This is a genomic window from Pseudomonas flavocrustae, from assembly GCF_029872515.1.
Taxonomy (GTDB): domain Bacteria; phylum Pseudomonadota; class Gammaproteobacteria; order Pseudomonadales; family Pseudomonadaceae; genus Chryseomonas; species Chryseomonas aestiva.
In genome coordinates this window covers 1-56178 of record NZ_JAPDIQ010000006.1, presented here as the reverse complement: position 1 = coordinate 56178, position 56178 = coordinate 1, and the positions used below count along the sequence as shown (strand labels likewise).

At 66.4% G+C, this 56178-nt stretch carries 48 protein-coding genes and 5 pseudogenes (1 of these 53 only partly in view); 34 read left to right on the top strand and 19 right to left on the bottom strand.

Translation table 11 applies throughout. From position 1 onward, the window contains the following. The 4 genes in view from OMP44_RS14370 to OMP44_RS14355 are tightly spaced (at most 35 nt apart) and all read left to right on the top strand, a layout consistent with a single transcriptional unit that may run on beyond the window. Positions 1-21, top strand: the 3' end of a protein-coding gene (locus OMP44_RS14370; RefSeq protein ID WP_280309120.1) for an ABC transporter substrate-binding protein. The gene continues 1032 nt to the left of window position 1, outside the view; the window shows 21 of its 1053 coding nt (coding positions 1033-1053); its start codon lies off the left edge, out of view; the stop codon is at positions 19-21. Then, a complete protein-coding gene (locus tag OMP44_RS14365; protein ID WP_280309119.1) occupies positions 21-842 on the top strand; it encodes an ABC transporter ATP-binding protein in 822 nt (273 codons plus the stop codon). The genes OMP44_RS14370 and OMP44_RS14365 overlap by 1 nt, the downstream gene beginning before the upstream one ends. Then, complete coding sequence (locus OMP44_RS14360) at positions 839-1618, top strand: ABC transporter permease (protein WP_280309117.1); 780 nt, start codon at positions 839-841, stop codon at positions 1616-1618. Before OMP44_RS14365 ends, OMP44_RS14360 begins: the two co-directional genes overlap by 4 nt. 35 nt (positions 1619-1653) lie before the next feature. Beyond that, a complete protein-coding gene (locus OMP44_RS14355) occupies positions 1654-2670 on the top strand; it encodes an aldo/keto reductase (RefSeq protein ID WP_280309115.1) in 1017 nt (338 codons plus the stop codon). Between the two features lie 45 nt (positions 2671-2715). On the opposite strand, the gene OMP44_RS14350 is transcribed toward OMP44_RS14355, so the two are convergent. The 8 genes from OMP44_RS14350 to OMP44_RS14315 all read right to left on the bottom strand — a co-directional run bounded on the left by OMP44_RS14350 (position 2716) and on the right by OMP44_RS14315 (position 12691). Next, entirely contained in the window at positions 2716-3891 is a 1176-nt protein-coding gene (locus OMP44_RS14350) for an acyl-CoA dehydrogenase family protein (RefSeq protein ID WP_280309113.1), read from the bottom strand. Next, complete coding sequence (locus OMP44_RS14345; protein ID WP_280309110.1) at positions 3888-5249, bottom strand: LLM class flavin-dependent oxidoreductase; 1362 nt, start codon at positions 5247-5249, stop codon at positions 3888-3890. The genes OMP44_RS14350 and OMP44_RS14345 overlap by 4 nt, the downstream gene beginning before the upstream one ends. A 12-nt stretch (positions 5250-5261) precedes the next feature. Continuing rightward, positions 5262-6962, bottom strand: a complete 1701-nt coding sequence (locus tag OMP44_RS14340; protein WP_280309108.1) for a dipeptide ABC transporter ATP-binding protein — start codon at positions 6960-6962, stop codon at positions 5262-5264. After that, entirely contained in the window at positions 6959-7840 is an 882-nt protein-coding gene (locus tag OMP44_RS14335; protein WP_280309106.1) for an ABC transporter permease, read from the bottom strand. Before OMP44_RS14335 ends, OMP44_RS14340 begins: the two co-directional genes overlap by 4 nt. 14 nt (positions 7841-7854) lie before the next feature. After that, positions 7855-8841, bottom strand: a complete 987-nt coding sequence (locus OMP44_RS14330; RefSeq protein WP_280309103.1) for an ABC transporter permease — start codon at positions 8839-8841, stop codon at positions 7855-7857. Next, complete coding sequence (locus tag OMP44_RS14325) at positions 8834-10447, bottom strand: ABC transporter substrate-binding protein (RefSeq protein ID WP_280309101.1); 1614 nt, start codon at positions 10445-10447, stop codon at positions 8834-8836. Before OMP44_RS14325 ends, OMP44_RS14330 begins: the two co-directional genes overlap by 8 nt. A gap of 30 nt (positions 10448-10477) precedes the next feature. Continuing rightward, on the bottom strand, positions 10478-11617 hold the full coding sequence (locus OMP44_RS14320) for an LLM class flavin-dependent oxidoreductase (RefSeq protein WP_280309099.1): 1140 nt from the start codon (positions 11615-11617) through the stop codon (positions 10478-10480). Positions 11618-11830: 213 nt separating this feature from the next. Further along, positions 11831-12691 (bottom strand): LysR substrate-binding domain-containing protein, encoded by an 861-nt coding sequence (locus OMP44_RS14315; RefSeq protein WP_280309097.1) that lies wholly within the window; start codon positions 12689-12691, stop codon positions 11831-11833. Positions 12692-12995: 304 nt separating this feature from the next. Here OMP44_RS14315 and OMP44_RS14310 point away from each other — a divergent pair, with 304 nt between their 5' ends. The 10 genes and pseudogenes from OMP44_RS14310 (at position 12996) to metC (ending at position 23641) form a co-directional block, all read left to right on the top strand. Further along, positions 12996-13778: a transporter substrate-binding domain-containing protein gene (locus OMP44_RS14310; protein ID WP_280309095.1), complete on the top strand. Its 783-nt coding sequence runs from the start codon at positions 12996-12998 to the stop codon at positions 13776-13778. A 15-nt stretch (positions 13779-13793) separates the two neighbouring features. Beyond that, positions 13794-14633 (top strand): transporter substrate-binding domain-containing protein, encoded by an 840-nt coding sequence (locus tag OMP44_RS14305; RefSeq protein WP_431312643.1) that lies wholly within the window; start codon positions 13794-13796, stop codon positions 14631-14633. After that, the gene (locus OMP44_RS14300) at positions 14630-16048 is read left to right on the top strand and encodes an FAD-binding oxidoreductase (RefSeq protein WP_280309093.1); all 1419 of its coding nucleotides are present in this window, start codon (positions 14630-14632) and stop codon (positions 16046-16048) included. The genes OMP44_RS14305 and OMP44_RS14300 overlap by 4 nt, the downstream gene beginning before the upstream one ends. Next, on the top strand, positions 16045-17262 hold the full coding sequence (locus OMP44_RS14295; RefSeq protein ID WP_280309091.1) for an aminotransferase class I/II-fold pyridoxal phosphate-dependent enzyme: 1218 nt from the start codon (positions 16045-16047) through the stop codon (positions 17260-17262). Before OMP44_RS14300 ends, OMP44_RS14295 begins: the two co-directional genes overlap by 4 nt. Next, a complete protein-coding gene (locus tag OMP44_RS14290) occupies positions 17259-17996 on the top strand; it encodes an amino acid ABC transporter permease (RefSeq protein WP_280309089.1) in 738 nt (245 codons plus the stop codon). The genes OMP44_RS14295 and OMP44_RS14290 overlap by 4 nt, the downstream gene beginning before the upstream one ends. Next, positions 17986-18798, top strand: coding sequence for an amino acid ABC transporter permease (locus tag OMP44_RS14285; RefSeq protein ID WP_280309087.1), 813 nt, complete (start codon positions 17986-17988; stop codon positions 18796-18798). The genes OMP44_RS14290 and OMP44_RS14285 overlap by 11 nt, the downstream gene beginning before the upstream one ends. Next, on the top strand, positions 18785-19609 hold the full coding sequence (locus OMP44_RS14280) for an amino acid ABC transporter ATP-binding protein (RefSeq protein ID WP_280309085.1): 825 nt from the start codon (positions 18785-18787) through the stop codon (positions 19607-19609). Before OMP44_RS14285 ends, OMP44_RS14280 begins: the two co-directional genes overlap by 14 nt. Before the next feature lie 19 nt (positions 19610-19628). Further along, positions 19629-20231: a cysteine dioxygenase family protein gene (locus tag OMP44_RS14275; RefSeq protein ID WP_280309082.1), complete on the top strand. Its 603-nt coding sequence runs from the start codon at positions 19629-19631 to the stop codon at positions 20229-20231. Further along, the gene (locus OMP44_RS14270; RefSeq protein ID WP_280309080.1) at positions 20228-20875 is read left to right on the top strand and encodes a glutathione S-transferase family protein; all 648 of its coding nucleotides are present in this window, start codon (positions 20228-20230) and stop codon (positions 20873-20875) included. Before OMP44_RS14275 ends, OMP44_RS14270 begins: the two co-directional genes overlap by 4 nt. Before the next feature lie 28 nt (positions 20876-20903). Beyond that, positions 20904-23641 (top strand): annotated as a pseudogene (gene metC / locus OMP44_RS14265) (cystathionine beta-lyase). Between the two features lie 6 nt (positions 23642-23647). Here the strand turns inward: metC and OMP44_RS14260 are convergent. Next, positions 23648-24460, bottom strand: coding sequence for a cyclase family protein (locus OMP44_RS14260; protein ID WP_280309078.1), 813 nt, complete (start codon positions 24458-24460; stop codon positions 23648-23650). A 57-nt stretch (positions 24461-24517) separates the two neighbouring features. Between OMP44_RS14260 and OMP44_RS14255 the strand changes: the two genes are divergently transcribed. After that, complete coding sequence (locus OMP44_RS14255; RefSeq protein ID WP_280309077.1) at positions 24518-24913, top strand: carboxymuconolactone decarboxylase family protein; 396 nt, start codon at positions 24518-24520, stop codon at positions 24911-24913. Here OMP44_RS14255 and OMP44_RS14250 read toward each other — a convergent pair. Beyond that, the gene (locus tag OMP44_RS14250; protein ID WP_280309075.1) at positions 24910-25515 is read right to left on the bottom strand and encodes a LysE family translocator; all 606 of its coding nucleotides are present in this window, start codon (positions 25513-25515) and stop codon (positions 24910-24912) included. The genes OMP44_RS14255 and OMP44_RS14250 overlap by 4 nt on opposite strands. Positions 25516-26087: 572 nt before the next feature. Here OMP44_RS14250 and OMP44_RS14245 point away from each other — a divergent pair. The 5 genes from OMP44_RS14245 to OMP44_RS14225 all read left to right on the top strand — a co-directional run bounded on the left by OMP44_RS14245 (position 26088) and on the right by OMP44_RS14225 (position 30137). Continuing rightward, positions 26088-26909, top strand: coding sequence for an NADPH-dependent oxidoreductase (locus OMP44_RS14245; protein WP_280309073.1), 822 nt, complete (start codon positions 26088-26090; stop codon positions 26907-26909). A 208-nt stretch (positions 26910-27117) separates the two neighbouring features. Next, positions 27118-27990, top strand: coding sequence for an ectoine/hydroxyectoine ABC transporter substrate-binding protein EhuB (gene ehuB / locus OMP44_RS14240; RefSeq protein WP_145002766.1), 873 nt, complete (start codon positions 27118-27120; stop codon positions 27988-27990). 46 nt (positions 27991-28036) lie between these two features. After that, a complete protein-coding gene (gene ehuC / locus OMP44_RS14235) occupies positions 28037-28705 on the top strand; it encodes an ectoine/hydroxyectoine ABC transporter permease subunit EhuC (protein ID WP_280309066.1) in 669 nt (222 codons plus the stop codon). A gap of 3 nt (positions 28706-28708) precedes the next feature. After that, the gene (ehuD, locus tag OMP44_RS14230) at positions 28709-29359 is read left to right on the top strand and encodes an ectoine/hydroxyectoine ABC transporter permease subunit EhuD (RefSeq protein ID WP_280309064.1); all 651 of its coding nucleotides are present in this window, start codon (positions 28709-28711) and stop codon (positions 29357-29359) included. Further along, positions 29352-30137, top strand: a complete 786-nt coding sequence (locus tag OMP44_RS14225) for an amino acid ABC transporter ATP-binding protein (protein WP_280309062.1) — start codon at positions 29352-29354, stop codon at positions 30135-30137. The genes ehuD and OMP44_RS14225 overlap by 8 nt, the downstream gene beginning before the upstream one ends. 43 nt (positions 30138-30180) lie before the next feature. Here the strand turns inward: OMP44_RS14225 and OMP44_RS14220 are convergent, their stop codons facing one another. Next, positions 30181-31491, bottom strand: a complete 1311-nt coding sequence (locus OMP44_RS14220) for an LLM class flavin-dependent oxidoreductase (RefSeq protein ID WP_280309607.1) — start codon at positions 31489-31491, stop codon at positions 30181-30183. 514 nt (positions 31492-32005) lie between these two features. On the opposite strand from OMP44_RS14220, the gene OMP44_RS14215 reads away from it, so the two are divergent. The 9 genes and pseudogenes from OMP44_RS14215 to OMP44_RS14175 all read left to right on the top strand — a co-directional run bounded on the left by OMP44_RS14215 (position 32006) and on the right by OMP44_RS14175 (position 43113). Then, complete coding sequence (locus OMP44_RS14215; RefSeq protein ID WP_280309060.1) at positions 32006-34084, top strand: TonB-dependent receptor family protein; 2079 nt, start codon at positions 32006-32008, stop codon at positions 34082-34084. Between the two features lie 96 nt (positions 34085-34180). Then, positions 34181-35578 (top strand): annotated as a pseudogene (locus OMP44_RS14210) (LLM class flavin-dependent oxidoreductase); the annotation flags it as partial. Between the two features lie 157 nt (positions 35579-35735). Continuing rightward, entirely contained in the window at positions 35736-37391 is a 1656-nt protein-coding gene (locus OMP44_RS14205) for an ABC transporter substrate-binding protein (protein ID WP_431312642.1), read from the top strand. Further along, complete coding sequence (locus OMP44_RS14200; protein ID WP_280309058.1) at positions 37388-38380, top strand: ABC transporter permease; 993 nt, start codon at positions 37388-37390, stop codon at positions 38378-38380. The genes OMP44_RS14205 and OMP44_RS14200 overlap by 4 nt, the downstream gene beginning before the upstream one ends. Beyond that, positions 38377-39231 (top strand): ABC transporter permease, encoded by an 855-nt coding sequence (locus tag OMP44_RS14195; RefSeq protein ID WP_280309056.1) that lies wholly within the window; start codon positions 38377-38379, stop codon positions 39229-39231. Before OMP44_RS14200 ends, OMP44_RS14195 begins: the two co-directional genes overlap by 4 nt. Then, on the top strand, positions 39224-40927 hold the full coding sequence (locus OMP44_RS14190) for a dipeptide ABC transporter ATP-binding protein (protein ID WP_280309054.1): 1704 nt from the start codon (positions 39224-39226) through the stop codon (positions 40925-40927). The genes OMP44_RS14195 and OMP44_RS14190 overlap by 8 nt, the downstream gene beginning before the upstream one ends. A 14-nt stretch (positions 40928-40941) precedes the next feature. Further along, entirely contained in the window at positions 40942-42141 is a 1200-nt protein-coding gene (locus tag OMP44_RS14185) for an acyl-CoA dehydrogenase family protein (protein ID WP_280309053.1), read from the top strand. Between the two features lie 181 nt (positions 42142-42322). Next, positions 42323-42481, top strand: coding sequence for a hypothetical protein (locus OMP44_RS14180; RefSeq protein ID WP_280309051.1), 159 nt, complete (start codon positions 42323-42325; stop codon positions 42479-42481). Between the two features lie 20 nt (positions 42482-42501). Continuing rightward, entirely contained in the window at positions 42502-43113 is a 612-nt protein-coding gene (locus OMP44_RS14175) for a helix-turn-helix domain-containing protein (protein WP_280309603.1), read from the top strand. Positions 43114-43180: 67 nt separating this feature from the next. On the opposite strand, the gene OMP44_RS14170 is transcribed toward OMP44_RS14175, so the two are convergent. From OMP44_RS14170 to OMP44_RS14150, 5 genes are all read right to left on the bottom strand, one after another. Continuing rightward, complete coding sequence (locus OMP44_RS14170; protein ID WP_280309049.1) at positions 43181-43669, bottom strand: hypothetical protein; 489 nt, start codon at positions 43667-43669, stop codon at positions 43181-43183. Between the two features lie 354 nt (positions 43670-44023). Then, positions 44024-44902, bottom strand: a complete 879-nt coding sequence (locus tag OMP44_RS14165) for a transporter substrate-binding domain-containing protein (protein ID WP_280309047.1) — start codon at positions 44900-44902, stop codon at positions 44024-44026. Then, the gene (locus OMP44_RS14160) at positions 44899-45660 is read right to left on the bottom strand and encodes an amino acid ABC transporter ATP-binding protein (RefSeq protein ID WP_280309045.1); all 762 of its coding nucleotides are present in this window, start codon (positions 45658-45660) and stop codon (positions 44899-44901) included. The genes OMP44_RS14165 and OMP44_RS14160 overlap by 4 nt, the downstream gene beginning before the upstream one ends. Then, positions 45657-46316, bottom strand: a complete 660-nt coding sequence (locus tag OMP44_RS14155; RefSeq protein ID WP_280309043.1) for an amino acid ABC transporter permease — start codon at positions 46314-46316, stop codon at positions 45657-45659. The genes OMP44_RS14160 and OMP44_RS14155 overlap by 4 nt, the downstream gene beginning before the upstream one ends. Continuing rightward, entirely contained in the window at positions 46297-46962 is a 666-nt protein-coding gene (locus tag OMP44_RS14150) for an amino acid ABC transporter permease (protein WP_280309041.1), read from the bottom strand. Before OMP44_RS14150 ends, OMP44_RS14155 begins: the two co-directional genes overlap by 20 nt. Positions 46963-47440: 478 nt before the next feature. Here OMP44_RS14150 and OMP44_RS14145 point away from each other — a divergent pair, with 478 nt between their 5' ends. Further along, positions 47441-47902: a DUF3574 domain-containing protein gene (locus OMP44_RS14145; RefSeq protein WP_280309039.1), complete on the top strand. Its 462-nt coding sequence runs from the start codon at positions 47441-47443 to the stop codon at positions 47900-47902. A gap of 9 nt (positions 47903-47911) precedes the next feature. Here OMP44_RS14145 and OMP44_RS14140 read toward each other — a convergent pair. Both OMP44_RS14140 and OMP44_RS14135 read right to left on the bottom strand, forming a co-directional pair. Next, positions 47912-50290, bottom strand: a pseudogene (locus OMP44_RS14140) (TonB-dependent receptor plug domain-containing protein). A gap of 270 nt (positions 50291-50560) precedes the next feature. Further along, the gene (locus OMP44_RS14135; protein ID WP_280309037.1) at positions 50561-50761 is read right to left on the bottom strand and encodes a hypothetical protein; all 201 of its coding nucleotides are present in this window, start codon (positions 50759-50761) and stop codon (positions 50561-50563) included. On the opposite strand from OMP44_RS14135, the gene OMP44_RS14130 reads away from it, so the two are divergent. The 3 genes and pseudogenes from OMP44_RS14130 (at position 50760) to OMP44_RS14115 (ending at position 54362) form a co-directional block, all read left to right on the top strand. Then, the gene (locus OMP44_RS14130) at positions 50760-52265 is read left to right on the top strand and encodes a sugar ABC transporter ATP-binding protein (RefSeq protein WP_280309035.1); all 1506 of its coding nucleotides are present in this window, start codon (positions 50760-50762) and stop codon (positions 52263-52265) included. The genes OMP44_RS14135 and OMP44_RS14130 overlap by 2 nt on opposite strands. Beyond that, positions 52262-53293, top strand: a pseudogene (locus OMP44_RS14120) (ABC transporter permease). Before OMP44_RS14130 ends, OMP44_RS14120 begins: the two are co-directional and overlap by 4 nt. 28 nt (positions 53294-53321) lie before the next feature. Further along, on the top strand, positions 53322-54362 hold the full coding sequence (locus OMP44_RS14115) for a substrate-binding domain-containing protein (protein WP_280309029.1): 1041 nt from the start codon (positions 53322-53324) through the stop codon (positions 54360-54362). A 6-nt stretch (positions 54363-54368) separates the two neighbouring features. On the opposite strand, the gene OMP44_RS14110 is transcribed toward OMP44_RS14115, so the two are convergent. Then, a complete protein-coding gene (locus tag OMP44_RS14110; RefSeq protein ID WP_280309601.1) occupies positions 54369-55271 on the bottom strand; it encodes an aliphatic sulfonate ABC transporter substrate-binding protein in 903 nt (300 codons plus the stop codon). A 466-nt stretch (positions 55272-55737) separates the two neighbouring features. Between OMP44_RS14110 and OMP44_RS14105 the strand changes: the two are divergent. Beyond that, positions 55738-56178 (top strand): annotated as a pseudogene (locus tag OMP44_RS14105) (energy transducer TonB); the annotation flags it as partial.

The window sequence follows — 56178 nt, the reverse complement described above, 5'->3', positions numbered from 1 at the left end:
GCCTCCCGGGGGACGGCCTGATGGGTGCGAAGATCGTCGCCCGGGGCCTTGGCCTGGCCTATGACGGCCGTAGCGAGAGCGGCGCCCAGGAGCGGGTGCCGGTGCTGCAGGACTTCGACCTTGAGGTGCGCCAGGGCGAATTCCTGGCGGTGCTGGGGCCTTCCGGCTGCGGCAAGTCCACCTTTCTCAACATCCTCGCCGGCCTGGCGCAGAAAAATGCGGGCGAGCTGAGTATCGACGGCAAGCCGCTGCAGGGCATCAATCCGCACCAGGGCGTGGTGTTCCAGGGCTATGCGCTGCTGCCCTGGCGCTCGGTGCTGGACAACATCGCCTTGGGGCTGGAGATTCGCGGGGTCGGGCGCCGTGAACGACTCGCGACGGCCCGGGAGTATCTCGCTCTGGTAGGGCTGGAGGGGCAGGGCGCACGCTACCCGCACGAGCTCTCCGGCGGCATGCGCCAACGGGTCGCCATCGCCCGCTCTCTGGCATATGCACCGGACGTGCTGCTAATGGACGAGCCCTTCGCCGCCCTGGATGCCCAGACCCGCGAGCACCTGCAGGACGAACTGCTGCGCATCTGGGACGCGCACCGCAAGACCATCGTCTTCATCACCCACAGCCTCGACGAGGCGATCTTCCTCGCCGACCGGGTCGCGGTGATGACGCCGCGCCCGGGGCGGGTCCACCGGCTGATCGACATCCTCCTGCCGCGCCCGCGGGCGGCCGAGGTGCGCAACACCCCGGCCTTCGCGGCCCTGCGTCAACAGGCGTGGGAGGCCCTGCGCGGGGTGCCCGAGTCCGCTGTGCAAACACCCTCTTGGCGTAAGGAGGTACGGGCATGAGTCTGCAGCGCCGTTCCCGCCGGCTGCTCGACGGCAGCCTCGGCATCCTGCTGTTCCTGGCGCTCTGGGAGGCCTTGCCGCGGCTGGGCCTGGTCAATCCCGGCTACCTGAGTCCGCCTACGGTGGTGCTGCAGAGCATCCTCGACCTGGCCCGCGACGGCAGCCTGGCGCGGCACCTTGGCGCCAGCCTGCTGCGCTCGCTCGCCGGCTTGTTGCTGGCCATAGGTGCGGGCGTGCTCCTGGGGCTGCTGATGGGCTGGTTCATTCGCCTGGAACGACTACTCGATCCGCTGCTGCAGTTGTTCCGCCAGACCAGCGCCCTGGCGCTGTTCCCGGTGTTCATCCTGTTCCTGGGTATCGGCGAGGCCTCGAAGATCGCCATCATCTTCTGGGCGTCGTTCTGGCCGATTCTGCTGAGCACCATCAGTGGCGTGAAACAGGTGGATGCGCTGCTGGTGAATTCGGCGCTTTCGATGGGCGCCAACCGGCGTTTCCTCTTCCTCAAGGTGGTACTGCCGGCGGCAGCGCCGTCGATCTTCACCGGCATCCGCCTGGCCGGCGCCTATTCCATAACCGCGCTGGTGGCCGCCGAGATGATCGGCGCCCATTCCGGGCTGGGCTTTCTCACCCTCAACTCCCAGGAGGTATTCCAGATTCCCAGCATGTATGCCGGCATCCTGCTGTTGGCGGTGGTCGGCCTGGCGCTCAACGCGGTGCTGGCCTTGCTGGAAGCGCGCCTGTTGCGCTGGCGGCGTGGCTTGTCGGCGCGTTCTTGACCCTATTCCGATTCCCCTATCGATAAGGAGTATCCATGAGCTATCGCAGTCTTGGCCGGAGCGGCCTGACGGTCTCCCGCCTGAATCTGGGCAGCATGATGTTCGGCGGGCCGACCGACGAAGCCGTGTCCCGGCGCATCATCGACGCTGCCTTCGCCCAGGGCATCAATTTCATCGACACCGCCAACGTCTACAACGACGGCGAGTCCGAGCGGGTGGTTGGGCGTGCCATTGCCCATCATCGCCACGACTGGGTGCTGGCCACCAAGGCCGGCAGTCCGACCCGCCGCGACTCCAGGCTGCCGCACAACGGCGGCAGCAGTCGCAAGCATCTGCTGCACAGCGTGGAACAGAGCCTGCAGCGGCTGGATACCGACTACATCGACCTGTTCTACCTGCACCGTGAAGACCACCAGACACCGCTGGAAGAGACGGTCTCGGCGCTGGGTGATCTGCTGCGCCAGGGCAAGATCCGCTACTGGGGTATCTCCAATCACCGCGGCTGGAAGATCGCCGAGGTGGTCAATGTCGCGCGCCGGCTCAACGTCGAGGCGCCGGTCGCCATCCAGCCGCTGTACAACATCGTCAACCGCCAGGCCGAGACCGAGCAATTCACCGCCGCCGCGCACCATGGCCTGGGCATTGTTCCCTACAGCCCCCTGGCGCGCGGCGTGCTCACCGGCAAGTACACCCCGGGAGCCGCGCCGGCCGCTGACACCCGCGCCGGGCGCAACGATCGCCGCATCCAGGAGACGGAATGGCGTCCGGAGTCCCTGGATCTGGCGCAGCGCATCGCTGAGCACGCCCAGGCCCGTGGCGTCAGCCCGGCAGCCTTCGCCCTGGCCTGGGTGCTCGCCAATCCCCTGGTGAGTTCGGCCATCGTCGGACCCCGTACCGAGGCGCACTGGGCCAGCTATCGCGAGGCGTTGGACGTGGTGCTGACCGCCGAGGACGAGGCCTTCATCGACAGGCTGGTCACTCCGGGTCACGCCTCTACGCCGGGCTTCAACGACCCGGCGCATTTCGTCAGCGGACGACCCGTCCGCGTCTGAGCCCGTGCCGGGCCGCCGCTCCCTTGGCGGTGGCCCGGTCGGTCGCTATTGATAGATGCCCGGCTCGGGATAGTCGCCGTTGAGGTACCAGTTGCCTACGTTGCGCGTCTTGTACTCGGCCGGATTGTGCAGGGTGTGGGTACGCACGTTGCGCCAGAAGCGATCGAATCCCTGGGTCTTGGTGGCGGAGCGCGCGCCCATCACCTCGAAGATGCGGGTAGTGACGTCCAGCGCGGTGTCGCCGGCGAAGACGTTGGCGGCTGCCGTGGCCACCGCCACCTCGCCCCGCGCTTGGCTGGTCAGCGCCGAGCCTTGTGCCCAGGCCTGGTCGAACAGGGCGAGGGAACGGTCGGCCAGGCCTTCAGCGGCTAGGGTGCTGGTATAGAGCTCGCCATAGACCCGGCGCACCCAGGGATCGTCGCCATGGCGCTCCACTCCTGAGGTGATCCAGGGCCGGCTGTGCTCGCGGGTATAGTCGCGCGCTGTGCGCAGGGCACCCCAGGCGGTGCCGACGAAGACCGCGATGAGCACCTGCTGGGCGATTACCGCGCCGAGCGAGGGAAAGAGATTCGCGCCGCTGTCCGCCGCGCCATAGATGTCCGCCGCGGGGATGCGAACGTTCTCAAACAGCACCCGGCCACTGCCGGTCTGGCGTTGGCCGAAGCCGTCCCAGTCGTGGGCCAGGGTGATGCCCGGCTGATCCACGGCCAGGCTGCCGAAGAAGCGGACGTCGCTGTCCTGGTCTTCCCAGGCCACCAGCAGGCGGTCGGCGATGTGCGAGCCGGAACTGAAGGGTCGATAGCCATTGAGTACGTAGTCTTCGCCACTGCGCTGGCCGAACAGCGAATAGGAGAAGGTGTTGACCGAGTTGCCCCAGAACCAGTGCTCTCGCGCCGAGGCGCCCAGCAGGCGTTGCCGCTGGGCTTCGCTGCCGCGTAGCAGGACGCCGGAGAGGGCGAGGAAGTGGTAGCCGTAGAGATGCCCCACGGCGCTGTCGCCGCTGGCCAGTTCGCGGGCCACCTGCAGTACCGTCGACCAGGGCAGGCCGGGGCCGCCATAGGCTTCCGGGATCAGCGCGGTGAGCAGGCCGCTCTCGCGCAACGCAGCCAGCTGGCTGAGCGGCCGCCCACCGGCGAGGTCGTTGGCGGCGGCGTCCACGGCGAAGCGGGCACTAAGTTCGCGAGCGAGGAGCAGGGCGTGCTGCGCTGTCAGTTGGCTCATGCCACCGCCTCCTGTCCACGACGGGCGGCGGGATGCTGCGGGTAGGGCAGGCCGAGGTGTTCACGCAGGGTGCGGCCCTCGTAGTCGCCCTGGCGTACCAGGCCGCGGCGCCGTAACTCCGGCAGTACGAAGGTGATGAAGTCGTCCAGGCCCTCGGGATAGGTGGGTGGTAGGATATTGAAGCCGTCTGCGCCATAACCCTGGAACCAAGCTTCGAGTTGATCCACCACCTGTTCGGCGGAGCCCACCAGGGTCCAGTGCCCGCGCGCGCCAGCCAGTCGCAGATAGAGCTGACGCAGGCTCAGGCCTTCGTCGGCGAGTTTCTGGATGAGCTCCTGGCGGCTGCGCGAAGCGTTGGATAGCGGCAGATCGCGTGGCAGCGGCGCATCCAGCGACAGGTGGGAGAGATCCACCCCGCCCAGTAGCCCGCTGAGCAATTCGCGGCCCACCTCTGGTTGTACCAGTTCTTGCAGCTCGCGGTGCTTGGCCTGGGCCGCGGCTTCGCTGGCCCCGGTGAAGATAGTCACCCCGGGCAGGATCTTAAGGTGCTCGGGGTTGCGGCCCAGGGCCTGGGCGCGACCCTTGAGGTCACGGTAGAACGCCTGGGCGTCGTGCAGGCTCTGGTGAGCGGCGAAGACCACCTCGGCGGTGGCGGCGGCCAGTTCGCGGCCATCCTCCGAGGCGCCGGCCTGGACCAGCACCGGCTTGCCCTGGGGCGAGCGCAGCACATTGAGCGGACCGCGCACCTGGAAATGCTCGCCACGGTGCTCGGTGAAATGACGCTTGGCGCGGTCCAGGAACAGCCCGGCGTCGCGATCCAGGAGCAGCGCATCGTCTTCCCAGCTGTCCCAGAGTTTGTCGACCACCTGCTGGAATTCGCGGGCCCGGGCGTAGCGGTCGGCATGGGCGGCCTGGCCGCTGCCGCCGAAATTATGGGCCGAGGCCGCGTCGCTGCTGGTGACCAGGTTCCAGCCGATGCGGCCGCCGCTGATCTGGTCCAGGGACGCGAATTGCCGAGCCAGGTTATAGGGCTCCGAATAGCTGGTGCTGGCGGTTGCGATCAGGCCGATGCGCCGGGTCACGGTGGCCAGTGCAGCCAGCAGGGTCAGGGGTTCGAAGGTCAGGTGCGGGGCGATCAGGCGGTCGAACACCGGCGAGTCGATGCCCCGTACGCCGACGCTGTCGGCGAGAAACAGGGTATCGAAGCCGGCGGCCTCGGCCTGGCGCGCCAGGGCCTGGTAGTGCTCGATGCGGATACCGGCGTCGGCCTGGGCGCCGGGATGCCGCCAGGCGGCCACGTGGTGACCGGTGGCGCGCAGGAAGAGACCGAGTTTGAGGGTGTCGCGACGCTTGCTCATGAGGACTCCTGATTACCAGCCGACGGCGAAGCGCAGGCCGGCAGGGGCGGTGGGTGCTGTCGCCACGCCGGGAACGGCGGCCAGCAGCGTACGGGTGTAGGGATGGCGCGGTTGCTGCCAGAGTTGGGCGGGCGTGGCCTCTTCGACGATGCGGCCCTGCTGCATCACCAGCACTCGGTCGGCCAGGTAGCGCACCACCGAGAGGTCGTGGGAGATGAACAGGTAGGAAAGGTCGAAGGCCTCGCGCAACTCGACCAGCAGGTTGAGGATCTGCGCCTGGACCGAGACGTCCAGCGCCGAGACCGGCTCGTCGCAGATCAGCAGCCGTGGCTTGAGGATCAGCGCGCGGGCGATGCCCAGGCGCTGGCGCTGGCCGCCGGAGAACTGGTGCGGCAGGCGTCCCAGGCTGGTCCGGGGTAGCCCCACGGCATCGAGGATGGCGAGCCGGGCACGCTGGCGCTCGGCGGCATCCTCCTGGCCATGCAGGCGCTGGACCCGGTCGAGCAGGGTGGTGACGTCATGGCGTGGATTGAGCGCGGCCTGGGCGTCCTGGAAGATCAGTTGCGCGTGGCGGCGCCAGGCGCGCAACGGCCGCTCCGCCAGTGCGTTGATCTCGCTGCCGGCGAAGTCGATCCGCCCGGCGTCCAGGGGCTGGAGCCGCAGCAGGGCGCGGCTGAGGGTGGACTTGCCGCAGCCGGACTCGCCCACCAGCCCAACCGTCTCGCGCACGCCGACGGTGAGGGACAAATCATCCAGTACCGCCTGCGGCTGGCCCGGATAGCTCAGGCGTAGGCCCTCGGCGCGCAACAAGGGGGTACCCTGCGGTGGCCGTGGCTGGCGGCTCGGCGCATAGCGCTCCGAACTCAGTCCATAGCGGGGCGCCTGGGCGGGAGGGCGTTCCACGCGGATCTCCACCAGCCGTTCCTGGCGATAATGGCGTTGGTGATCGCGGCCGAGCGAGGCCGCTACCAGGCCGCGGGTGTAGGGGTGCCGGGGCTGGGCGAAGACCTGGGCGGTGCGCCCGGTCTCGAGGACCGCGCCGTCGTGCATCACGATTACTCGGTCGGCCTGCTGGGCGACCACGCCCAGGTCATGGGTGATCAGCAGCAGGCCCATGTCCAGCTCGCGCCTCAGGCTGTCGAGCAATTCCAGGATCTGTGCCTGGACGGTGACGTCCAGTGCGGTGGTGGGTTCGTCGGCGATCAGCAGGCGCGGTTGGCAGGCGATGGCCATGGCGATCAGCACCCGCTGGCGCTGGCCGCCGGAGAGTTGCTGCGGATACTCGCGCAGATGCGCGGCGGGGCGCGGCAGCCGGACCTGCGCCAGCAGTTCTTCGGCGCGGGTTAGCGCCTGGCGGCGACTCAGGTCGGTGTGCTGGCGCAGGGTCTCGACCAGCTGCTCGCCCAGGGTGAGCACCGGATTGAGGCTGGACAGCGGCTCCTGGAACACCATGGCCAGTCGGTCGCCCTGCAGGCGGCGGAGTTGGCGAGGGCGCAAGGCCAGCAGGTCGGTACCCTCGAACAGTATTGAGCCCGCTACCCTGGCGGCGTCGGGCAGCAGGCCCATCAGCGCCAGGGCGGTGGTGGACTTGCCGCAGCCGGATTCACCCACCAGCGCCAGGGTCTCGCCGGCAGCGAGGGTGAAATCCAGCGGCTGGACGGCGGCTTCCCCCTGGTAGTGGACGGTCAGTCCGCGGACCTCGAGCAGGCTCATGGGCGGTACCTGCGCAGGCGCGGATTGAGGGCGTCGTTGAGGCCGTCGCCCAGCAGGTTGAAGGCCAGACCCACGGTGACGATGGCCACCCCCGGCAGGGCAGTGAGGTACCAGGCGCTGGCGATCTGCTCGCGACCGCTGCCGATCATGCCGCCCCAGCTGGCGCTGTTGGGATCGCTCATGCCGAGGAAGGCCAGGCCGGCTTCCACCAGGATGGCCTGGGCGACGAGAATGGAGGTGGTGACCACCACTGCGGCCAGCACATTGGGCAGTATCTCGCGCAGGATAATGGCGCCGTTGGTGAAACCCTGGCTGCGCGCGGCGAGCACGAAGTCTGCACCTTTCAGGCTGCGGAATTCGGCGCGCACGATGCGCGCCACCGTCGGCCAGGAGGCGAGGCCGATGGCCAGGGCGATGATGCCGACGGTGGGCGTTCCGATGGCGACGATGACCACCACCAGCAAAAAGGAAGGCACCGTCTGGAAGACCTCGGTGAGGCGCTGCAGGGCATCGCCCAGCCAGCCACCGTGATAGCCGGCCAGGGCGCCCACCAGCACGCCCAGCACCACGCTCAGGGCGGTGGCGAGCAGAGCGATGAGCAGCGAGGTGCGGGCACCGTGGGCGAGTCCGGCCGCCACGTCGCGGCCAAGGGAATCGGTGCCCAGCGGGAAGGCGGGATCGTCGCCGGGCCACAGCAGGGGCATCCCGACCATGTCCAGCGGATCATGGGGAAACAGGGTACCGGCGCTGGCGGCCAGCAGCAGTACCAGCAACAGCAACAGGCCACCGGTCAGGGCCGTGGGGCTGCGCAGCAGCGCCCGGCCCAGGCGTTCGCTCTGGCCGGCCAGGCGCGGTGGTGAAGGGGGCAGGAGAGGCATGGGAGGGCTCCGGGTCAGTCGGGTTGGATGCGGGGGTCGAGCCAGGCCTGCAGTAGGTCGACGGCGACGTTGACCGCCACCACCAGCAAAGAGGAGAGCAGCAGGATGCCCAGCAGCAGGTTGTAGTCGCGGGCCAGGACGGCATCGAGGGTGAGGCGGCCGAGGCCCGGCCAGCCGAACAGGGTTTCGGTCACCGCCGCGCCGCCGAGCAAGGCGGCGAGGTGCAGGCCGGCCAGGGTGGTGACCGGTAGCAGGGCGTTGCGCAGAACGTGCCGGCGCACCACCCGCAGCGGCGCGAGGCCCTTGGCCCGGGCGGTCCGCACGAAGTCCTGGCGTTGCACCTCGAGCATGGCGGCGCGGGTGAGCCGGGCATAGAGCGCGATGTAGAAGGACGCCAGCGCCAGGGTCGGCAACAGCAGGTGCGCCAGTCGATCACCCAGCCAGGCCAGGCCGTGCAGCTCCAGGCCCAGGGTGGCGATGCCATCGCTGGGCAGCCAGCCGAGACGCACCGAGAACAGCACCACCGCCATCAAGCCGATCCAGAAGCCAGGGGTCGAATAGAGCACCAGTACCAAGAGCGACAGCAGCCGGTCCGGCCAGCGACCGACCAAGGTAGCCATCACTGCGCCAGCGATGATGCCCAGCACCAACGCCAGGCCCAGCGCGCAGCCCATCAGCAACAGGGTATTGGGCAGGCGGTCGAGGATCAGTTGGGTGACCGGCGCATTGAAGCGCGGCGACAACCCGAGGTCGAACCGCGCCAGATGGGCCAGGTAGTGCCACAGCTGTTGCGGCAGGCTCAGATCCAGACCGAAGTGGCTGCGCCATTGGGCCAGCGCCTCCACGCTGGCACCGCCGGATTCGGCGGCGAGCACGTCCACCGCATCGCCCGGGATCAGTCGCAGCAGGACAAAGTTGAGCAGCAGGATGCCCGCCAGGGTCGGCATGGCCTGCCACAGGGTGCGCCGGGTCAGGCGCCAGAGGCGGCGGGGTTCAGCCATGGGCGTGCTCCGGCCCGGCCAGGGTCACGCCGGCGAGACTGCCGTTGACCCCCGAGGCGTTCTCGGCGAAGCCGCCCACCCGCGCGTTGTAGAGGGTGACCTGGCGCTGCAGGACCAGGGTCAGCGAAGGGATCTCGCGCATCACGATGGCCTGGAAGGCACGGAACAATTCGCCACGCCGGGCTTCGTCGGGCTCCACCGCCGCCGCTTCCAGCAGCTGGTCTACCTCGGGATTGGCGTAATGGGTGCCGTTGGAAAACGGCACCCCCTGGCGGTAGTTCTTCGACCAGTACAGCCGTTGCAACCCCACGGTGGGATCGAACAGCACGCTCATGCCGTTCACCGCGAATTGGTAGGCGCGATCGCTGTAGACGCGCTTGATGTAGGAGGGGAAGTCCTGGTTGCGCAACTGCACCTCGATGCCGATGCGCGCCAGGGCCGACTTGATGTAGACCGCGGTGCGTTGATAGCTGTCGCCGTAGGGCAGGGGGTCCAGGGTCAGTGGGAAGCGCCAGTTGCCCTGGCGCGGCAGCCCGGCGGCGTCGAGGATGGCATTGGCCTTTTGCACATCCGGCGGATAGGGATTGGCGCCTTCGTAGTGGTAATGGGGAAAGTTGCTGGGAATCGGCGCGGCGCTGGCCTCGGCGTAGCCGTAGTAGACGATCTTCTTGATCACCTCGCGGTCGATGGCGTGGGCGATGGCCTGGCGGACCTCCAGCCGCCCGAGCAGCGGATCGTCGAGGTTGAATTCGAGCAGGGTCTCGGTGCCGCTGTACTGGTAGCCCTCGGTGGTGAACTTTAGGGTGCCGCCCTGGGTGAGGCGCTCCAGGTCGCTCAGCGGCACCGGGCTTTCGCCGCCGAGCAGCAGCGACCCATTGCCAAAGGCCGCCAGGCGCGCCGCCGAGTCGGGCACCACCCGCAGGATCAGACCCGCCACCGTCGGTTGCCCGGGTTGCCAGTAGTCCGGATTGCGCTCGTACTCGATGTGGCTGCCGCGCACCCAATTCTTGAAGCGGAAGGGACCGGTGCCGATGGGGGCGTTGTTGAGCGGATTGCTCAGCGGATCGCCCTCTGCATAGCGGTGCCGCGGCAGGATCGGCGTCTCGCTACCGGCGAAGGCGCGGATCAGATAGGGCACCGGCTTGCTCAGGTGCAGCACCACTCTGTGCTCGTCCGGCGTCTCGACCCGCTCCAGACTGGCGAAGGTGCTGCCCCCGCGCGGGTGGTAGCGTTTGACCAGGTCCAGGGAAAAGGCCACGTCGGCGGCACTGAAGGGCTGACCGTCGTGCCATTTGACGCCCTGGCGCAGGGTGAAGATGTAGGTCAGGCCGTCCGCCGCGATGTCCCAGTGAGTGGCGAGCACCGGCTGAGGACTGAGGTCGTTGGCATAGGTCAGCAGCCCCTCGAGGACCTTGCTGCTGGCGGTCAGCGAGGTCCCGGCACTGGTGTGGAAGGCCGACAGGCTCGGCGGTTCGGGGTTGACCAGCAGGGTCAGTACACCGGGCGGTGCCTCAACTGCGGCGCTGGCCGGCGAGGTCCAGCCGAAGCCACCGAGCAGGGGGAGAGCGGAGAGACCGGTGACGAAATGACGGCGGGTGACGCTCATGGGGAATCGTCCTTGTCAGAAGAAGGCGGATCAGCGGCGTAGGCCGGCCTGGTACAGGAGCGGCAAGACGCGCTCGCCGAAATAGTCGAGTTCCGGGGCGAAGTCGTAGAAGGCCAGCTGCAGGCCGTCGATGCCGGCTTCCTTGAGCCGGATGATGTCGCGCACCACCGTCTCCGGACTGCCAACCAACTGGATGTTGCCGCCGACGTACTTCTGCTCGGGTAGATGGCCGCGCCAGGCGTGGGCATCGCTGGCCTCGCGCGCGGCACCGGCCAGGGCACCGGGATCGCCTGCAGCCGTGATGGCGGCGTGGTACTCCCAGGCTTCCGCGTCGCTGTCGCGGCAGATCACCAGGGGATTGATCAGGGTGCGCACCTGGCGTCCATGGCTACGCGCCGCGGCCTTGATGCGCTGCAGATGGTCGGGCAGCTTGGCCAGGGCGTCTTCGATCTCGGCGCTGCCCGGGCTGGTGGTGAAGACGATGTCGGAGTGACGTGCGGCGAAGTCGATTCCGGCGCTGGAGCCGGTGGCATTGACCAGCACCGGCCGGCCATAGCGCGGCTTGACGCTGACGTAGGCTTCTTCCAGGCGGTAGTAGTCGCCGTGGAAATCCAGGTTGTCGTGGGCCTGCCAGAGCGTTTCGACGATGCGGATGAATTCATCGGCCTGGCGATAGCGCTGGTCATGCTCAATGGGCGCCTGGCCGAAGCGGCGATGCTCGCGGTGGCGGTGACCGGTGACCAGGTTGAGCCCCCAACGCCCGCCGCTGATGTGATCCAGGGTGGCGCCGAACTTGGCCAGGTGCAGCGGATGCCAGGGGCCATAGAGTACGTGCAGGGTGGAGACCAGCAGGATGCGCGAAGTAGCTTCGGCCAGGGCCGCCTGGGTGATGAAGGCGTCCAGGGATTCGTCGTGGTAGCGGATGTCACCCCCATAGCCGCCCTTGCCGAGCCATTCCGCCAGGGCGAACACCAGCTCGAAGCCCAGTGCCTCGGCTTTCAGCGTCAGGGCGCGGTTGTAGTCGTAGGTCCAGGTGGTGCCGCGTGGCAGTGCCGAGGCACTCCAGCCGCCCGCTTGCACCGGCAGGAACAACCCGAGGAACAGGGGTTGGGCGAAGGCGCGCGACAGGGGACTGTCGGCGAAGTCGAGGGGCGAGGCGTGGGCGGTCATGGCTACCTTCCGTCAATCGGGAACGGGAGATACCGGAGCAACCGCTGTGCCAATCGTATAACTAATTGATTCGGCAGACTTTAGCTGGCGATAGACACGCGCGGCTGTTCCTGGACAGGCAGCGTTAGTTGCCTCGGCAACAGCGAGGCAACGGCGTTACGCACCGGGCTACATTCAAAGGCCGCATGGCGATGTGTGGTTGGCGCGCGGCGGTCAGAACCGGCAATTATGGCGGATCAGGTCGTAGGCACGGCGGGTGAGTGGGTTGAGGCTGCCCGGCCGGATCCAGAGGTAGTAGGTGACTTCCGGCAGTGCCGGCAGCCCCTCATTGGCGCCCAGCACCCGCATATCCGGCCCGAGCAGCTCCATGCTCCGCGCGGTGACCCCGAGGCCTGCGCGGATGGCGGCCTTGATGCCAATCAGGTTGGAGGCCAGGTACGCCTGGCGCCAGGGAATGCGCCGGGCGTCCAGCGCCTGAATGGCGTAGCGCCGATAGATGCTGGGCTCGTCCACCAGGATCAGCGGCAGGGGTTCGCGCGAGGAATGCACGTAGCGCGAGGAGCAGATCCACCAGACCGGCGAGGTACGCAGCGCGAAGCCCTCCAGGCGCGCATCCTCGCGGGTGGAAATGAGCATGTCGATCTTGCCGCGGTGCAGGTCTTCCATGAGGAAGGGGCTGCGGCCTACGTCGATCTCCAGCCGCAGCCGCGGCGCCGCCCGGGCGACGTGGGTGAGGATGGGCGGCAGTAGGGTGTCCGCAACGTCATGGGGCGAGCCGATGCGCAATACGCCGCTAAGGCTGTCGTCCTGCACCGAGTGGTAGAGCGCCTCGTTGAGTTCGACCATCTCCCTGGCCTGCAGCAGCACCCGGTGACCGGCTTCGGTCAGCTGCTTTTGCCGGCCCACCTTACGCAGCAGGGGAACCGCCAGCAAGGACTCGAGCCGGTGCATCTGCTGGGTGACCGCCGACTGGGTTCGCCCCAGCCGTTGCGCCGCCTGGGTAAAGCTCTGGCTATCGGCCACGGCGATGAGAGTGCGGAGCAGGTCGATATCCAGCGCGGGTGTTTCAGCCATAGAAAAGCTGTCTCCTTCAATGAGGACGCAAGCGAAAAACATAAGGGGTTCTTATGTTTTTCGCCACTCGCTCTAAAAGAAATCCCTGATTTAGGCGGCTTCCACAAGATGAGACCTAGATTTCGATAAGGAACGCATAAGAATATTCCTAATGATGATTTATAGCCGATGACCGCGCCCCCTAGCATCGCCGTCCAGCACAAGCAGCTTGGCAGCCAGGAGAACAGACATGCACGGCGCGCAGACAAGGAAATCGAAGCAGAACGCGAAACGCCGCTTAGGTGCGGTCTGGCTAGGAGCTCTGATGAGCTTGGCAGGGTCGCTGGCCCATGCCGATGCGACCTGGGAGCGAATCCAGGATCGGCAGACACTCTCGGTGGGGGTGCTGCTTTCGGGCGGTCCCTTCGGCTCGCTGGACCCGCAAACGCGGGAGCCACGTGGCTTCAACGTTGACCTGGCTAAGGAACTGGCCAGCCGCCTGGGCGTGAAGCCTGACCTGGTGGCGGTGCTGCCGGCCAACCGCGTGCAATTCCTGCAGCAAGGGAAGGTGGACATCCTCATCGCCAACATGGAGTGGACGGAGCAGCGCGGTCAGCTACTGGGCCATGTGCCCACGCCGTTCTACACCGTGGGCGGGACGGCGGCACTGCCACCGGGTAGCGCCATCCAGCGCTGGGAGGATCTCAAGGGGCAGCCGGTGTGCACCTCCCAGGGCAGCAGCTATGTCGCACCGCTGGCGGCGTACGGTGCCGAGCTCAAGGCCTTCAAGAGTTCCAGCGAATCCCTCCTGGCGCTGCGTGGCGGCAATTGCGTCGCGGCGGTACATGACGCCACCCTGATCAACCCGCTGCTGGCCAGCAATCCCGAGTGGCAGGGCTATCGCGCCCTGCAGCCGGAGTTGAATCCAGCGCCTTCGGTCATCTGGACCCGTCCCGGTGAGGGCGACACCCAAGCCAAGCTGGATGCCATCGTGCGTGATTGGCACCGCTCCGGCTGGCTGATCCAGACCGAGGCCCGCAACGCCATCACTCCCGCATCCAATACCCTGGTCGAGCTGCACGACCAGGCCTTGGCCGGCACCCTTTGACCCGAGAAACCACCCATGCGCCCATTTTCGCTTCGATTGCTCGCCTTGGCTCTGGCGGGCCTGGCCGTGACCACGATGGTAGAGGCCGACGCTACGCTCGACCGGATCAACGAACGCCAGCAGGTGGCCATCGGGGTCATTCTCAGCGGCCCCCCCTTCGGCACCCTGGATCCGCTGACGCGTGAGCCCCAGGGCTACAACGTCGAGTTGGCCAAGGGCATCGCCGAGCGACTGGGGGTGAAGCTGGAGACCGTCTCGGTACTCGCTCCCAATCGGGTGCAGTTCCTCCAGCAGGGCAAGGTCGAGCTGCTGGTGGCCAACATGCAATTCACCGAGGAGCGCGCCCAGATCCTGGATTTCGTGCCTACCCCTTATGAAGAAGTGGGCGGGGCGGCCCTGATTCGCAAGGGCGCCGGCATCGCCCGCTGGGAAGACCTCAAGGAGCAGCCGGTCTGCGTCTCACAGGGCAGCAACTTCATCAAGCCGCTGACGGAAACCTACGGGGCGCAGATCAAGGCGTTCCGCAGCCAATCCGAATCGCTGCTGGCGCTTCGGGGCGGCAGTTGCGTCGCGGCGGTCCATGTCAGCCCGACCATGCATACCCTTCTCGGCGATGCCGAGTGGTCCGGCTACGAGATTCCCTTGCCGACCGATCTGATCCCGTCTCCGTCGGTGATCTGGGTGCGCAAGGGGGAGCATGACGTCCAGGCCAAGCTGGATGCCATCGTGCGTGACTGGCACCGCAGCGGTTGGCTGATCGCCCTTGGTGAACGCACCGGTATGCACCCCTCGGCGGCGCTCCGCCAACTGCACGAGCAGCACAAGAACGATACCCCCCTGGTGGCCCAGCCATGACTCCCTTGCTCGATGCCTTGCGCGAACGGGTAGGGGAGCGCTACGCGACCCTGCCCGAAGCCGACCGCCCGGAACTGAGCGATCGGCATCGCCGCTACCACGGCCGGGTCCAGGCGCTGGTGCGGCCGGCCGATACCGCCGAGGTCGCTGCAGTGGTAAAACTGTGCGCCGAGCGCCGGGTGCCGGTAGTGGTGCAGGGCGGCAATACCGGCTTGATGGGCGGAGCGACACCGGATGACAGTGGCCACGCCGTGCTGCTGCGCCTGGACCGACTCGACCGCATCCGCGCCATCGATACCGACAACGATACCCTCACCGTGGAGGCCGGCTGTGTCCTGCAGCGGGTGCAGCAGGCCGCCCAGGCGGTAGACCGGCTGTTCCCGCTGAGCCTGGGGTCCGAGGGCAGTTGTACCCTGGGCGGCAATCTCGCCACCAATGCCGGCGGCAATGCGGTGCTGCGCTATGGCAATACCCGCGAACTGACCCTGGGGCTCGAGGTGGTCACCGCCGAAGGCGAGATCTGGCATGGCCTGCGCGGCCTGCGCAAGGACAATACCGGCTACGACTTGCGCGACCTCTATGTCGGCAGCGAAGGTACCCTGGGCATCATCACGGCAGCGACGCTCAAGCTGTTTCCCCTGCCGCGTACCCGGCTTACCGCGCTGGTGTCCTTCGCCGTCCTGACCCAGGCGGTGGCCTTCCTGTCCCTGGCCCGCCAGGGGCTGGACGCGGGCTTGACCGCCTTCGAATTGCTCTCGGCCGATTGCCTCGAACTGCTGCACGAGCAATTTCCCGAAGGCCCCAATCCCTTTCCCGAGAGGCGCGAACCCTGGTACGCGCTCCTCGAATTTTCCTCCAGCGCCACCCAGGGCGAAGCCCAGGCACGTTTCGAAGCGGTATTAGCCGACGGCCTGGAGCAGGGCCTGCTCAGCGACGCGCTGCTGGCCGGCAGCCTGGCGCAGAGCCAGGCGCTATGGCTGATGCGCGAAAACCTCAGCGATGCCCAGGCCCGCGCCGGGCGCAACATGAAGCACGACATCTCGCTGCCGATCTCGCAAATCGCTTCCTTCGTCGAGCGCACCGGCGACTTGCTGCAGGCACGTTTCCGGGGGGTGCGGCACTACACCTTCGGCCACCTGGGCGACGGTAACCTGCACTACAACGTGGCCCATCCGCTGGACCAGAGCGTCGCGGCGCACATGGCCCACTACGCGGCGGTCAGCGAGATCGTGCATGACAGCGCCCATGCCCTGGGGGGTTCGATCAGCGCCGAGCATGGTATCGGCCAGCGCAAGCGCGACGTGCTGCCACGCTACAAGAGCCCCCTCGAGCTGGAGCTGATGCGCCGTATCAAGCAGGCGCTCGACCCGCACAACCTGCTCAATCCCGGAAAGGTCCTGGTGATCCCCTCATGAGTCTGCGTCTGTCGACCCGCGTGCAGCGGGTCTCGCTGTCGGCCAATGCCGCGGCCAAGCTGAAAACCACCGAATTGCGCGAGCGCGGTATCGATGTGCTCGACCTCACCACGGGCGAGCCGGACTTCGATACCCCCGGCCACATCAAGGCGGCCGCCCGTGCCGCCATCGACCGGGGCGACACCGGCTATACGCCCACCGCCGGGGTACCGGCCCTGCGCGAGGCGGTGCGCGAGAAGCTGGCCCGGGAAAACGGCCTGGACTATCCCCTGGCTGGGATCGTCATCGCCAACGGCGCCAAGCAGGTGATCTTCAATGCCTTCGCCGCCACCCTCGAACCCGGGGACGAGGTCCTGGTACCGGTCCCCTATTGGCCGACCTTCCCCGACAGCGTCCGCTTCAACGACGGGGAGCCGGTTATCCTGCCCTGTCCGCTGGAGCAGGGCTATCGCCTCACGCCCGCGCAGCTGGAAGCGGCCATCACCCCACACACTCGCTGGCTGATCCTCAATACACCGGGCAATCCCAGCGGCGCGGTCTATCGCCACGCGGAACTCGAGGCCCTGGCTGCTGTGCTGCGGCGTCATCCGCAGGTCTGGGTGCTGCTCGACGAACTCTACGAGCACATCCAGTTCGCCGAGGAGCGCTCGCCGGGCCTGCTGGAGGTCGCGCCGGACCTGCAGGAGCGCACGCTGCTGGTGGGGGGCGTCTCCAAGACCTACGCCATGACCGGCTGGCGCATCGGCTTCGGCGCGGCGCCCGCCAAGTTGGCCCATGCCATGGTGGTGGTGCAGTCCCAGGCCGCTTCGGGCGCCTGCTCGATCAGTCAGGCCGCCGCCCTGGCGGCCTATCGCGGCGGACTGGACTTTCTCGCGCCCCAGGTCGCGGCCTATCGCCAGCGGCGCGACCTGCTGCTGGCGGCCCTGGCACCCGTGGCGGGTCTCGAATTTCTCGTTCCGGACGGCGGCTTCTTCGTCTTCCTGCGCTGCGCCGGCCTGCTCGGCAAGCGCCGCCCCGATGGTGCGGTGCTAGCCCGCGAGGCGGACGTCCTGGCCTACTTCCTGGAGCATGGGGTCTCCGGTGTGGCCGGCAGTGCCTATGGCCTGTCGCCCTACCTACGGCTGTCCATCGCCACGGCGACCGACAGCGTGGCCGAGGCTGGTACGCGGATCGCCGCGGCCTGCGCGCAACTCACCGAGGGCGCGGCGCCATGAGCCAGCCGCTGGAGGCCGTCATCGGCGTCATCGCCCACCTCGGCCTGGACTATCGTTTTCTCGCCAGCGCCTACGAGCGCGACGCCTTCCTCGACGGTGCCCTGACCACCGTGGCGATCTGTCTGTTGACCATCTTCGGCAGCCTGGCGGTGGGGGTGCTGCTGGCCGCCGCGCTCACCTCCGGGCGCGCCTGGCTGGTTCGTCCGGCCAGGGTGTTCGTCGAGATCACCCGCAACACCCCGACGCTGGTGCAGCTGTATTGCGCTTTCCTGGTCCTCAACATGCTCATCGTCCGCAGCCTGGACGGCGCCAGCAGTCCCATCGGTCCCTTCGCCTGGGTAGTGATCGTGCTCTCGCTGCACAAGGGCGTCTTCCACGCGGAAGCCCTGCGCGCGGGCATCGAGGCAGTGCCCCCGGTGACGCTGGAGGCCGCTACCTCGCTCGGTTTCAACCGGCGGCAGCTGCTCCTCGAGGTCCAGTTGCCGCTGGCGACCCGCTTCGCGCTGCCATCGCTGGTGAACAACCTGATCGACCTGCTGAAGTCTTCGGCGGTGGCCTCGGCCATCGCCGTCAACGACATCACCTACGCCTCGATCATGATCTGGACCCAGCGCGACAACGTGCTGGAGCTGATGGTGTTGCTGCTGGCCTTCTTCGGCCTGCTCAGCTTTGCCGTGAATCTGCTGGGGCGCCTGCTGGAAGCGCGCCTGAGGATGCCCGGTTATGGCCACTGAACTGCTCATTTCGCGCGCGCCACGACGGGTCTGGCCGTTGCGTCGACCGGCCCTGTGGCTGCTGCCGCTGCCGCTGCTGATGCTGATGCTGGTGCTGGGCTGGCTGGCGCTGGGCGCGCCGCCGCGCAACCTGGTGGAGCCACTGTTGCGCTGGTCACCGGCCCTGGGCGCGGGCTTTGCCCTGAACATCCTCATCAGCCTGCTGGCGATCGGACTCGGCACCCTGGCGGGCCTGCTGGTGGGCGTGCTCAACCTGTCCGGCACGCGCCTCCTGCGCTGGCCCGCGCGGCTGTGGATTCAGGTGTTCCGCAACGCGCCCTGGCTGGTCCTGCTGTACTTCACCACCTATGTGTTTCCCTTCGAGCTGCACCTGGCCGGCCATTACCTGCCGTTCCCGGATTGGCTCAAGGTGGTGGTCGGCCTGGCGCTGCCGGCCAGCGCCAACGTGGCGGAAATCCTGCGCGGGGCGATCAATTCCATCCCGGCGACCCAGTGGGAGGCGGCACGCTCCCTGGCGTTCACCCGCGGGCAGATCTTTCGCTCGATCATCCTGCCGCAGTGCTGCAAACGCATGCTGCCGCCGTGGATGAACCTCTACGCCATCATCACCATGGGCACCGCCCTGGCGTCGCTGGTGGGCGTGCACGATCTGCTCGATACCGCCCAGATCGCCAGCAACACCGTCAACCAGGTGGGCTTCACCGTGGCGATCTACTTCGGCGTCATGGCGCTGTTCTTCGCCTACTGCTATCCCATCTCGCGTTTCACCCAGTATCTGGAGCGTCGCTATGCCTGCCACTGAAGGACCCCTGGTCAGTCTCAAGGACGTCAAGCTCGCCTTCGGTGCGACCCAGGTGCTGCGCGGCATCGACCTGGAGGTCGCGCGGGGGCAGGCGGTCTCCATCATCGGTCCGTCCGGCTCGGGCAAGTCGACCATCCTCCGCTGCATCACCGGGCTGCTCAAGCCGCAAGCCGGGGAGATCCGCGTCGGTGACACCGAGGTACACCGCCTGAAGGGCGACGCTGCGCATCTGGAACTACGCAAGCGAGTCGGCTTCGTCTTCCAGCAGTACAACCTCTTTCCCCATCTGTCGGTGCTGGACAACCTGATGATCGCCCCGCGCAAGGTGCTCGGCCGCGACGCCGGCAGCGCTCGCGAAGAGGCCTTGGCGTTGCTCGCCAAGGTACGCCTAGCGGACAAGTCCGAGGCCTTTCCCGGTCAGCTCTCCGGCGGCCAGCAGCAGCGGGTGGCCATCGCCCGCGCTCTGGCGATGCGTCCGGAATTGATCCTGTTCGACGAGGTGACCTCGGCGCTCGATCCGGAAACCGTTGGCGAAGTACTGGCGGTGATCCGCCAGCTCACCGAAGAGGGCATGACCTGCGTGCTGGTCACCCATGAGATGAGCTTCGCCGAGGAGATCAGCGACCAGGTGTACTTCACCGAGCACGGTGTGATCGTCGAGCACGGCGAGCCCTGGCAGCTGTTCAACGCGCCGCGCCACGAGCGCACCCAGGCCTTCCTGCGCTACGGCGCGGGCCGCGCGGCCGCCCAGGCGCGCCGTAACCCCGATCCCTTCATCGTCAACATCAGCCCGCGCAGCCTGTCGGTCTGAGTCACCCGAGGACACCCCCATGAGCTATGCCGAACACCATCGCCTGGTCGAAGACTTCCTGGAGGAGGTCCGTGAACTCCAGGCCCAGGGTATCGACCGAGAACGCCTGAAAACCATCGCCGCCCGCCTGGCGCAGCTGGCCGAGCACCGCGACCTCTTCGACCTGGCGCACTTCCCCGTGCCCGGGCCGGACGCCGGCAAGACCGCCCATCGCTACCGCTTCAACGACCATGGCGATGAAGCGCCGACGCTCTATCTGAATGCTCTCCTGCCCGGCAAGAAAACCGTGCCGCACAATCATGAGACCTGGGCGATCATCGTCGCCATCCAGGGGCAGGAGTTCAATCGCGTCTACCGCCGGCGCGACGACGGCAGCGATCCGACCTTCGCTGACCTGGAGCTGGAGCGCGAGGTCACCGTGGAGCCAGGGACCATCATCGAGTTCCTCGGTGACGACATCCATGACATTCGCACCGAAGGCAGCCAGCCGACCCTGCATTTCCACCTCTATGGGCGTCCCTTGGAGGCCCTGGACGGGCGCTTTGGCGTGAGCCCGGAAGGGCGGGTGCAGAACTACAACAGGTCGCAGATGGAACCCTCGGTGGCGGTCCCGCGGGCATGATCGACGTGCATTTCTGGCCGACCGCCAATGGCCTCAAGATCGCCATCCTGCTCGAAGAGCTGGGGCTGCCCCATCGGCTGGTGCCGGTCAACATCCGCGCCGGCGAGCAGCATGCTGCCGACTTCCAGGCCATCAGCGCCAATGGACGGATTCCGGCCATCGTCGACCACCAGCCGGCCACAGGTGAGTGGCCCCTGGCCCTATTCGAGTCGGGCGCCATCCTGAGCTACCTGGCCGCCAAGGCCGGGCGCTTTCAGGGGGCCGGGGATCCGTGGCGGGTCCAGCAGTGGCTGTTCTGGCAGGTCGGCCACGTGACGCCCTATCTGAGCCAGCTGCAGGTATTGCGCGAAAAGGCGCCGGAGCCGCAGGTGTTCGCCCAGCAGTTGCTGCAATGCGAAGCCGAGCGCCTCTACGGTGTGCTCGAGCGGCGCCTGGTTGGCGTTGACTATGTCGCCGGCGACTATTCCATCGCCGACATGGCGATCTTTCCCTGGATTCAGCCAAGGCGCCAAGGACTCATGCTCGCCGACTTTCCGCAGCTCGCCGCCTGGCGCGAACGCCTCAAGGCGCGGCCAGCCGTGCAGCGAGCCTATGCACGCGGACGCGCGCTCGCGCCCGGCGAAGCGTCGCTGACCCTCGAATGACCTCCCTTCAGCCACTCACGGGCCGCTCATGAACGCTCTGGTTTCACCCCATACCCTGCAGACCTGGTTGCACGATGGCGCCGAGATCGCGCTGTTCGACGTGCGCGAGCACGGCCACTATGGCGCCGGTCATCTTTTCTACGGAGTCTCCTTGCCCTACAGCCGCCTGGAGATCGAGGTCGGCCGGCTGGCGCCGAATCCCAAGGTCCGGCTGGTGGTCTACGACGAGCACGGTGACGATGTTGCCCCCCGCGCCCTGGAGCGGCTGCGTGCTCTGGGCTACCAGCAGGTCTGGCGCCTGGAGGGTGGCTACCAGGGCTGGCAGCAGGCCGGCTTCGAGGTATTCGCCGGGGTCAATGTCCCTTCCAAGACCTTCGGCGAACTGGTCGAGGTGCAGTGTCATACCCCGCACCTGACGGCACACGAACTGCACGAGTGCCAGGCCCGCGGGGAGCCCCTGCTGCTGCTCGACGGCCGGCCGTTCGACGAATTCCGCAAGATGACCATTCCCGGTTCGCGCTGCTGCCCGAATGGCGAGCTGGCCTATCGCCTGGGCGAGCTGGTGACGGACGAGACCACTCCCATCGTCATCAACTGCGCCGGACGGACCCGCAGCATCATCGGCGCCCAGACGTTGATCAATCTCGGGGTAAAGAACCCGGTGTACGCGCTGGAGAACGGCACCCAGGGCTGGTTCCTCGCCGATCTCGCCCTGGAGCATGGCGCCACGCGCCGCCATGCCACGGGGCCGGCCGCCGATGCCCAGCCGATGGCCGGCAACGCGCGGCAGCTGGCCGAGCGGGCCGGCGTGCGCTGGGTGGACGCCGCCCAGGTGCGTCGCTGGGCAGAGGAACAGGGCCGTAGCCTGTTCCTCTGCGACGTCCGGACCCCGGAGGAGTTCGCCGCGGGCAGTCTGCCGGGCGCTCAGCACGCGCCGGGTGGCCAACTGGTGCAGGCGACTGATCAGTACGTGGGCGTGCGCGGCGCCCGGCTGGTGCTGGTCGACGCCGATGACGTGCGGGCGGCGACCACCGCCAGCTGGCTGCGCCAGCTCGGTCATGAGGCCTATGTGCTGAGCCATGGCATCCACAGCGACCTGGCGCTCGCTCCGCTGGATGCACCCGCGTTGCCAGCCCTGGCGGTGCTGGACAGCACGGCATTAGCGGCTCTGGGCGAGACGGTCGCCTTGGTCGATCTGCGCTCCAGCGCCGCCTTCCTCGCCAGCCGGTTGCCTGGCGCGCACTGGTCCATTCGCCCGCGCCTCGCAGCTGACTTGGCCGAGGAGGAACGCCCCCTGGTGCTGATCGCCAGCGATCCCGCGGTGGCCGGGCTGGCCTTGGGCGAATTGCCGCCCACCCAGGCCGCCAGGGCACAGGTCCTGCTGGAAAGCCCGCAAGCCTGGAACGCCGTGGGCCTGGCCGTGAGCCAGGGCGGCGCGCCGTTGAGCGATGCCGAGCGCAGCGACTTCCTCTTCTTCACCCATGGCCGCCACGATGGCGACAAGGCCGCCTCGCGCCAGTACCTGGCCTGGGAACTGGGCTTGCTCGACCAGCTCGGCGCCGAGGAACGCGCCGGCTTCCGGCCCTTGCTGGCGGAGGGGAGGGCATGAAGGATCTGCAATCCCGACTGGTGCATGGCGCTCGTCCTCAGCGAGCGAGCGGTGGCTACGCGGTCAATCCGCCGGTGGAGCGCCTGAGCACGGTGCTCTTCGATAGTCTGGACGCCCTAGAGGATGTCCGTCGGCGCCGCGATCAGGAGCGCCTGCTCAGCTACGGCGCCCGCGGCAATCCCACCGCCTTCGCCCTGGAAGACCTGGTGACCGAGCTGGAGGGCGGCTATCGCACCAAGCTCTATCCCACCGGCCTTGCCGCCGCGGCGCAGATGCTGCTGGCCTATCTGCGCCCAGGTGACCACCTGCTGGTCACCGACGCCGTCTATGGGCCGATCCGCCGCGTCGCGGCCGAGCTGCTGGAGCCCCTCGGCATCCAGGTGGAATTCTTTCCCGCTACCGCCCATGACCTCGACGGGCGCTGGCGTCCCAACACCCGGATGGTCTACACCGAGGTGCCGGGGTCGGGCCTGTACGAACTGTGCGATCTGCCGGCCCTGGCGCAGGCCTGCAGGGTGCGTGACGTGCTGCTGGCGGTGGACAACACCTGGGGCTCCGGCTACCTCTACCGGCCACTGGCGCTGGGCGCCAACATCTCGGTGATGGCGCTGACCAAGTATGTCGGCGGCCATAGCGATGCCATGCTCGGCAGCGTCTGTACCCGGGAGTCCGCCTGGGCGCCGCTGTCGCGGGCGAGCGATACCCTGGGCAATACCGTCAGCCCCGACGATGCCTGGCTGGTGCTGCGCGGCGCCCGTACCCTGGCGGTGCGACTCGCCGAACACCAGCGCCAGGCCACCGCCGTGGCGCTCTGGCTGCAGGATCGGCCGGAGGTGGCGCGGGTGTTCTATCCCGCCTTGCCGGAGCACCCCGACCATGAGCTGTGGCAGCGCGATTTCCACGGCTGCAACGGCCTGCTGTCCTTCGAGCTGCGCGATGCCGATCCCCAGCGCTTCCGCGCCTTCGTCGACGGGCTGCGGCTGTTCGGGTTGGGCGCCTCCTGGGGCGGTTTCGAAAGCCTGGTGATGCCGGTGACCTTCAGCGAGCGACCGGCACCCTGGGGCATCGTGGGGCCGGTGATCCGCCTGCATATCGGGCTCGAAGACGCCAGCACCCTGATCGAGGACCTGGCGGCCGCCTGGCGCGCCAGTGCCTAGCTAGGGTTAGTCGGGCAGGATGGCGAACGCCCGTGCGGGAAAGCCCGTGCCCCGGGCGATCCTGGGAAAGGTCACGGAGATCAGGGCGCCGGCCTCCGGCACCTTGTCCAGGTTGGCCAGCAGCTCGATCTGGTAGTGATCGCGCCCGAGGATGTAGGACTCCAGCGAATAGTCGTCGCGGCTGGTGGCAACGCCCGGATCGGTATCCGTGGTCTCGTGGCCGGACGCCGTGATCTTGCGCGTTTCGTAGAGGTAGGTGAGGACCTCCCGACTCCAGCCGGGATAGTGGGCCACCCCCTGGGCGTCGAGATTCTGGATCCGCTGCTGGTCTGGCCAGCGCTGGGACCAGTCGGTTCGCAAGGCGACGAAGGCGCCTGCGGGAATCGGTCCGTGGCGCTTTTCCCAAGCCTGGACGTCGGCGAGCGTCACCTGGTAATCCGGATTGCCGGCCACCTGGCGATGGACGTCGAGTACCACCAGCGGCAGCAACTGCTCCTTGACCTCGATCTGGTCCAGGGTGCGCTTGCCGGTATGGAAGTGCGCGGGCGGATCGACGTGGGTCCCCCATTGACCGACATGGGTGTATTGATCCACCGCGAAGCCGTCCTTCTCGATGCTGTAGAGACGCTTGCGCTCGGCGGGCTGGAAGCCTTTCCAGTGCGGGACGTTCTCATCATACGGGTGCGTGAGGTCGACCCAGCGCCTGGTCTTGAGTTGCGCATAGGTATCCCAGAGGCCCGGTTGGGCGGCCTGGACCGGCGCAAGGCCGGCGCACGAGAGGGCGATGCAGAGGGCAGTGGCGAGGCGAGTGGCTGGCATCTAGGCTGGTTCCTTGTCCGGCGATGAGGTGTCGTCGAAAACTAGGAGGCAAACACCATGACGTCCAAGCACTTGATCGAATATGCACAGGCCTCGGCGGACGTTCGTGCGGTGTACGACGACATCAAGCGGGTGCGCCAGGTCGAGGACGTGAACAATTTCTGGAAGTGCCTGGCGGCCCACCCGCCGACCCTCAGGCGGACCTGGGAAAGTCTGAAGGAGGTGATGCAACCCGGGGCACTGGACCCGCTGACCAAGGAGCTGATCTACGTGGCGGTCAGCGTGACCAACAACTGCCCCTACTGCATCGCCTCGCACCTGGCCGCAGCGCGCCGGGCGGGGATGACGGACGCCATGTTCGGCGAGCTGCAGGCGGTGGTGGGCATGGCCAACGAGACCAATCGCCTGGCCACGGGGTATCGCGTGCCTCTGGATGCGGCCTTGCAGGACTAGTGGGGTAGCAGGACCAGGCCCAGCGCCACCAGCAGGTAGATGACGGCCGAGAGGCGATTGAGCTGGGTTTCCTTGGCGAAGGCAGCGCGGGCGCGGTGGGCGAGGAGCATGTAGCCACCGTAGATCGACAGCGAGATGGCCACCGCCGTCAGGGTCAGCAGCAGGGCCTGGGGCGCGTAGGGCCGTTGCGGGTCGATGAAGGCCGGATAGGTCAGCAGGCTGGCCAGCCAACCCTTGGGATTGCTCAGGGAAATCAGCAGGGCATCCAGGAACAGGCGTCTGGCAGCCGGTGGTGCGGCCTGGGATGCGCCTGGATCGGCGGAGCTACGCAACGCGTGCACGGCGAGATAGACCAGATAGAGCGCTCCCGCCCAGCGCAGGTACAGCAAACTGTGCCGATGTTGCTGGATCAGCAGCCCCAGGCCGGCCAGCACCGCGCCGGCGTGCAGCGCCGTGGCCAGGGCGAAGCCAAGCGCGCCGGGCAGGGCGGTGCCGCGACCATGGCGTAACACCAGGGCGACGGCGAAGGCGACGTTGGGCCCTGGCAAGGCGACCGCGGCCGTGAAGGCGAGGGCGAAGAGACCCAGCAGGTTCAGCTCCACGCCGTGCTCCTCATGGAAGCGGCGGTGCCCGGCATGGCGATCATCGGCGGCGGTCCCTAAGAGGCGTCGAGGCGACAGGGTAATGCCGTTCGGCGGCTACCGACACCCGTTGCCGGGTTTTGCGTGGTGTTTGGTGCCACCTATTTTGCCAGAGCTATCCAGAGACTTCGCCGCGTTACCAGATGGGCACCTTGGCTTCCAGGCAGTGGTGGTCGGGAAGGGGGCTGGATAGTGTCAGAACGGTAATGGCTTACCTGATATGCACTCAGAAGCAACAGGCAGCCAACCAGGGCGATAAGCACCCGGACGAATACAACGTCTTGCCCATCAATCAGGCAGGGCTTTTCCCGAGCGGAGTACCTATGGACGGAATGGGTATCTGGTGGGTAATGCCCGTGGACATAGAGATGACCAACCTGACGCTGACCTAACCTTAGGTTGAAATCGAATTGGTCCGCGCCCTGCGTTTGTACGTATAAAACCCGGCCGGTCCGTTTCCCCCGCGCGGCAGGAAAGAGCTGCCAGCAGGTCATGACCGACGGTAAACCCGCATCCATTTCGAGGAGAACTGCATGAGCGCCCCCTTCGCCGATCGACGGCAAGAGCGCTATGGCAGCGCCGCCGCTCCTACCGGGGTGCTGAGCAACGCGGTGCTCGAAGGCCTGCTCGCACATCGTAGCGTCCGCGCCTTTCTGAACCAGCCACTGCCGGAGGGCACGCTGGAGACCCTGGTCGCCGCGGCCCAGTCGGCCGCAAGCTCTTCGAATCTCCAGGTCTGGAGCCTCGTCGCCGTCGAGGATCCGGCGCGCAAGGCACGTCTGGCCGCGCTGGCGGGCAACCAGCGGCACATCGTAGAGGCGCCGCTGCTATTGGTCTGGCTGGCCGATCTGTCGCGGGTACGGCGCCTCGGCGAACGCGCCGACGTGGAGCTGGAAGCGGTGCCCTTCCTGGAAAGCCTGCTGCTGGGAACGATAGACGCGGCACTCGCCGCGCAAAACGCCGTCGTGGCGCTGGAGTCCCTGGGGCTGGGAAGCGTCTATATCGGCGCGATCCGTAACGACATCGAGGCGGTGGCGGCGGAGCTGCACCTTCCGGCCGACGTCTATCCGGTGTTCGGCTTGGCGATTGGTTACCCAGACCCGCAACGACCGGCGAAGGTGAAGCCGCGCCTGCCCCAGCCCGCCGTGCTGCACCGGGAAACCTATGGCACCGCCCCTGAGGCGGCGGCCATCGAGGCCTACGACCAGAGCCTGGGCGCCTTCTATCGCAGCGAAGGACTCACGGCCGCCAATTGGTCGGAGCAGGTACTGGCGCGGCTTGGGCGCGTGGCCGCGCTGCACGGCCGCGAGCATCTGGTAGAGGCGCTGAAGAAACGGGGCTTCGGTTTGCGCTGAGTGGGCAAGACGGTGGTCGCTGATGCGAGTGAGCGGGCAGACGTCAAGCCACTTATCGCGATGAAAATATGACAATTTGTTATTTAGCGGCCTTCTGCCTGCCTCCTATAGTGACCGCTCGCTCGACCCCTCCCAGGCGGTTCATGCAGCCGCTGATGGTGACTGCTGGCTGCACTCCTCATCAGTGATCTGCTTTCGAGACGTATCCATGACCGCCCTTTTTCAACGATCCCGTGCCGTCGTTTGCGGTGCCGCGCTGCTGGCAAGCGGACTCTTTTCCCTTTCCGCCACAGCGGGACTGTTGGAAAAGGGCCGTAGCGAAGGTCTCACCGCCGGCATCGCCAACGAGCAACCCTATGCCTACCTGGGCACCGATGGCCAGCCGACCGGCGCCAATATCGAGGTGCTCAAGGCGATACTCGCGCCCCTGGGTATCACCCGCATCAGTACCCCGATCACCGATTTCGGCGCCCTGGTGCCGGGTCTCGCCGCCAAGCGCTTCGATCTGATCGGCGCGGGGCTGTTCATCACGCCCGCCCGCTGCAAGGTCATCGCCTATTCCAATCCGGTCACGCGTTCGGGCGGTGCCTTCATCGTCAAGGCCGGCAATCCGTTGAAGCTGCACAGCCTCAAGGACGTCGCCGAGAACGGCCAGGTGCGCCTGGCGACCCAGCCCGGCAGCCACCAGGTCCAGGAGGCAAAGGACAGCGGCATCGCCACGGCCAATGTCGTGCTGTTCGACAAGGACAACGAGGCGCTCGCCGCCCTGGAAGCGGGGCGGGTGGAGGTGGTGTACTTTCCCGACGCCGAAATCATCGGCCTGCTGAAAAAAGCCAACAGCGCGACGGTCGAGCGTGCGTTGCCGTTCCAGCAGATCCCGGATGCGCAGGGCCAGCCCACCTGGAATTACCACGCCTATGGTCTGCCCAAGGGCGACCCGGCGTTCGCCCAGGCCTTCAACGAGCAACTGGCCCGTTTGCGGGCGTCCGGTGAACTGCTGAAGATCCTGCAGAAGTACGGCTATACCGAAAACGAGCTGCCGCCAGCCGACGTCACCGCCGAGCAGCGCTGCGGCGCATGAACGGACGAGCGCTGAATAGGGTGCCCGGTCCGGAGTCCTGAGTCTCATGCCCCTCGATCCGCAAGCCTACCTGTTCATCGCGCGCGAACTGCTGCAGGGCGCCTGGATGACACTGCAGATCACCGTGCTCACGGAGTTGCTGGTGCTGGTGCTGTCGTTCGCCGTCGCCTTGTTGCGCCTGTCGCCCTATCGACTGCTGCGTGGCCTGGCGCGGGTCTATGTCGAGGTACTGCGTGGCATCTCGGCGATGGTCCTGCTGTTCTATCTGTTCTTCGTCCTGCCGCTGTTCGGGATCACCTTGCCACCGATCGGTACCGCCGTCCTGGGGCTGGGGCTGACCTTCTCGGCCTATGGCGCGGAGATCGTGCGGGCGGCCCTGAGTGCGGTCGGTCGCGACCAGCACGATGCCCTGCGCGCCCTGGATTTCGGCCCGGTCAGCGCCTTTCGCCGCATCATCCTGCCGCAGGCGCTCCCGATGATGCTGCCGCCCTTGGGGAATCAACTGGTGGAATTGCTCAAGACCACCTCGCTGGTCTCCTTGATCACCCTGACCGACCTGACGTTCTCCGGGAGTCAGCTCATCACCAGCCTGGGCCACCAGCCGCTGATCTGGGGGCTGGTGCTGGTGTGCTACTTCATCCTGGCCTGGCCGCTCACCCTGCTGGTTCGGCGTTATGAGCGCCGCCTCACGCGCTGGCGGCGTTCGAGGGCCTGATCCGTGGATTTCGATTTCGCCCTGGCGTGGTCGATCCTGCCCGACCTGCTAGCCGGCCTGGCGGTGACGGTGCGGGTCGTGCTGCTCGGATTCATGCTGGCGGTCCTGATCGGCCTGGGGATAGCGCTCGCCCAGCGCAGCACGCTCAGGCTGGTACGTGGCCTCTGCGCCGCCTACCTGGGTTTCTTCCGCAGCACGCCGCTGCTGGTCCAACTCTACGCCCTGTTTTTCGCCCTGCCGCTGGCGGGCCTCAGCCTGCCGGCGATCACCACCGGGGTCATCGGCCTGGGCCTTTACTACGGCGCCTATATCGCCGAAGCCATCCGCGGCGTGATCGACGACATCCCGCCCGGGCAATGGGAGGCAGCCTTTGCCCTGGATCTCGATCGCGCGACCGTCTGGCGTCGCGTGATCCTACCGCAAGCCTACCGGCCCCTGCTGCCGGTGCTGGGCAACTACCTGATCGGCATGTTCAAGGAAACACCCTTGCTGGCGGTCATCAGCATTCCCGAGCTGTTCCAAGCGGCCAAACAGGTGTCCGGCATGACCTACCACTACAACGAACCCTACACCCTGATGGCACTGATGTTCGTCGCCATCAGCGTGCCCACCTCGGCGCTGTTCGGCTATCTCGAGCGCCGTCGTCATGGCTGATCAGGCGATCCCGTCCGCGCCCGCCCACATCCTGCTCGAAGGTGTCGTCAAGGAAGTCGGCGACCTGCGGATCATCGACCAACTCGATTTGCGCATCGAACAGGGCCAGCGGATCGCCCTCATCGGCCCCAGCGGCTCGGGGAAGTCCACGGTGTTGCGGCTGATCAAGGGACTGGAGTCCTATCAGCAAGGCGCCATCACCGTGGCGGGCGCCGCCGTACCGGACACCCATGCTCGCTGGCAATGGCCCTGGGCTCGGCCGACCGCACGGGTTCATCGAGTGGGCATGGTGTTCCAGCACTTCAACCTGTTCCCCCACATGACGGTGCTGGAGAATGTCGCCGAGGCCCCGCGGCGGGTCCTCAAGCTGACCGCAGCCGACGCCCGCCAACGGGCACTCGACTATCTCGACCAGGTCGGCCTGGCACAACGGGCGGACGCCTATCCCAGGCAATTGTCCGGCGGGCAGCAACAGCGGGTGGCCATCGCCCGGGCGCTGGCCATGCGCCCCGAGGTGCTGCTGTTCGACGAGGTGACGTCCGCGCTGGATCCCGAGCTGGTCGGCGAGGTGCTGGCGGTCATTCGCGCCATCGCTAGCGAGCAGCGGACCACACTGCTGGTCGTGACCCACGAGATGAAGTTCGCCCGGGACGTCGCCGACCGGGTGCTGTTCATGGAGCAGGGCCGGATCATCGCCGACGGCACGCCCGAGGATATTCTGGTCAATCCGCGCAACGAGCGCACCAGGCGCTTTCTCAATCTGGTCGAGCAGCGGTGATACCCGATTCACCGGCCCTCGACCAAGACGATGGACGTCTTCCCTATGGGTTCGCCGAAGGGGCAGGGCTGAAGTGGCGGTTCGGCCGCCACGGCAGTCCCAGGTGCTCACGTAGGGTGGTACCGCTGTAGGCGCGGCGGAAGATACCGCGGCGTTGCAGCTCCGGCACGACCTGGTCGACAAAGGCGTCCAGCCCGCCGGGCAGCCAGGGGAACATCACGTTGAAACCGTCCGAGCCTTCGTTTTCCAGCCACGCCTGCATCTCGTCGGCGATGGTCTGGGCCGTACCCACGAAACTCAGCCCGGCATAGCCGCCGACCCGTTGGGCCAGCTGGCGCACGGTCAGGCCTTCACGCTCGGCCAGCTCCAGGACGCGCTGGCGGCTGCTGCGGCTGTCATTGGTCTCGGGAATCGGCGGCAGGGGGCGATCCGGATCGAAGCCCTTGGCGTCGACCCCCAGCGCCACCGAGAGCGAGGCGATGGCGCTCTCGTAATGCACCAGGCTGTCGAGCCGGGCGCGTATGGCCTTGGCCTCGGCCTCGCTGTCGCCGACCACCACCAGCACGCCTGGGAGGATCTTCAGGTGGTCGGCCGGGCGGCCGAGCAGGGCCATGCGCTGGCGGATGTCGCGATAGAACGCCTGCCCATCGGCCAGCGTGCCTGGCGCAACGAAGATTACCTCAGCCGTTTCCGCGGCCAACTGGCGACCGGCCTCGGAGGCGCCTGCCTGGACGATGACCGGCCAGCCCTGCGGGGGCCGCGCGATATGGAGGGGGCCCTGGACCTTGAAGAACTCGCCTTGGTGATCCAGCCGGCGCAGGCGAGCAGGATCGAAGAACAGCCCGCTCTCCGGGTCGCGGACGAAGGCATCGTCTGCCCAGCTGTCCCAGAGGCCGGTGACGACCTCGTGGAATTCACGGGCCCGTGCGTAGCGGCGGTCGTGTTCGAGGTGGTCGTCCAGGCCGAAGTTGCGCGCCGCGTCGGGATTGGCCGTGGTGACCACGTTCCAGCCGGCGCGGCCGTTGGAGAGGTGGTCCAGCGAGGCGAAGCGCCGGGCGATGTGGAAGGGTTCCTCGAAACTGGTGGAGGCCGTGGCCACCAGCCCGATGCGCTCGGTCACTTGGCTGAGGGCCGCGAGCAGCGTCAGGGGCTCGAAGGAGGTGACGGTATGGCTGCGCTTGAGCGCTTCGAGCGGCATGTTGAGCAAGGCGAGATGATCGGCCATGAAGAAGGCATCAAAGCACCCCCGTTCCAGGGTCTGGGCGTAGCGGATCAACGCATGGAGATTGAAGTTGGCATCCCGCTGCGCGCCGGGATAGCGCCAGGCGCCGGTGTGGATGCTGACGGGGCGCATGAAGGCGCCGAGTTTGAGTTGCCTTGAGCTCACGAAGACGACCTCGGAAATTGACCTGCTTCTGGACAGTCTTTCAGCCACGCGGGCGACCACCAACAGCCGAAAAGCTATGAGCCTTTAGCCAAGGGATATATCCACCGCGATCCCGGGGGACCTACCAGCAGTCGATGCCTGTAGTGAAAGGTCTGGTTTTACGAGATATGCCAATGATCTTGGCGAGAAATCAGACCGCGGTTGAGCGGAGCGGCGTTGCCCTGGCCCCGGCCTCGAGGCTAGTCGATGGCAGGTTCCGCAGCCTGCGAGATGATCCCTTTGACTGCCTCCTCATCAACAGTGAATAGTCAAACTGTTTGAAATCGGTAATCGAGGTTGGCGGTAAATCCGCATTCCAGAGCCTTTCGTGCCGTGGCACGAAGACTGCTCTAGCCAGCGCTCACCTGTAAGGGCGCCCGGCGCCGCGGAGACATGACTCGTGCCATTTTCTGTTCGACAAGGATCGTATCGCCTCACGCTGATGACCTTGGCCAGCGTCCCGACGCTGACGCTGCTGCTCGGCCAAGCCGCTTTCGCGGCGACGGCCGACGAGGGCGAGGAGGGCACGCGGTTGTCCACCGTGACCGTCAGCGGCGCTGCCAGCGTCAGCGATGCGCAACGGGACCAGATCCGCCTGGAGCAGGTCGCCGGACGTACCGCCGTGGTCGACAACCGCCAGGTCGAGCAGGGGCGGGCGTCCAATGCCGAAGACGTGCTCGCGCTGCAACCGGGCGTGTTCGCCCAGGCCACCAGTGGCACGGGGGCCAACAAGATCTCGATCCGGGGCTCCGGGCTCAACACCTTCTACCAAGGCTATGTGCTGGGTACCAAGTTCCTCTTCGACGGCCTGCCCATCAGCGGTCCCGGGGGTACCCAGGAAGATTTCCTGGACATGCAGGCCGTCGACCACACGGAGGTGCTCTACGGCGCCAACGCCTTCCAATACGCGGCGCTGTCGCTGGGTGGCGCCATCAACATGGTCAGCAAGACCGGTCGTACCGATCCGGGCCACTACGCACGTTTCGAACTTGGCAGCTATGGCTATCGCAAGCAGCAGCTGAGCACGGGTGGAGTCGTGGGTGACAGCGACTACTACGTCAACCTGGTGCACAACGAGCGCGACGGCTACCAGGACAACACCCCCAACGAGGGTCGCGGGGTGGCGGCGAACGTTGGTCACGTCTTCAGTCCGCAGCTACAGACGCGCTTCTTCTTTCGCTATCGCGAAGAGCAGCTCACCAACGGCAATACCCTGACGCGCTACCAGCTCAAGCACGATCCACGCAGCAACGCCGTGCCCACCGGCCGGCGCAAGGACGGCACCTATTTCATCGGCAACCAGACCACCTATACCTTCGATGATGGCGCCAAGCTGGAAGTCGGCGCCGCCTACAACGACTATCCATTGCTCAACGGCTGGCGTTATGCGGCGGCGCCGCAGGACTGGCGCTCCAAGGACCTCAATCTCACCCTGAGATACCTGCGCACCGGGGATACGCTGTTCGGCTTACCCAGCGACAGCAGCGTGATCCTCAGCACCACGCGGGCGTACCTGGCCGACGTCAAGTCCCACAGCCAGACGACCGGCGCCAAGCTTCAGGAAACCAACTACACCGGCTCGCGTGACACGGTCTTCGCGCTGGGCAACGACCTGCAGTTGGCCGACGATCTCTGGCTGACCACCGGGGTGTCGCTGGTGAACATCAAGCGCAAGGCGGAGATCGAGTCGACCACCAGCGTCAACCGGACCGACTTTCCCGACCGCGTGGGTTTCACCGAGAACGCCCTGGCGCCGCGTATCGGGCTGCGCTACGACCTGACGCCGGAATTCCAGATCTTCACCAACCTCAGCCGCTCCATCGATCCCCCAGTCACCTGGCAGATGGGCAGCACCGGCAATCCCTATCTGTACGACCTGCGGCCGCAGAAGGCCAACACCTTCGAGGTGGGAATCCGTGGCAGCCACGGCATCTTCGATGGCAGTCTCACCCTCTATCGATCCTGGGTGAAGCAGGAATTGCTGACGGTGGTCGTCCAGCAGGCCAGCGCCAGCCAGGATCAGCTCACCGCCACCAGCAATGCCAGCCCGACCATCCACCAGGGTATCGAGGCCGGACTCAACGCGCTGCTCTGGGAAGGCGAGGGCGGCGACAGCCTCGCGCTGCGGCAGGCCTACACCCTCAACGACTTCCATTACCGCCACGACGCCACCTTCGGCGACAACGAGTTGCCCGGCCTGCCGCGGCAGGTCTATCAGGCCGAACTGGCCTATCGCCAGGCCAGCGGCTTCTATGCCTCGCTCAACGTTCGCGCCGCGTCGAGCTTCTACGTGGACTTCGCCAATACCTGGCAGGCACCGTCCTACGTGATCTGGGGCGCTAAGGTCGGCTACCAGGCGTCTGGCGAGCGTTGGGAGGTCTTCGCCGATGTTCGCAACCTCACCGATCAGCGCTACGCGACGGCGGCCAACACCGCCTATGACGCCAGCGGTCGCGATTCAGCGAATTTCTATCCGGGCGATGCCCTGAGCCTGACCACGGGTGTCGCCTTCCGTTTTTGAACGCCTGCTGCCCGAGCCGGGCAGCCAACCCGTCCCGCCTGGAGGTGGCCCGGATTTTCCGCGCCCTGGGCGACCCGCTTGCTGAGAGGAGCCAACGTGCCCAAGTCACTGCACGTCAATCTGTTCGAAATGAATTGCGTCAGCCACATCATGCACGGGATGTGGGTGCACCCGGATAACCAACGCCATCGCTTCAACGAACTGGACTATTGGCTGGAACTGGCGCAGTTGCTGGAATACGGCACCTTCGACGGGGTCTTCCTGGCCGATGTGGTGGGCGTCTACGACCGCTTTCGCGATGGACCGGAAACGGCCCTGCGCGAGGGCCTGCAGGTACCGAGCAACGATCCGCTGCTGCTGGTGCCGGCGATGGCGGCAGTCACCCGGGAGCTGGGTTTCGGGGTGACCTTTTCCACCACCTACGAGCCCCCCTTCGCCTTCGCTCGCCGTATGAGCACCCTCGATCACCTGACCCGCGGGCGGGTGGGCTGGAACATCGTCACCTCCTACCTGCCGAACGCGGCGCGCAATTTCGGCCTCACCGAAGAGGTGCCCCATGATCGTCGCTACGAGATCGCCGACGAATACCTGGACGTGCTCTACAAGCTTTGGGAAGGCTCCTGGGACGACGACGCCGTGGTTAAGGATCGCGCCCGGCGGGTCTACACCGATCCGGCCAAGGTGCGCTACATCGATCACCAGGGTGAACACTTCCGGGTGGCGGGCCCGCACCTGTGCCAACCCTCACGCCAGCGCACGCCACTGCTGTTCCAGGCCACTGGCTCGCCGGCCGGCAGCGCCTTCGCCGGTCGCCACGCCGAGGTGGTCTTCACCGGCGGCGCCACCCCGGCGGACGTACGCCGCAACATCGCCACCATGAGGGCCAACGCGGCGGCCCAGGGACGCGACCCGGCGGCGCTGAAATTCATCGTTCAGGCCGGTGTGGTAGTCGGCCGCACCGATCTGGAGGTGGCCGACAAGCTCGCCAGCTATCGCCAGCTGGTGAGCGCCGACGGCGCCATGGCCCATGCCCAGCTCGGCGTGGATCTGCGCGCCTATCCGCCGCATGCCCGCTTGCAGGAGGTATTTCGCGAAGGGGACGCCGGCTGGGGGCTGGTCAACCGCTTTGGTCCCCAGACCACGGTGGAAGAAGCCCTGAGTAGCTTCGGCGGCCTGCTGGAGGATCGCTTCTTCGCGGCGGGCACGCCGCGCGAGGTGGCCGACGAGATCGAGCGCTGGCTGGATGTGGATGGTATCGACGGGATCAATCTGCGCCAGTACCTGAGCTTCGAGACCGCCCGCGATTTCATCGAGCTGGTGATTCCGGAGTTGCGCCGTCGCGGGCGCTTTCGCGAGCGCTACGAGCCCGGAGAGACCTTGCGCGAACGACTCTTCGGCGCGGGCGCGGCACGGCTGCCCGCCGACCATCCCGGTGCGCGCTATCGCGATCCCGCCGCCCTACGCGAGCCGCTACCGCCGCTGCGCTTCGCAGCGGAATCCCACTGTTCCCGACGCGACAGCGCTCGGCCAGATTGCCCACCAGGCGACAGCACCACCCCCGAACAGCCGCCTTGGCGGCAAAATGAGCGCGGCACGCTTTTCGCAAAAGTCTCCTCGACCTTCATCTCACCCGGCTGCCATCGAGGCCTGCTTGAAAGATACCTCCCCGCTGCTCCGCCATGCCCCGACGCTGTTCACCGCCACCCTGTTGAGCCTCGCCTTGGCCGGCTGCGAGCGCCAGGCGCCGCGGCAGGTCGACCAGGGCAAACCTATCCAAGGGGGCACCCTGGTCTATGCCACCGATCGTGAACCCACCTGCCTGGACCCCCATGTGGCCGGCGACATGCCCCAGGTGTTCGTGGCCCAGCAGTATCTCGATTCGCTGGTGTCGATGGACGAGCAGGGGCGCATCGGTCCCTGGCTGGCCACGCGCTGGGAGATCTCCGCGGACGGCCTGAGCTACACCTTCCACCTGCGCGACGATGTGCGCTTCACCGACGGCACCCCATTCGATGCCGAAGCGGTCAAGGCCAACCTCGACCACATGGCCAATCCCAAGACCCAGTCGAGCACGGCAGGCGGCTACATCCGTCAGTACCGCGGTACCGACATCGTCGATGCCCACACCGCCGTCGTCCACCTGAGCAGCCCCTACGCCGCCTTTCTCGAAGTCCTGGCCCAGGGCTTTCTTGGTATCCAGTCACCCACCGCGCTCAAGCGACCGCGCGATGTCAATTGCGAAAGTCCGGTGGGCAGCGGGCCGTTCAAGGTCGTGCGCTGGGAACGCCAGAGCCAGGTCGAGCTGGTGCGCAATCCCGATTACAACTGGGCGCCGCCTACCGCCAAGCACCAGGGCCCCGCGTACCTCGAGCGGATTTTGTGGAAATTCATCCAGGAGCCCTCGGTGCGCTTCGCGTCCCTGCAGGCGGGTGAGGTGGACGTCATCGAGACGCTGCCGCCGGAGTCCCACGAAGCGGCGCGGCGCAACCCCGACCTCAAGGTGATCGTCGCCCAGCGGCCCGGCAATCCCACCAACGGCACCCTGAACCTTCGCCGCGCCCCCTTCGACGACCGCCGCGTACGCGAGGCCTTCGTGCGCAGCGCCGACATCGAGGGTGCGCTGAAAAGCGTCTACTTCGGCGAGTTTCCCCGCGCTGGCGGACCGCTGAGCGTGGCGACGCCCTTCTACAGTCCTGACTTCGAGCACCTGCAGGATCACGATCCGGCCCGTGCGGCGCGGCTGCTCGACGAGGCCGGCTGGACCGGGCGCGATGCCGAGGGCTATCGCACCCGGGACGGCAAGCGTCTGCGGGTGGTCACCCTGGTGGGGAATCGCACCTCGCCGTCCGAGCAGACGCTCTGGGAGCAGGTGCAGGCCACGGCGCGCGCGGTGGGGATCGAGGTGGTGCTGGAGCAGATGAGCGATGCCCAGGTCACGGCGCGCCAGGCGGCCTGGGACTACGACATCCGCCTGGGCTACTGGAACACCAATACGCCCGATGTCCTGCGCATCATCTTCGGCTCGGCCTTCATCCAGCCCGCAGGCGTTGGCGGCTATCACCAGAACAGTGCCGGCTATAGCGACGCCCGCTTCGATGCGCTGATGGACCAGGCTCTTGCGACCCAGGATCCGGCGATCCGCCGCGAGCTCTATCGTCAGGCCCAGGCCCGCATCGCCAGTGAGTACCTGGAGCTGACGACCTATCCGCAAAGTACCCGGCTGGGTATCTACAAGACCGCCCATGGCGTACGGCTGGAGCCGTCGCTGGCGGTGACCTATCTCTATGACGCCTGGGTGAACAAATGACCGCCACGCTACCCGTCGTTCTGCCACCCGATCCACGCCGGCAACGCCTGGCACGCCTCGGCCGACGCGCCCTCGTGCGGTTGCTCGGCGCTGCCCTGGTGCTGCTGGCCGTGGCGACCCTGACCTTCTTCGTCCTGCGCCTGATGCCGGGCGATCCGGCCCTGGCGATCCTCGGCGGGGCGAGCGCCAATCCAACGCCCGAGACCCTCGAGGCCACCCGCCGCGAGTATGGGCTGGATCGACCGCTCGGCGTGCAGTACCTCTTCTATCTGCAACGCCTGGCGCACGGCGACCTGGGGGTCTCCTATTCCCAGCACCAACCGGTCACCCAGGTACTGGCGGAGCAGGGTGGCGCTACCTTGCAATTGACCGTGGCGGCCCTGGTGCTGGCGTGGCTACTGGTATTGCTGCTGACCGTGCTCACCGCCGGCCGTGGCCGTTGGCTCGGCGGCTTGGCCTCCCTATGCGAGACGGTGGCGGCGTCCATTCCGCAGTTCTGGCTGGGCGTGGTGCTGCTGGCGGTGTTCGCATTCGGCCTGCGCTGGTTTCCTCCGGCCGGCAGCGACAGCTTAGCGGCCCTGGTATTGCCGGCCCTGGCCTTGGCCATCCCCCTGGCCGGCTTCATCGCCCAGATCACCCGCGAAGCGCTGGAGCTGACCTTGGAGCAACCGTTCATCCTCACGGCGCGCACCCGCGGACTCGGCGAGCTGCAGGTGCGCTTTCGCCATGCGCTAAGACACGCGGTGTTACCCGGCGTCTCGCTCTCGGGCTGGGCGATCGGCGCGCTCATCAGCGGCGCGGTGGTGGTCGAGGTGATCTTTTCCCGCAAAGGCCTGGGGCGTCAGCTCTATCAGGCCGTACAGATGCAGGATCTACCTCTCACCATCGGCATCAGCCTGGTGGTGGCGGCCGTCTACGTCCTGGCCAATGTGTTGGTGGACCTGCTGCATCTCTGGCTCGATCCGCGCCAACAGGAGCAACGGCCATGAGCGGTCTCGTCCTCGATAGCGGCCTAAGCCAGCAGCGTTCGTGGCGACTGCCGCCGATCGGTGCGCTGCTCGCCCTGGGCTTCCTGCTGGCCGTGCTGCTGGCCGCCCTGGCGCCGCAGCTGTTCACCCGACTCGACCCCCTGGCGATCACGCCGCGGGAGGCGTTCCAAGCCCCGAGTCTGGCGCACTGGCTGGGTACCGACCAATCCGGTCGCGACATCTATGCCCGGATCGTCCATGGCGCGCGGCAGAGCCTCGCCATCGGTATCGCGGCCACCGCGCTGGCCTTCACGCTGGCGATCTTCCTCGGCTTGCTGGCCGGATTGGGCGGACGCCGCCTGGATCAGTTGATCAGCGGCGTACTGGAGGTGCTGTTCGCCTTCCCTAGCCTGGTGCTGGCGTTGCTCTTCGTGGCGGTGTTCGGCAGTGGCGTTGGTCCGCTGATCGTCGCCACGGGACTTGGCGCTGCCCCTGGCTACGCGCGTCTGGTCCGCGGCCAGGTCCTGGCGGTGCGCCAGGCCGGCTACCTGGAAGCCGCTCGGGCGCTGGGTCATTCACCGCTACGCATCATCACCCGTCAATTGCTACCGAATGCCATGCGCCCCCTGGTCGTCACCGTGACCATGGGCGTGGGCCAGGCCATCGTCTGGGCCTCGGCGCTGAGCTTTCTCGGCCTGGGCGCACGGCCGCCGGCGCCGGAGTGGGGCACCATGCTGTCCATGGGCCGCGATTTCATCGCCAACGCCTGGTGGCTGACCTTCTTTCCCGGCTTGTTCATCGTGCTGACGACCCTGTCGACCACGGTAGCCGGCCGTTATCTGCAGCGTCGCCTGGAGGGCCGCCATGAATGACACGACCTTGATCGTCGAAGGGCTTAGCGTCGCCTTCGGTCACCAGCCCGTGGTACGGGATCTGAGTTTCACCCTGGCACCCGGGCGCTGCGTCGCCCTGGTCGGCGAGTCCGGCTCCGGCAAGAGCGTGAGTGCCCGCAGCCTGGTGGGGCTGGCGGGGGCTCGGGCGCAGGTACAGGCCCGGCGGCTGCAGTTCGCCGGTCGTGACCTGCTCGGCCTGAGCGAGCGGCAATGGCGCCAGGTGCGGGGGCGGGACATCGGCTTCGTGCTCCAGGATGCCCTGGTCTCCCTCGATCCGTTGCGTCAGGTCGGCAAGGAAATTCTCGAGGTCCTGGATACCCATGCCCATGGACGGCGGGATACCCGCAGTGCCCAGGTGCTGCAGCTGCTCACCCGGGTCGGCGTGCCGGAGCCGGCGTTGCGCGCTCGGCAGCGACCCGATCAGCTGTCCGGTGGTTTGCGTCAGCGCGCGCTGATCGCCGGTGCCTTGGCCCTGGATCCGGCGCTGGTCATCGCCGACGAGCCGACCACGGCGCTGGATGCGACGGTCCAGGCGCAGATCCTCGAGCTGTTTCGCCAGATCAAGGCGCGCGGCGCCGCGCTGTTGATCATCAGTCACGACTTGGCGGTAGTGGCGCAGTTAGCCGATGAGGTGGTGGTCCTGCGCCATGGCGAGGTGGTGGAGCAGGGGCCGACCGCTCAGGTGCTGAGTTCGCCGGCTCATCCCTACACGCGCGCCCTGCTGGCCGCGGTGCCTGCCGAGCAGCCCCGCGGCAGTCGGCTGTCGCCCGGGGCGACGGCTATCGCGACGCGACGTCCGCCGGGCGAGGTCCTGCTGCAGGCAGAAGGCTTGAGCAAGCGTTATCGCGGTCCGGATGGGCAGGTCCAGGAAGTGGTGAGCGAGGTCGGCTTCACGTTGCGCGCGGGGCAGACCCTGGGCATCGTCGGCGAATCCGGCTCCGGCAAGAGCACGGTCGCCCGCTTGGCATTGGGTCTGTTGACACCGGACAGCGGCGCCGTGACCTTTCTCGGCCGGACCTGGAATTCGGCCAGCGAGCCTATCGACGAGTCCCAGCGCCGACCCTGGCGCTCCCAGATCGGCATCGTCTACCAGGATCCGCTTGGCTCCTTCGATCCGCGCTGGAGCGTGGCGCAGATCCTTGCGGACGCCCTGGAGGTGGCGGGCATCCCCGCCAGCGAGCGACCAGCGCGAATCGCCCGCCTGCTCAAGCAGGTCCGCCTGCCGGAGCAGCTGGCGCAGCGCCGCCCCCTGCAGCTGTCTGGCGGTCAGCGCCAGCGCGTCGCCATTGCCCGCGCCATCGCCGGCGAGCCGCGGGTAATCGTCTGTGACGAACCGGTCTCGGCCCTGGACGTGTCGGTCCAGGCACAGGTCCTCGACCTGCTGGCGGATCTACAGGATTCCCTGGGGCTTGCCTACCTGTTCATTTCCCACGACTTGGGCGTGATCCGCCATGTCAGCGACGAGGTGCTGGTCATGCGCCATGGCCAGGTGGTGGAACGTGCGCCGGCCGAGCGGCTGTTCGCCGCCCCCCAGCATGACTACACCCGTCACCTGCTGGGCTCCGTGCCCCGCCTACCAGGCAGTTGCGCGCTCTTACAGGCCCCGCCGCTCGATCCGCTGGATGAGGTGCTGAGTCTGCTGGACGAGGCGCGTCTTTGGAAAATCGCTATCTAGCCGTGGAGAGACCTATGACTGCCCATGAACTTCAGCCGGCCACTTCGGTGCAGGCCATCAGCGCCCGCGTCGACCGCCTGCTACCCGATATCGCCGCCGGCGCCGCGAATCGCGAGCGCGAACGGCAACTGCCGTACGAGGCTATTCGGCAGTTGGCCGAGGCCGGCGTCTATACCCTGCGTATCCCGACCCGCTATGGCGGTCCGGGGGGCCGCGTGCGCGACGTCATCGCACTGCTGCTGCGCATCGCCGCGGCGGACTCCAACGTCGCCCAGGCGCTGCGCCCGGGGTTCGCCTTTCTCGAAGGCCTCCTCGCGGCGCGCCATGACCAGGCGGAGGCGGAGCGGGCCCTCTGGTTTCCCCGCTATCTGGCGGGCGCTGTGCTGGGCAACGCCGGTTGGGAGCTGGGCGGTGCCAATGGCGCCATCGCGGCGCGCCTGGTCGATCACGGCGATCATTACCGCGCCCAGGGCAGCAAGTTCTATAGCACGGGGGCGTTGTTCGCCGACTGGATCAGCGCCGTGGCGCTGGACGAGAACGATCAGCCGGTGTCCTTCGTGCTCCCGCGCGATCGGCCCGGACTGGAGTTGCTGGACGACTTCGATGCCATGGGCCAGCGCCTCACTGCAAGTGGCACCACTCGCCTGAACGAGGTCCGCGTCGAGCGCGACGAGATCCGGCCGCGGACCGTGGAGGAAGGGACCCGCACCATCGTCACGCCGTTCCTGCAGCTATTTCTCGGCACCGTCCTCGCCGGTATCGCGCGCAACGCTCAGGTCGATGCCGAGCGCTTCGCCCGCGAACACGCTCGTCCCATCAAACACAGCAGCGCCAGCCGTTCGGTCGACGACCCCTATGTCGAATGGGCCGTGGGTGATATCGCGGCCCGGGCCTTCGCCGCGGAGGCAGTCGTTCTGCATGCAGCCGACAGCATCGATGCCAGCTGGACGGCCGAACTCGGCGCCGAATCGGTGGAGCAGGCTGCTTTGGGTGTTGCCCAGGCCCAGTACCTGGCCGCTGAACTCGCACTCAGGGCCGCGGAAACGTTGTTCGACGTGGGTGGGGCTTCGACGACCGGGCGCAGTCATAACCTGGATCGCCACTGGCGCAATGCACGGACGGTGGCCAATCACAATCCGCGGCACTGGAAGGCCGCCGCGGTGGGCGCCTGGCGGCTCAAGGGTACGCCATTGCCAACTTCGGGACTGTTTTGACCGTGGCGTCCCTGCGCTTCGTATTGCCTGGCGTTCGGAGCGTTGGACAGACGCCAGGCGACCCTCGTCTGACGCAGTCACTGCAAAAAGTTATTAACCTAGCCGAATACATTATTTATGGTTCTAAACCAGGCTTGCTAGGTTTGACCCATCCTTCTCCTGTCACTGCCGAGGACATCCCATGAGCCGCCCGGATAACGTCGTGGATCTCGCCCGCTATCGGTTGCGCCGCCAGGCGCGGCGACAGGCCGAATGGTTGTGGTTGCTGTACGCCGCCCAGGCCGGCCAGACGGCAGCGATGCTGGTGGCACAACGGAACAGGACCGCTCAGGAGGCCTGACCATGGAGGTCGTCGCGGGTATGGATCACCATGGCGAGGAGAGCCAGGCCCTGGAGACTGCCAGTGCGGACCCGATCTGCACGCGGGTCGCGGGAAATCTGCTTCGCCTGCGTGGCAAGCGCCAGCTGTCTCTCGACGGCCTGGCTCGTCTGTCGGGTGTCAGCCGGGCCATGCTGGCGCAAATCGAAAGCGGCCGCAGCGTGCCCTCGATCAAGGTCTTGAACAAGATTGCCCAGGCCCTCAAGGTCTCGATCGCCGCTTTTCTGGATGCGCGCGATTTCACCGGCGTGGCGCTGCTGCCGGTGCAGCACAGCAAGCGCCTGGTCAGCGCCGACGGCGGCTTCGTCAGTCGGGCGCTGTTTCCCTTCGACGTGTCGCGCCAGGTGGAATTCTACGAGTTGCGACTCGCGGGCCTGGCGGCTGAAACGTCTTCCGGGCATGCGCCCGGCACCCAGGAAAATCTGGTGGTGGCCCAGGGCGTGCTTGAGGTTACCGTGAACGAAGAGCGCTTTCTCGTCGGCACCGGCGATTCCCTGTTGTTCTACGCCGACCAGCCGCACGGCTATCGCAATCCGGCGGCCACCGAGGCGGTGGCCTACCTGGTGTCCATCTACGCCGAACGGCTGGACTGATTCCTGGCATCACGCAATGAAAAAGCCCTCTGGCGTCGGCCAGCGGGCTTTTTTAGTCGCGTGTCGCTCAGCAGGTGCAGCACATCATGGGCATGCCGTTGCAGCTCATCATCATGGGCATGCCGCAGTCCATCATCTTCATCATCAGCATGCAGCCATTCTTGAACAGGTTCAGGTCCATGCCCTGCATCGGCGTCATCATGCAGACCAGCTTGTCACCCTGCAGGGTGCAGTCGAGCATGCACTTCATCGGCGGCAGGTTCATGCCCATCATCGGCATGGCGTTCAGGTTGGCCATCATCGGCATTGCGGCTTCGGACATACCCAGCATCATCAGGTTGCCGCAGTGCATCATCATCGGCATGCCGCAATTCATCATCATGGTCATCATGTCGGCGCTGTTGCGAAACATGGCCATGTCCATGTCCGCGGCGGGCATGACGGTGCAGCGCATGCCATCCTGCTGCATGTCGCACTGCATGACACCCATCATCATGGGCATCCCCATCATCGGCATCATGGCGTTGGTCATCGGCATCTGCATGGCATTCATCATGGTCAGGACTCCTGAAGAGGTAAGCGAGGTTTGGGATCAACTGGCTCGCATTCTAGGAAGAAGTCCGCTCCGGACAAGCCGAGGCGTCAGCAGCACTGCGTGCATTTGCAGCGTGGGCAGGACGAACGCGACATCCTCCCAAGACGTCACAACCCGCAAAGCGCTGCCATGACGACGGATTACCTCGCAACGTCCGACAAACCGCCGTTATGAATATTCGATTTAGTAATTAGCAAATAACCGTTGTGAATAATGGATCTAATCGCTGTCAAGTTTGCAATGCGTCAGGTTTGAATCGTCAGAAAACAGACGCGGATCGGTGGAGAAGGGCCGATCCCCGCCCGTTGCGAGGCGTCAGTCGCCGCTACCGCCCTTCCAATCACCCCCTTCGACGATGACCGCCTGAGGATCGGTGCCATCCGGCAGTTGCGCGCGTACATACCGGTCGTAGAGGGTAAGCAGATAGCGCTCCTGCCCGAGTCGGGTGAGCTCGCCATTAACCCAGTCGCGCAACTCGCTGTTGCCCTTTTTCACCGCCGGAGCGATGGGGGCCTCGGCACCGAGCTTGTCGGGCAGCAGGCGATAGCCGGGGTGCTGCTTGGCCCAGCCGTACAGCACCAGGTTGTCCTGGGCGTAGGCATCGCCGCGGTGGTTGGCCAGTGCCTGGAGAGACTCCGAATTCTTCTCGAATTTGAGCAGCTTCCAGTCCGGGTGGTTGCGGGTCAGCCAGAGGTCCGCGGTGGTGCCGGTGGTCACGATCAACGTCTTGTCCTTTAGATCCTCGAGCTTCTGCGCCGGACTGTCCGCGGGTACCAGCGCCTGGACGGCGACCTTCAGGTTGGGATTAGTGAAATCCACCACCTGCTGGCGCTCGGGGGTGACCGTCATGTTGGCCAGGATCAGATCCACCTTGTCACTCTGCAGGAAGGGAATCCGGCTGGCCGGCTCGACGCTGACGAATTCCACCTTGCGCTCGTCGCCCAGCAAGTCCTTGGCGAAACGTTTGGCTAGATCGGTATCGAAGCCAACGTACTGGCCTTTCTCGTCGACGAAGCCGAAGGGCGGCTTGTCGCTGAAAACCCCTACGATCAACTTGTCGCGGGCCTTGATGGTCGCCAAGGAGCCTTGGTCGGCGGGAGCCGCAGTTGGCGCCTTGGCGGTGGATGCGTTGTCGCACCCCGCCAGCAGGCCAAGGGCGAGCAGGGGGAGGGCTAGGGTGGATCTCAAGGTCACGAGACTTTCCTTCTGGGCAGGTTTTCCATGAAAGAGAATCGCTCCAGGAACTGGCGAGCCCGAGGGCTCCGCGGTGCACTGAAGAAACTCTCGGGGTCGCTCTCTTCGGCGATACGTCCGGCATCCATGAACAGGATGCGATCCGCCACCGCACGGGCGAAGGCCAGTTCGTGGGTGACGATAAGCAGGGTCATGCCGGCGCCGGCCAGGTCGAGGATGACTTCCAGCACCTCCTTGACCATTTCCGGATCCAGCGCCGCGGTCACCTCGTCGAACAGCAGCGCCCGGGGGTTCATGCACAGGGCGCGGACGATGGCGATCCGCTGTTGCTGGCCGCCGGAGAGCTCACGGGGCCAGGCCTCGGCCTTGTGCGCCAAGCCCACTCGCGCCAGCAGGGTGCGGGCCTGTTCCTCGGCCTCGGCGCGGGGCCGCCGCTGCACCTTGAGTGGTCCCAGCAGCAGATTGTCGAGTACCCGCAGATGCGGGAAGAGGTGATAGCTCTGGAACACCATGCCCACTTGCTGACGGACCTCGCGCCAGTCGCTGCGCGCGTCGAGCGGACGGCCGGCGAAAGCGAGGGTACCGCTGTCAGCCTGTTCCAGGCCGTTGAGACAGCGCAGCAGGGTGCTCTTGCCGCAGCCGCTGGGCCCGAGGATCACCACCACCTCACCCTCGCGCACGCTGAGGTCGATGTCGTTGAGTACCGGGATGCCTTGATAGGCCTTGTTGAAGCCGGACAGCTGGAGTAGCGGATTCATGTGTGGTTCCAACGCCGTTCCAACGCGCGCGAGGCACAGGACAGCGGATAGCAGAGCAGGAAGAAAAACACGAACAGGAAGCCGTAAAGGGTGACCGATTCGTAGGTACGCTCGATGATCTGTTGGCTGACCTTGGTGACGTCGACCACGCCGATCAGCACGGTCAGGGAGCTGGTCTTGATGATCCGGGTATGGACGTTGATCACACCGGGCGTCAGGCGCTTGAGGCCCTGTGGCAGCAGCACCCAGCGATAGAGCTGGGCGGTGTCGAGCCCTATCGCTAGCCCTGCCTCGCGCTGGCCGGACGGCAGGGAGGCGAGGGCGCCCCGGACCACCTCGCCGATCTCGGTGGCCCCCCACAGGCCGAGTACCAGCACCGCGCACCAGAACGCCGGCAAGTCGATGCCGAGCAGCAGTGGCAGACCGAAGAAGCCGAGGTACAGCCAGACCAGCACCGGGATGGCGCGGAACAGTTCCAGGTAGCTACGCAGCAGGAGGTCCAGCCAGGGCCGCCGCAGGCTACGTCCGATGCCGTAGGCCAGGCCCAGAACGCTGGCCAGCAAGATGGCGCCGCTGGCGATGGCCAGGGTGCGGCCCGCTCCCGCCGCCAGTTGTGGCGCGGCCTGCCACAGCAGTTCAAAACCCGTAATGGCCACGCTGCAGCCTCCGTTCCAGGGCACCGAGCAGCAATGACAGCGGCAGGAAAAGCAACAGGCAGATGCCGGTCAGCACGGCCAGCATTTCGTAGGTGCGGTAGTAGAGGGCGATATAGTTCTTGGTGGTGTATAGCAGTTCCGGCACTGCCACGGCGGACACGACGGTGGTTTCCTTGAGCAGGAAGATGGCGTTGGCGCACAGCGCCGGCAGGCTGAAGATTCCCGCCTGGGGCAACACCACAAAGCGCAATAACTGAAGCCGTGAGAGACCTATGGCGCGGCCCGATTCGAGCTGGCTGTTCGGTACCGCTTCGATCCCTGCGCGCAGCACCTCGGTGAGATAGGCGCCGCCGAGGAACGTCATGGCGATCAGGGCGGCGGCGAAACCGGAGATCTGGACGCCCAGGCTAGGCAGGGCGAAGTAGATGAAGAACAGCTGGATGAGTAGCGGCGTGTTGCGCGCCAACTCCACGTAGCTGCGGACCAGTATCCGCGTCCCGGGGACCGCCAGCACCAGCAGGGCATTGTTCACCACGGCCACCAGTAAGGCGGCAACGCTGGCCAGCAGCCCCACCTGCAGGGTGACCAGTACCGCACGGCCGAAGGCGGGCAGGGTGGAGAGGGCAAAGGCGTAATCGAAGGTCATGGTCGGGCCTCGCGGGCATCCAGCCAAAGACAAACCTTCCTTGAAACAAGCCAAACCTGGGGCACTGCGGTGATCTCTGCGTAAAAGGCCTTGTAGCCTAAAGGCAGACTTTTGCTTCGCTTAAGATTTCTAAGGCATAAACTTAGAAGAGTGCCAGGCTGGCGCCTGATACTGCGTGTCGTGCACAGTAACGCGCGAATTCATATAGCCGGAGGCGCTTCGTTACTAGGGGTGAAAGTTACCCCTGAAGTGCCAGTCGGATAGGTGCTTTCCATAACCTCGCGTGGCTGGATAGTCCCACTGGCTCATTCCTGTTCATTGCGCTGAAGTTGGCGGGAAATCGACTGGATTACGTTGGCGCCGGACGCCTTATAAAGTCGCCGGCATCTGACTGCCGTTCCAACTCTCGTAGGCATCCGTAAGCGGCTATCAGGGTCAACGTCGCTCCTCGCTCTCACTTTCAAGGACGGACTTCCGTATGTATCGCTCGCTGCTCGTTGCCGCGCTGTGCCTCAATCTGCTTGGCTGCGCCAATAGTCATCTTCCGGCAGCTCCCCGGGCGGAGGAGCCCGGCGCCACCTTAATCGGGGATAGCTCACGACCACCCGAGGCCCGCTGGGTCCGTACCGAGCTCTATCTGTCGTTGGGGCCGCAACGTCCGGTCGAGCGTCAGGTATCCGCTCAGCGTTGGCAGGCCTTCCTGGACCAGGAGATTACCGCTCGCTTCCCCGATGGCTTCACCGTGCTGGACGCCTACGGCCAATGGCGCGATCGCGGTGCTACAGAGCCGGAACGGCTCGCCACCAAGGTACTGGTGATCCTGCATGAGGACACGGCGGCGCGGCGCCAGGACCTGTCCGCCGTCCGCCTGGCGTGGAAGCGGCTGACCGGCGATCTTTCCGTGCTCGCCGTTTCGCAGCCGGCCGCCGTGTCTTTTTGAGGCCTTGCGTCAGAAGGTGTAGGTCGCCCGGGTGTAGTAATAGGCGCCGTTGCTGCCGATGGGAGAGAGCACGTCGTAGGGCAGGTTACCGCCGTAGTTGATCTCGGCGCTGGAGCGTTCCGGATACTTGTCCAGCAGGTTGTAGCCACCCAGGGCCACGGCGAACTGCTTGGTCACGCGATACTCGGCCTCCGCGTCCAGCTGCCAGCGGGCGCCGTAGGACTGCTCCGCGAAGGCGAACACCCGCTTGGTCTTGCCATGGCGAGTAAGGCGGCCGAGCAGGCTCCAGCGGTCGTCCGCCCAGCGACTGGAGAAGATGAATCTCTGGCTGGGCGCCGCATCGGTGAGCGTGTTGCGCTCCGCGGCGCCTACCAGCACGTCCGAGCCGATCCCCAGGGCGGCCAGCTGCGTCGGCGTGGCCGCGGTGTCCACCACGCGGGTGCGCGAATAGCTATAGGCGGCGGTGAGGGTCAGATTGCCGCCCAGCAGTGGCTGCCGGTAGTTGCCCACCAGTTCCGCCCCCTTGGTGCTGGTGTCGACCGCATTGGTGAAGAAGGTCAGGTCGTGGATACCGGCGATGCCGTAGTTGTCGGCGATCCAGCTTTCCAGGGCATCGCTGCCGAATTGCTCGGACAGGGTGATGCGGTCCTTGATATCGATGCGATAGACATCGAGGGAGAAGTCCAGGCGCTCGCTGGCTTGGAAGGTAAGGCCGAGACTCGCGTTGGTCGAGGTTTCCGGCTTGAGATCCTCGGCCCCGAGGGCTCGGGCGATGGGGTTGTTTACCGCCAGGGTACGCACGTCCACCAGATTCTGAGCGTCGTCGTAGTTGCTGGTGGTGCTCTGGTAGCCCTTCTACGCCAGGGAGGGCGCGCGGAAGTTGTTGGACAGGGCGCCGCGCAGCGCCACCCGATCGGTCAGGCGGTAGCGGCCGCTGAGCTTGCCGGTGAGCTTGCTGCCGGCATCGCTGTAGCGTTCGAAACGCGCGGCGGCGTCGACGAACAGCCGGTCGGTCAGGTCGCCGGAGATATCCAGGTAAAGGCCGAAGACGTCGCGCTGCAGCTCCGCCTCGTCGTCCGGCCGCAGGCCATTGCCGCCCACCGCGCCGGTGCCGTACCAGGAGCCCAGCTCCCCTGCCTGGGAGGTGAAGCCCTCGTGGCGGTATTCGCCGCCCACGGCGAAGAGGAAATCTCGCTCCAGCAGGCGGAAGTCATGGGTGAGGTCCAGGTTGGCGACGGTCTGCGCCAGCGCGTATTCGCCGCGGTCGAAACGGCTGCCGCTATCGGCGAGGTCCGGGTTGAGGGTGCGGCGCACGCCGGATTCGTAGCGGTTGCGGCCATGGGTGAGGCTGGTGTCGTAGTCCCAGCCGGCGCCCAGCGCGCCCTTGAAGCCAGCGGTCAGGGAGGTGTCGTGGATCTGCGCCAGCGTCTGCGGTAGGAAGCCATCGGGGTAGCGCTGGGGGTACTCGTAGTCGTAGCGGAAGAAGTTGGCGCCGGTGCTGTCGCGTTGGCTGTAGGTGCCGAACAGATAGACGGTGCCAGCGGCCAGCGGCAGTTCGCTGTTTAGCCAGGTTTAAAGATTGCGCGAGCTGCCGTCGCCCATGACGTAGTTGCGCTGGCCGATGGCTTGGTTGCCGGCGTTCCAGCCGGTGTTGTCATAACCGGCGCGATTGGTGGGATTGCGGTCGTCGTATTCGGCGCCGAAGCGGGCGAAGCCGCCGGCTTCGCCAAGCTTGGTACCCAGCTTGGCACTGCTGGTCGAGGTCTGGCCGTCGGTCGTGGTCTTGCCAATGGCCCGCTGATGAGTGTGATAGGCGCCATAGGTGGTGCTCAGCTCTCCACCCTGGTCGGCATCGTCGAGGATGATGTTGACTACCCCGGCGATGGCGTCCGAGCCGTACTGGGCGCCGGCGCCATCGCGCAGCACCTCGATGCGCTTGATGGCGCTGATCGGGATGGCGTTGAAGTCCACCGGCGCGGTGCCACGACCGATCTTCGAGGAATCGGCCACCAGTGCCGAGGTGTGGCGGCGCTTGCCATTGACCAGTACCAGTACCTGATCCGGGCTCAGGCCGCGCAGTTGGGCGGCGCGGACGTGGTCGGCACCGCCCGAGTTGGACTGGCGGGGAAAGTTGAACGAAGGCAGTAGCGTCTGCAACGCCTGGCCGAGCTCACCGCCCACCACGCCGGCGGCCTTCAGGTCCTCCGCGGTCAGCACATCCACGGGCACCGGCGAATCGAGCAGCGTGCGGTTCTTCGCGCGGGTACCGGTCACCAGCACGGTATCGAGCTTGGCGATGCCGTCGATGGGCTCTTCGGCGAAGGCCGGCAGGGGGACCAGGGCGGATAAAACGGCGGAACTGAACAGGGATCGAGGTAACACGGGCAACACTCCTGATCGCCGGGCGGCGTCACTGCCGTCACGAGGATTATTGGAGACCGGGGCGGACGCGACCGGTCGACAGTCATTCCCCGGAGACCGCGGCCAGTACGACCGAACCACGCAGTCGCACGTCGCCAGGGAGCCGGGCGACTTTAACGAGACTTGTTGGCGACAGGTAAATAGCGAAAAGCGAGTCGCTTATATTAAGGAAAGCTGTTTGGCAAAGAACAACTGTTGTTGTTGCAACAGCAAGGTCATGGCGCTGTTTAATAGCATTCACCAGTGGCCTCGGGCGATTATCAGCATCGGCTCGATCCGTTCTGAAGTTGATCCTTGTGCAGGCATATCAACTGCCCCGGTAATGGACTCATAAGCCTTTGCAATTGAAAAAAGCGTATGACCATATTCCCACTGACTATTTAGCACGGTCGCCGACGGTGAATTAAGGTGTGCCACCTCGTCGATGGAGTAGGACATGGCTGAACCTTCCAGGATTGCGTTGCGCGATCTGCATTTCAGTTTCGCCGACAAGCCGATCCTGCACGGCCTCGACTTGGACCTGCGGGCTGGCACCCTGACCGGGTTGCTCGGTTCCAACGGCGCCGGCAAGTCCACGCTGGTGCGGATTCTCTGCGGTGGTTATCGACCGACCCAGGGTGAATTGCTCGTCGACGGGCGCCCCCAACGTTTCACCTCGCCTGCCGCCGCGCGCCGCGCCGGTATCGTCGCGGTGCAACAAAGCGTGGACGACGGCATCGTCCCCACCTTGAGCGTGGCCGAAAACCTGTGTCTGGATCGGCTCTGCCAGGGACCGGGCCTGGGTCATGATCGGCGCCGTTTGACGCGGGAAGCAGCGGCCATCGCCGCCACCCTAGACCTGCAGTTACCGCTCGCCGCATCCGTGGATCAACTGGGCCAGGCTGATCGGCAACTGCTGATACTGGCCCGCGCCGTCGCCGCCCAGCCGCGCCTGCTGATCCTCGACGAGCCCACCGCGGCCTTGTCGTCCCAGGAGGCGGGGCGGCTGTTCGGTCTGCTCGACCGCCTGCGTGAGGCGGGCGTCGCCATTCTCTATATTTCCCATCGGCTGACCGATCTGCAGCGCCTCGCCGATCGCCTGCTGGTGCTGAGGGACGGCCGACTGACCGGCGACTTCGCTAGGCCCCTGGACTTCGCTGCGGCACTGGAGGCCATGCTGGGCCAGCCCCTGGAACAGCGCCTGCCAACCCCGCGCGCGGCCGGTCCTGTGGTACTGACGGCGCAGGCGCTGCAGCTGGCGCCGGACGTTGCACCTTTCGATCTGCACCTGGCCCAGGGCGAGGTGGTCGCCCTGACCGGGCTGCTCGGCGCCGGCAAGAGCCGGCTCGCCGAAACGCTATTCGGGCTGCGGCGCCCCGTCGCCGGACGGCTGGAGCTGGATGGCCGGCCCTGGCGGCCCCAGGACCCGGGCGCCGCCATCAATCAGGGCGTGTTCTTCGCTGGCGAAGACCGTAGGCGCAGCTCGTTGGTCCCCGGCTTCACCGTGCGGCAGAGCATGACCTTGCCCTTCCTGCGTCGTTTTTCCCGGCGCGGCCTGCTCCGTCAACGTGACGAAGCCGCTGCCGCCTGGACCCAGGTCCGGGCGCTGGGCATCAAGACCGCCGATGTCGAACAGGACATTGCCACGCTATCCGGCGGCAACCAGCAGAAGGTGGTCCTGGCGCGCTGGCTGCTGGCGCCGGCCCGCCTGCTAATTCTGGACGAACCCTTCCAGGGCGTGGACGTCCAGTCGCGCCGCGACATCGGCGCCCGAATCCGTGCCACGGCGGACGCACGCGCCACCCTGGTGATCTGCACCGATCCCGATGAGGCCCTGGAGATCGCCGACCGGATACTGGTGATGCGCGACGCGCGGGTGGTAGCCCATTTCAGCCGCCAGGGGGTCGATAGAGCCACCCTGGTGGAGCAACTCACTCAGCTCACCGAACTGGAGCACGCATGAGCGATCTCGTCGATTCCGCCCGCCCGGCGCCCACCGCCCCGCGTGCTCTCGCACTGAGCCAATTGGCCACGCGCTACGGGCTGCTGCTGATCCTGGGTCTGCTGCTGATCCTGTTCGGCGCCCTGGAGCCCGCGTTCCTGCGCCCTGGCAACCTGTTCAGCATCCTGCTGTCGGTCTCCGTCGTCGCGCTGCTTGCCCTGGGGGTGACCGTCACCATGGCTGCCGGTGGCCTGGACCTGTCCATCGGCGCGGTGGCGGCCATGAGCCTGATGATTTCCAGCTACGTGCTGGTGGTGCTCGACTGGGGCACCACCGCGGCGCTCCTGCTGGCGCTGGGCGGCGGTGCCCTGGTGGGCCTGCTCAATGGCTGACTGATCGTTCGGATGCGCATTCCCGACATTCTTGCCACCCTGGGCAGCATGTTCCTGGTGCTCGGCCTGCAGCTGATCCCCAGTGCCGGCAACTCCATCGCCGTGGGCATGACCCTGGCGAATGGCGACGAGGCGCCTGGCAGCTTTCCGCCGGCCTTCCTCGCCCTCGGACGGGCCCGTTGGTTCGACCTGATCCCGGTGCCCGTGGTGGTCACCGCGGCGGTAGCCCTGGTGATCTGGCTGCTGCTGGAGCGGACCCGCCACGGGCGCCTGTTCTACGCCATCGGCGGCAACGAACAGGCGGCGCGACTGGCCGGCGCTGCGGTGGGGCGTTACCGGGTATTGGCCTACGTCCTCTCCGCGGTACTCGCCGCCCTGGGTGGAGTCTTGCTGGCCGCGCGCCTCGGACGTGGCGATGTCAGCTCGGGCAACAGCCTGGTACTCGATGCCCTGGGCGCGGCGCTGATCGGCTTCGCGGTGCTGGGCGCGCGCAAGCCCAACGCCTTCGGCACCTTGATCGGCGCCTTGCTGATCGCCGTATTGCTCAACGGCCTGACCATGCTCAACGCCCCTTACTACACCCAGGATTTCGTCAAGGGACTGGTCCTGGTCCTGGCCCTGGTCTTCACCTTCGGCTTCGCGCGCGAACGCCGCTAGCCTCGTCTACGACAAAGGAACACCCGCTATGCGCAAATGGCTTCGCCCCTTCGTCCTGAGTCTCGCCTGCTTCACCGCCGTGCCAGCCCTCGCCACGGGCGCGCCTGGTGCACCGCCACCCTTCGACAAGGGGCAGGTCAAGCTGGCCCTGGTCGCCTATCTGACCGCCGGTGACTTCTTCCAGGCCTTCCAGCGTGGCGTCGAGCGGCAGGCCAAGGCCGTGGGTGCCGACCTGAGGGTGTTCGACGCGCGCCAGGACGCGGTGCGCCAGCGCGAGCAGCTGGAGCAGGCCATCGACCTGGGGGTGGATGGCATCCTGGTCGGCCTGGGCCTGCCCGAGACCCTGCGAGATACCGTGGCCAAGGCCCAGGCCAAGGGCATCAAGGTGGTGGCCTTCGATATCGACCTCCAGGTACCGGGCGTGACCCAGGTCGTCCAGGATCATCGGCAACTGGCGCGCCTGGTATTGGGCCAGGCGCTTAAGGACAACGGCGAACACTTCCAGGCCGGAGTGGCCTACGTGCCCGGCTTTACCCCCATGGAGCAACGCTTCGAGATCTGGGAAGCCGTCAAGCGCGACCACCCGGGGATCGTCGAGCAGGCTCGTTTCGGCAGCATGACCGCGCCCATCCCCAACTCCATCGCCAATGCCGCCGGCGCCGTGCTGCGCGCTCATCCGGACATCTCGGTGTTCTTCGCGCCTTACGACGAATTCGCCAAGGGCGTGAAGCTCGCCGTGGACGAGGCCGGTCGCAACAAGACGACGCGCATCTACAGCGCCGATATCTCCACGGCCGACATCCAGGCCATGACCGAGCCTGACAGCGCCTGGGTGGCCACCGCCGCGGTGAATGCCGAGACCGCCGGTGCCATCAGCCTGCGCACCCTGGCGCGGCGGCTGACGGGTGAAGAGCAGGGCGCCCAGGTACTGGTACCGCCCACGCTGATCACCCGTCAGCTGCTGCTGGATCTGCAGGTGCGCAACCTCAAGCAACTGGCCGAGAAGCTACCGGGCTTCCGCGACGACGGCCAGGTGGCCGGATCGGCCTGGATTCCGCTGCCGCGGTAGGGTGCCCTAAGGCACCACCGTCGCCGGATAGACCGCGTCCTGGATACGGATGGCGTGCGGGATCAAGCCCAGTCCCTGGAAGGTATCAGCCAGACGCTGCTGTTCCGCGACGATAGCGGGGGTGATGGCCACGGCGTTGTAGTTGCGTCTGCTGCTGGCCACCTCCAGGGTGCTGGCGTCGATACCCAGTTGCGGCGCGAGCAGTTGCGCGACGTCCTTGGGATGGGCATTGGCCCAGGTGCTGGCCTTGGCCAATTCGCTGAAGAAGGTGTGGAGCAGGGCGCGGTGGGTGTCGGCGAAGGCAGCGGTGGAGAGATAGAAGGTGCGGTTGTTGGTCAGCCCCTCGCCGTCGCGCAGGTTACGGACCGGCTGCTTTTGCTCGGCGGCGGCGAGGAAGGGGTCCCAGAGGGTAGCAGCGGCCACACTGCCGGATTGCAGGGCGGCCACGGCATCGGCTGCATTGGACACGTACGCCGGCTGGATGTCTTTGTAGCTCAGTCCAGCCTGTTGCAACGCCACTGCCAGCAGATACTGGGCATTCCAGCCGCGGCCAGTGGCGACGCGTTGTCCCTTGAGACCGGCGACGTCGGTAATCGGCGAATCCTTGCTGACCAGAATACCGATGCCCTTCGGATAGGGCTGTTCGGCGGCCAGGTAGACCACCGGCTTGCCGGCGGCCTGGGCGAAAACCGAGGGTGCATCCGCCGCATGGCCGAGGTCGATGGCACCGGTACTCATGGCTTCGAGCAACTGCGGACCGGCCGCGAATTCGTACCAGGCGACCCGGATGCCCTCCGGCGCCAGGGCTCGCTCCAAGGCGCCGGTACTCTTGAGGATGTTGAGGCTGTTGAACTTCTGGTAGCCGATGCGCAGGGTCTGCTCGGCCTGGGCGGAGCCCGTGAAGATCATGACGGCGAACAGGGCAACGGTGAGGCGGCGGAGCAGGGTGAGCGGGGTCATGGGGCGTCCTTGCGGGAAAGGTGATCGACGAGTCAATCGGTCAGAAGTTCTTTATGGCAGGGGCATTCAACCGAGTGCAGGTTGTAAAGGCGGGTGTCTTGTTTCGTCAATCAAAAGCCCATCTACATATTAGATAAAAAAGAAATAAGGATAGTTGGACGGCGTTCAGGCTACGGTTGGAAATCAATCTCTAGACGTCGTGCGCTATACCTTTTGAATTTGCCTTTTAAGCGGTTTCCACCTGTGCTCGGCAAAATTCTCTCCTCCGTGCGCGATAGCATTTTTTTAATAACTTTTCGTTCGCCTGTGCGCGAAATAAGTTACTTCGATACGGCTAGCGAGTTCTGCATCATCGCACTCCCTTGGCAATTTTATTGGCTGCCCAGGTCAATCCGTAGAGGAAGGAACTTCGTTCATGGCGAATCTTCAGGCTGCTCGCGCCGCACCGGCGTGGTCGGCTACGCCCCCCGAACCCAGCCCCGTTGTCGGCGCCGCCAGCCCGCTGGCGCTGGCCGAGTTCACCCACGATCAGCGACCCCGCCCCTCGCTCAAGCGCCCCGAAGCCTTGGCCTTGCTGGCCCTGGCGGTGGCCTTGCACGGCGCGGTCTTCTACTGGCTCGCCCGGCAGCCAGAAACGGTGCTGCCGGAAGTGCCGCCACAGATACCGCCGATGACCATCGAGTTCGCCGCGCCGGCGCCACCGGTAGTGGAGACACCACCCCCTGAACCGCCGCCGCTGCCCGAGCCGGTGGTACAGGCGCCGGAACCGCCGCCACCGGTGGTGGACGAGCTGGCGGCCAAGCCCGCGCCGCCTAAGCCCAAACCCGTGGTCAGGCACCCACCCAAGCCCAAACCC

What these genes read in the sequence shown, in the direction of transcription:
- OMP44_RS14365 (WP_280309119.1), top strand. Translation starts at nt 21, where the DNA reads ATGGGTGCGAAGATCGTCGCCCGGGGCCTTGGCCTGGCCTATGACGGC.
- OMP44_RS14360 (WP_280309117.1), top strand. Translation starts at nt 839, where the DNA reads ATGAGTCTGCAGCGCCGTTCCCGCCGGCTGCTCGACGGCAGCCTCGGC.
- OMP44_RS14355 (WP_280309115.1), top strand. Translation starts at nt 1,654, where the DNA reads ATGAGCTATCGCAGTCTTGGCCGGAGCGGCCTGACGGTCTCCCGCCTG.
- OMP44_RS14350 (WP_280309113.1), bottom strand. Translation starts at nt 3,891, where the DNA reads ATGAGCCAACTGACAGCGCAGCACGCCCTGCTCCTCGCTCGCGAACTT.
- OMP44_RS14345 (WP_280309110.1), bottom strand. Translation starts at nt 5,249, where the DNA reads ATGAGCAAGCGTCGCGACACCCTCAAACTCGGTCTCTTCCTGCGCGCC.
- OMP44_RS14340 (WP_280309108.1), bottom strand. Translation starts at nt 6,962, where the DNA reads ATGAGCCTGCTCGAGGTCCGCGGACTGACCGTCCACTACCAGGGGGAA.
- OMP44_RS14335 (WP_280309106.1), bottom strand. Translation starts at nt 7,840, where the DNA reads ATGCCTCTCCTGCCCCCTTCACCACCGCGCCTGGCCGGCCAGAGCGAA.
- OMP44_RS14330 (WP_280309103.1), bottom strand. Translation starts at nt 8,841, where the DNA reads ATGGCTGAACCCCGCCGCCTCTGGCGCCTGACCCGGCGCACCCTGTGG.
- OMP44_RS14325 (WP_280309101.1), bottom strand. Translation starts at nt 10,447, where the DNA reads ATGAGCGTCACCCGCCGTCATTTCGTCACCGGTCTCTCCGCTCTCCCC.
- OMP44_RS14320 (WP_280309099.1), bottom strand. Translation starts at nt 11,617, where the DNA reads ATGACCGCCCACGCCTCGCCCCTCGACTTCGCCGACAGTCCCCTGTCG.
- OMP44_RS14315 (WP_280309097.1), bottom strand. Translation starts at nt 12,691, where the DNA reads ATGGCTGAAACACCCGCGCTGGATATCGACCTGCTCCGCACTCTCATC.
- OMP44_RS14310 (WP_280309095.1), top strand. Translation starts at nt 12,996, where the DNA reads ATGAGCTTGGCAGGGTCGCTGGCCCATGCCGATGCGACCTGGGAGCGA.
- OMP44_RS14305 (WP_431312643.1), top strand. Translation starts at nt 13,794, where the DNA reads ATGCGCCCATTTTCGCTTCGATTGCTCGCCTTGGCTCTGGCGGGCCTG.
- OMP44_RS14300 (WP_280309093.1), top strand. Translation starts at nt 14,630, where the DNA reads ATGACTCCCTTGCTCGATGCCTTGCGCGAACGGGTAGGGGAGCGCTAC.
- OMP44_RS14295 (WP_280309091.1), top strand. Translation starts at nt 16,045, where the DNA reads ATGAGTCTGCGTCTGTCGACCCGCGTGCAGCGGGTCTCGCTGTCGGCC.
- OMP44_RS14290 (WP_280309089.1), top strand. Translation starts at nt 17,259, where the DNA reads ATGAGCCAGCCGCTGGAGGCCGTCATCGGCGTCATCGCCCACCTCGGC.
- OMP44_RS14285 (WP_280309087.1), top strand. Translation starts at nt 17,986, where the DNA reads ATGGCCACTGAACTGCTCATTTCGCGCGCGCCACGACGGGTCTGGCCG.
- OMP44_RS14280 (WP_280309085.1), top strand. Translation starts at nt 18,785, where the DNA reads ATGCCTGCCACTGAAGGACCCCTGGTCAGTCTCAAGGACGTCAAGCTC.
- OMP44_RS14275 (WP_280309082.1), top strand. Translation starts at nt 19,629, where the DNA reads ATGAGCTATGCCGAACACCATCGCCTGGTCGAAGACTTCCTGGAGGAG.
- OMP44_RS14270 (WP_280309080.1), top strand. Translation starts at nt 20,228, where the DNA reads ATGATCGACGTGCATTTCTGGCCGACCGCCAATGGCCTCAAGATCGCC.
- OMP44_RS14260 (WP_280309078.1), bottom strand. Translation starts at nt 24,460, where the DNA reads ATGCCAGCCACTCGCCTCGCCACTGCCCTCTGCATCGCCCTCTCGTGC.
- OMP44_RS14255 (WP_280309077.1), top strand. Translation starts at nt 24,518, where the DNA reads ATGACGTCCAAGCACTTGATCGAATATGCACAGGCCTCGGCGGACGTT.
- OMP44_RS14245 (WP_280309073.1), top strand. Translation starts at nt 26,088, where the DNA reads ATGAGCGCCCCCTTCGCCGATCGACGGCAAGAGCGCTATGGCAGCGCC.
- ehuB (WP_145002766.1), top strand. Translation starts at nt 27,118, where the DNA reads ATGACCGCCCTTTTTCAACGATCCCGTGCCGTCGTTTGCGGTGCCGCG.
- ehuC (WP_280309066.1), top strand. Translation starts at nt 28,037, where the DNA reads ATGCCCCTCGATCCGCAAGCCTACCTGTTCATCGCGCGCGAACTGCTG.
- OMP44_RS14225 (WP_280309062.1), top strand. Translation starts at nt 29,352, where the DNA reads ATGGCTGATCAGGCGATCCCGTCCGCGCCCGCCCACATCCTGCTCGAA.
- OMP44_RS14220 (WP_280309607.1), bottom strand. Translation starts at nt 31,491, where the DNA reads ATGCGCCCCGTCAGCATCCACACCGGCGCCTGGCGCTATCCCGGCGCG.
- OMP44_RS14215 (WP_280309060.1), top strand. Translation starts at nt 32,006, where the DNA reads ATGACCTTGGCCAGCGTCCCGACGCTGACGCTGCTGCTCGGCCAAGCC.
- OMP44_RS14200 (WP_280309058.1), top strand. Translation starts at nt 37,388, where the DNA reads ATGACCGCCACGCTACCCGTCGTTCTGCCACCCGATCCACGCCGGCAA.
- OMP44_RS14195 (WP_280309056.1), top strand. Translation starts at nt 38,377, where the DNA reads ATGAGCGGTCTCGTCCTCGATAGCGGCCTAAGCCAGCAGCGTTCGTGG.
- OMP44_RS14190 (WP_280309054.1), top strand. Translation starts at nt 39,224, where the DNA reads ATGAATGACACGACCTTGATCGTCGAAGGGCTTAGCGTCGCCTTCGGT.
- OMP44_RS14185 (WP_280309053.1), top strand. Translation starts at nt 40,942, where the DNA reads ATGACTGCCCATGAACTTCAGCCGGCCACTTCGGTGCAGGCCATCAGC.
- OMP44_RS14180 (WP_280309051.1), top strand. Translation starts at nt 42,323, where the DNA reads ATGAGCCGCCCGGATAACGTCGTGGATCTCGCCCGCTATCGGTTGCGC.
- OMP44_RS14175 (WP_280309603.1), top strand. Translation starts at nt 42,502, where the DNA reads ATGGATCACCATGGCGAGGAGAGCCAGGCCCTGGAGACTGCCAGTGCG.
- OMP44_RS14170 (WP_280309049.1), bottom strand. Translation starts at nt 43,669, where the DNA reads ATGATGAATGCCATGCAGATGCCGATGACCAACGCCATGATGCCGATG.
- OMP44_RS14160 (WP_280309045.1), bottom strand. Translation starts at nt 45,660, where the DNA reads ATGAATCCGCTACTCCAGCTGTCCGGCTTCAACAAGGCCTATCAAGGC.
- OMP44_RS14150 (WP_280309041.1), bottom strand. Translation starts at nt 46,962, where the DNA reads ATGACCTTCGATTACGCCTTTGCCCTCTCCACCCTGCCCGCCTTCGGC.
- OMP44_RS14145 (WP_280309039.1), top strand. Translation starts at nt 47,441, where the DNA reads ATGTATCGCTCGCTGCTCGTTGCCGCGCTGTGCCTCAATCTGCTTGGC.
- OMP44_RS14130 (WP_280309035.1), top strand. Translation starts at nt 50,760, where the DNA reads ATGGCTGAACCTTCCAGGATTGCGTTGCGCGATCTGCATTTCAGTTTC.
- OMP44_RS14135 (WP_280309037.1), bottom strand. Translation starts at nt 50,761, where the DNA reads ATGTCCTACTCCATCGACGAGGTGGCACACCTTAATTCACCGTCGGCG.
- OMP44_RS14115 (WP_280309029.1), top strand. Translation starts at nt 53,322, where the DNA reads ATGCGCAAATGGCTTCGCCCCTTCGTCCTGAGTCTCGCCTGCTTCACC.
- OMP44_RS14110 (WP_280309601.1), bottom strand. Translation starts at nt 55,271, where the DNA reads ATGATCTTCACGGGCTCCGCCCAGGCCGAGCAGACCCTGCGCATCGGC.